Annotated in this window: 61 protein-coding genes, 7 tRNA genes, 1 pseudogene and 1 riboswitch (2 of these 70 running past the window's edge); of the genes and pseudogenes, 14 read left to right on the top strand and 55 right to left on the bottom strand. The window is 37.9% G+C overall.

Going from position 1 to position 56,944, the window contains the following annotated elements; genetic code table 11:
* Both KUV80_RS02660 and KUV80_RS02655 read right to left on the bottom strand, forming a co-directional pair.
* Positions 1-534: pseudogene (locus tag KUV80_RS02660) on the bottom strand (ribonucleotide reductase N-terminal alpha domain-containing protein); its annotated part reaches 255 nt to the left of the window's first position; the annotation flags it as partial.
* Positions 535-886: 352 nt separating this feature from the next.
* Entirely contained in the window at positions 887-1,723 is an 837-nt protein-coding gene (locus tag KUV80_RS02655; RefSeq protein WP_222461126.1) for a lipoate--protein ligase family protein, read from the bottom strand.
* A gap of 149 nt (positions 1,724-1,872) precedes the next feature.
* Between KUV80_RS02655 and KUV80_RS02650 the strand changes: the two genes are divergently transcribed.
* Positions 1,873-2,250, top strand: a complete 378-nt coding sequence (locus KUV80_RS02650) for a rhodanese-like domain-containing protein (protein ID WP_222461125.1) — start codon at positions 1,873-1,875, stop codon at positions 2,248-2,250.
* A 52-nt stretch (positions 2,251-2,302) separates the two neighbouring features.
* Here KUV80_RS02650 and gcvPB read toward each other — a convergent pair whose 3' ends face one another.
* Genes gcvPB through gcvT form a run of 3 tightly spaced genes read right to left on the bottom strand, consistent with a single transcriptional unit; the run spans position 2,303 to position 6,232 of the window.
* Positions 2,303-3,766 carry an aminomethyl-transferring glycine dehydrogenase subunit GcvPB gene (gene gcvPB / locus KUV80_RS02645; protein ID WP_222461124.1) on the bottom strand — a complete coding sequence of 488 codons (1,464 nt, stop codon included), beginning with the start codon at positions 3,764-3,766 and terminating at the stop codon, positions 2,303-2,305.
* Positions 3,742-5,106, bottom strand: a complete 1,365-nt coding sequence (gene gcvPA, locus KUV80_RS02640) for an aminomethyl-transferring glycine dehydrogenase subunit GcvPA (protein WP_222461123.1) — start codon at positions 5,104-5,106, stop codon at positions 3,742-3,744. Before gcvPA ends, gcvPB begins: the two co-directional genes overlap by 25 nt.
* 25 nt (positions 5,107-5,131) lie before the next feature.
* A complete protein-coding gene (gene gcvT, locus KUV80_RS02635; protein WP_222461122.1) occupies positions 5,132-6,232 on the bottom strand; it encodes a glycine cleavage system aminomethyltransferase GcvT in 1,101 nt (366 codons plus the stop codon).
* A 177-nt stretch (positions 6,233-6,409) separates the two neighbouring features.
* Positions 6,410-6,495, bottom strand: a riboswitch (glycine riboswitch).
* Positions 6,496-6,613: 118 nt separating this feature from the next.
* Between gcvT and KUV80_RS02630 the strand changes: the two genes are divergently transcribed.
* Positions 6,614-8,311 carry a DEAD/DEAH box helicase gene (locus tag KUV80_RS02630; RefSeq protein ID WP_222461121.1) on the top strand — a complete coding sequence of 566 codons (1,698 nt, stop codon included), beginning with the start codon at positions 6,614-6,616 and terminating at the stop codon, positions 8,309-8,311.
* Positions 8,280-9,056, top strand: a complete 777-nt coding sequence (locus tag KUV80_RS02625; RefSeq protein ID WP_222461120.1) for a YqhG family protein — start codon at positions 8,280-8,282, stop codon at positions 9,054-9,056. The genes KUV80_RS02630 and KUV80_RS02625 overlap by 32 nt, the downstream gene beginning before the upstream one ends.
* Positions 9,057-9,296: 240 nt before the next feature.
* Here the strand turns inward: KUV80_RS02625 and KUV80_RS02620 are convergent, their stop codons facing one another.
* Genes KUV80_RS02620 through comGA form a run of 9 tightly spaced genes read right to left on the bottom strand, consistent with a single transcriptional unit; the run spans position 9,297 to position 14,015 of the window.
* On the bottom strand, positions 9,297-9,488 hold the full coding sequence (locus tag KUV80_RS02620) for a YqzE family protein (protein WP_222461119.1): 192 nt from the start codon (positions 9,486-9,488) through the stop codon (positions 9,297-9,299).
* Between the two features lie 48 nt (positions 9,489-9,536).
* Complete coding sequence (locus KUV80_RS02615; protein WP_222461118.1) at positions 9,537-10,055, bottom strand: shikimate kinase; 519 nt, start codon at positions 10,053-10,055, stop codon at positions 9,537-9,539.
* 2 nt (positions 10,056-10,057) lie between these two features.
* A complete protein-coding gene (gene comGG, locus KUV80_RS02610) occupies positions 10,058-10,435 on the bottom strand; it encodes a competence type IV pilus minor pilin ComGG (protein WP_222461117.1) in 378 nt (125 codons plus the stop codon).
* Entirely contained in the window at positions 10,428-10,850 is a 423-nt protein-coding gene (gene comGF / locus KUV80_RS02605; RefSeq protein WP_222461116.1) for a competence type IV pilus minor pilin ComGF, read from the bottom strand. Before comGF ends, comGG begins: the two co-directional genes overlap by 8 nt.
* Positions 10,851-10,854: 4 nt before the next feature.
* Positions 10,855-11,184, bottom strand: a complete 330-nt coding sequence (locus tag KUV80_RS02600) for a hypothetical protein (RefSeq protein ID WP_222461115.1) — start codon at positions 11,182-11,184, stop codon at positions 10,855-10,857.
* Positions 11,168-11,611, bottom strand: a complete 444-nt coding sequence (gene comGD, locus KUV80_RS02595; RefSeq protein ID WP_222461114.1) for a competence type IV pilus minor pilin ComGD — start codon at positions 11,609-11,611, stop codon at positions 11,168-11,170. The genes KUV80_RS02600 and comGD overlap by 17 nt, the downstream gene beginning before the upstream one ends.
* On the bottom strand, positions 11,611-11,913 hold the full coding sequence (comGC, locus tag KUV80_RS02590) for a competence type IV pilus major pilin ComGC (RefSeq protein WP_222461113.1): 303 nt from the start codon (positions 11,911-11,913) through the stop codon (positions 11,611-11,613). Before comGC ends, comGD begins: the two co-directional genes overlap by 1 nt.
* Positions 11,914-11,923: 10 nt before the next feature.
* Entirely contained in the window at positions 11,924-12,958 is a 1,035-nt protein-coding gene (comGB, locus tag KUV80_RS02585) for a competence type IV pilus assembly protein ComGB (RefSeq protein ID WP_222461112.1), read from the bottom strand.
* Entirely contained in the window at positions 12,906-14,015 is a 1,110-nt protein-coding gene (comGA, locus tag KUV80_RS02580; RefSeq protein ID WP_222461111.1) for a competence type IV pilus ATPase ComGA, read from the bottom strand. Before comGA ends, comGB begins: the two co-directional genes overlap by 53 nt.
* A gap of 122 nt (positions 14,016-14,137) precedes the next feature.
* Between comGA and KUV80_RS02575 the strand changes: the two genes are divergently transcribed.
* Positions 14,138-14,212: transfer RNA gene (locus KUV80_RS02575), tRNA-Gln, on the top strand.
* A 41-nt stretch (positions 14,213-14,253) separates the two neighbouring features.
* Here KUV80_RS02575 and KUV80_RS02570 read toward each other — a convergent pair.
* Positions 14,254-14,649 carry a Spx/MgsR family RNA polymerase-binding regulatory protein gene (locus KUV80_RS02570; RefSeq protein ID WP_222461110.1) on the bottom strand — a complete coding sequence of 132 codons (396 nt, stop codon included), beginning with the start codon at positions 14,647-14,649 and terminating at the stop codon, positions 14,254-14,256.
* Between the two features lie 183 nt (positions 14,650-14,832).
* On the opposite strand from KUV80_RS02570, the gene KUV80_RS02565 reads away from it, so the two are divergent.
* Positions 14,833-15,081: a DUF2626 domain-containing protein gene (locus KUV80_RS02565; RefSeq protein ID WP_066242314.1), complete on the top strand. Its 249-nt coding sequence runs from the start codon at positions 14,833-14,835 to the stop codon at positions 15,079-15,081.
* Positions 15,082-15,121: 40 nt separating this feature from the next.
* On the opposite strand, the gene KUV80_RS02560 is transcribed toward KUV80_RS02565, so the two are convergent.
* Complete coding sequence (locus KUV80_RS02560) at positions 15,122-16,213, bottom strand: SAM-dependent methyltransferase (protein ID WP_222461109.1); 1,092 nt, start codon at positions 16,211-16,213, stop codon at positions 15,122-15,124.
* Between the two features lie 2 nt (positions 16,214-16,215).
* Complete coding sequence (locus KUV80_RS02555; RefSeq protein ID WP_222461108.1) at positions 16,216-16,848, bottom strand: MBL fold metallo-hydrolase; 633 nt, start codon at positions 16,846-16,848, stop codon at positions 16,216-16,218.
* A gap of 73 nt (positions 16,849-16,921) precedes the next feature.
* Here KUV80_RS02555 and KUV80_RS02550 point away from each other — a divergent pair, with 73 nt between their 5' ends.
* Together KUV80_RS02550 and KUV80_RS02545 are read left to right on the top strand one after the other, a co-directional pair.
* Positions 16,922-17,344 (top strand): hypothetical protein, encoded by a 423-nt coding sequence (locus KUV80_RS02550; RefSeq protein WP_222461107.1) that lies wholly within the window; start codon positions 16,922-16,924, stop codon positions 17,342-17,344.
* Between the two features lie 112 nt (positions 17,345-17,456).
* Positions 17,457-17,642 (top strand): DUF2759 domain-containing protein, encoded by a 186-nt coding sequence (locus KUV80_RS02545; RefSeq protein ID WP_222461106.1) that lies wholly within the window; start codon positions 17,457-17,459, stop codon positions 17,640-17,642.
* Positions 17,643-17,694: 52 nt separating this feature from the next.
* Here the strand turns inward: KUV80_RS02545 and KUV80_RS02540 are convergent, their stop codons facing one another.
* The 6 genes from KUV80_RS02540 to KUV80_RS02515 form a co-directional block, all read right to left on the bottom strand.
* Positions 17,695-18,888, bottom strand: coding sequence for a M14 family metallopeptidase (locus KUV80_RS02540; protein ID WP_222461105.1), 1,194 nt, complete (start codon positions 18,886-18,888; stop codon positions 17,695-17,697).
* A gap of 101 nt (positions 18,889-18,989) precedes the next feature.
* Entirely contained in the window at positions 18,990-20,876 is a 1,887-nt protein-coding gene (locus KUV80_RS02535) for an LTA synthase family protein (RefSeq protein ID WP_246625007.1), read from the bottom strand.
* A gap of 340 nt (positions 20,877-21,216) precedes the next feature.
* The gene (locus KUV80_RS02530) at positions 21,217-22,176 is read right to left on the bottom strand and encodes an ROK family glucokinase (RefSeq protein WP_222461104.1); all 960 of its coding nucleotides are present in this window, start codon (positions 22,174-22,176) and stop codon (positions 21,217-21,219) included.
* Positions 22,177-22,190: 14 nt separating this feature from the next.
* Positions 22,191-22,382, bottom strand: a complete 192-nt coding sequence (locus KUV80_RS02525; protein WP_222461103.1) for a YqgQ family protein — start codon at positions 22,380-22,382, stop codon at positions 22,191-22,193.
* A 110-nt stretch (positions 22,383-22,492) separates the two neighbouring features.
* Entirely contained in the window at positions 22,493-23,956 is a 1,464-nt protein-coding gene (locus tag KUV80_RS02520; protein WP_425308056.1) for a spore germination protein, read from the bottom strand.
* A gap of 100 nt (positions 23,957-24,056) precedes the next feature.
* Positions 24,057-25,100, bottom strand: coding sequence for a M42 family metallopeptidase (locus KUV80_RS02515; protein WP_222461101.1), 1,044 nt, complete (start codon positions 25,098-25,100; stop codon positions 24,057-24,059).
* Positions 25,101-25,199: 99 nt separating this feature from the next.
* Here KUV80_RS02515 and KUV80_RS02510 point away from each other — a divergent pair, with 99 nt between their 5' ends.
* Positions 25,200-26,063, top strand: a complete 864-nt coding sequence (locus KUV80_RS02510; protein ID WP_222461100.1) for a hypothetical protein — start codon at positions 25,200-25,202, stop codon at positions 26,061-26,063.
* Here the strand turns inward: KUV80_RS02510 and KUV80_RS02505 are convergent.
* The 10 genes from KUV80_RS02505 to KUV80_RS02460 form a co-directional block, all read right to left on the bottom strand.
* Positions 26,044-26,769, bottom strand: coding sequence for an HAD family hydrolase (locus KUV80_RS02505; protein WP_222461099.1), 726 nt, complete (start codon positions 26,767-26,769; stop codon positions 26,044-26,046). The two genes, KUV80_RS02510 and KUV80_RS02505, sit on opposite strands and share 20 nt — an antisense overlap.
* Position 26,770: 1 nt before the next feature.
* Complete coding sequence (locus KUV80_RS02500) at positions 26,771-26,947, bottom strand: hypothetical protein (protein ID WP_222462297.1); 177 nt, start codon at positions 26,945-26,947, stop codon at positions 26,771-26,773.
* Positions 26,948-27,057: 110 nt separating this feature from the next.
* Positions 27,058-27,648, bottom strand: a complete 591-nt coding sequence (gene mobA, locus KUV80_RS02495; protein WP_222461098.1) for a molybdenum cofactor guanylyltransferase — start codon at positions 27,646-27,648, stop codon at positions 27,058-27,060.
* Positions 27,633-28,424: a DUF92 domain-containing protein gene (locus tag KUV80_RS02490; protein WP_222461097.1), complete on the bottom strand. Its 792-nt coding sequence runs from the start codon at positions 28,422-28,424 to the stop codon at positions 27,633-27,635. Before KUV80_RS02490 ends, mobA begins: the two co-directional genes overlap by 16 nt.
* Positions 28,425-28,982 (bottom strand): 5-formyltetrahydrofolate cyclo-ligase, encoded by a 558-nt coding sequence (locus KUV80_RS02485; RefSeq protein WP_222461096.1) that lies wholly within the window; start codon positions 28,980-28,982, stop codon positions 28,425-28,427.
* Between the two features lie 125 nt (positions 28,983-29,107).
* Complete coding sequence (gene rpmG, locus KUV80_RS02480; protein WP_222461095.1) at positions 29,108-29,257, bottom strand: 50S ribosomal protein L33; 150 nt, start codon at positions 29,255-29,257, stop codon at positions 29,108-29,110.
* A gap of 100 nt (positions 29,258-29,357) precedes the next feature.
* The gene (locus KUV80_RS02475; protein ID WP_222461094.1) at positions 29,358-31,340 is read right to left on the bottom strand and encodes a glycoside hydrolase family 15 protein; all 1,983 of its coding nucleotides are present in this window, start codon (positions 31,338-31,340) and stop codon (positions 29,358-29,360) included.
* A 3-nt stretch (positions 31,341-31,343) separates the two neighbouring features.
* A complete protein-coding gene (locus KUV80_RS02470) occupies positions 31,344-33,755 on the bottom strand; it encodes a sugar phosphate nucleotidyltransferase (RefSeq protein ID WP_222461093.1) in 2,412 nt (803 codons plus the stop codon).
* Positions 33,752-36,550 carry a 1,4-alpha-glucan branching protein domain-containing protein gene (locus KUV80_RS02465; protein ID WP_222461092.1) on the bottom strand — a complete coding sequence of 933 codons (2,799 nt, stop codon included), beginning with the start codon at positions 36,548-36,550 and terminating at the stop codon, positions 33,752-33,754. The genes KUV80_RS02470 and KUV80_RS02465 overlap by 4 nt, the downstream gene beginning before the upstream one ends.
* A gap of 11 nt (positions 36,551-36,561) precedes the next feature.
* Positions 36,562-37,212: a DUF4912 domain-containing protein gene (locus tag KUV80_RS02460; RefSeq protein ID WP_222461091.1), complete on the bottom strand. Its 651-nt coding sequence runs from the start codon at positions 37,210-37,212 to the stop codon at positions 36,562-36,564.
* A gap of 373 nt (positions 37,213-37,585) precedes the next feature.
* Here KUV80_RS02460 and KUV80_RS02455 point away from each other — a divergent pair, with 373 nt between their 5' ends.
* Both KUV80_RS02455 and KUV80_RS02450 read left to right on the top strand, forming a co-directional pair.
* Entirely contained in the window at positions 37,586-37,777 is a 192-nt protein-coding gene (locus KUV80_RS02455; RefSeq protein WP_222461090.1) for a hypothetical protein, read from the top strand.
* Positions 37,778-37,797: 20 nt separating this feature from the next.
* A complete protein-coding gene (locus tag KUV80_RS02450) occupies positions 37,798-38,262 on the top strand; it encodes a hypothetical protein (RefSeq protein WP_222461089.1) in 465 nt (154 codons plus the stop codon).
* Positions 38,263-38,306: 44 nt separating this feature from the next.
* Here the strand turns inward: KUV80_RS02450 and phoU are convergent, their stop codons facing one another.
* From phoU to KUV80_RS02415, 7 genes are all read right to left on the bottom strand, one after another.
* The gene (phoU, locus tag KUV80_RS02445) at positions 38,307-38,966 is read right to left on the bottom strand and encodes a phosphate signaling complex protein PhoU (protein ID WP_222461088.1); all 660 of its coding nucleotides are present in this window, start codon (positions 38,964-38,966) and stop codon (positions 38,307-38,309) included.
* Between the two features lie 19 nt (positions 38,967-38,985).
* The gene (gene pstB, locus KUV80_RS02440; RefSeq protein WP_222461087.1) at positions 38,986-39,795 is read right to left on the bottom strand and encodes a phosphate ABC transporter ATP-binding protein PstB; all 810 of its coding nucleotides are present in this window, start codon (positions 39,793-39,795) and stop codon (positions 38,986-38,988) included.
* 24 nt (positions 39,796-39,819) lie between these two features.
* Positions 39,820-40,698, bottom strand: a complete 879-nt coding sequence (gene pstA / locus KUV80_RS02435) for a phosphate ABC transporter permease PstA (protein ID WP_222461086.1) — start codon at positions 40,696-40,698, stop codon at positions 39,820-39,822.
* Positions 40,698-41,654 carry a phosphate ABC transporter permease subunit PstC gene (pstC, locus tag KUV80_RS02430; RefSeq protein ID WP_425308048.1) on the bottom strand — a complete coding sequence of 319 codons (957 nt, stop codon included), beginning with the start codon at positions 41,652-41,654 and terminating at the stop codon, positions 40,698-40,700. Before pstC ends, pstA begins: the two co-directional genes overlap by 1 nt.
* A gap of 90 nt (positions 41,655-41,744) precedes the next feature.
* Positions 41,745-42,704 (bottom strand): PstS family phosphate ABC transporter substrate-binding protein, encoded by a 960-nt coding sequence (locus tag KUV80_RS02425; RefSeq protein WP_222461085.1) that lies wholly within the window; start codon positions 42,702-42,704, stop codon positions 41,745-41,747.
* 642 nt (positions 42,705-43,346) lie between these two features.
* Entirely contained in the window at positions 43,347-45,401 is a 2,055-nt protein-coding gene (locus tag KUV80_RS02420; RefSeq protein ID WP_222461084.1) for a penicillin-binding transpeptidase domain-containing protein, read from the bottom strand.
* A 120-nt stretch (positions 45,402-45,521) separates the two neighbouring features.
* Positions 45,522-46,799 (bottom strand): MFS transporter, encoded by a 1,278-nt coding sequence (locus KUV80_RS02415; protein ID WP_222461083.1) that lies wholly within the window; start codon positions 46,797-46,799, stop codon positions 45,522-45,524.
* Between the two features lie 101 nt (positions 46,800-46,900).
* Between KUV80_RS02415 and KUV80_RS02410 the strand changes: the two genes are divergently transcribed.
* The gene (locus tag KUV80_RS02410) at positions 46,901-47,152 is read left to right on the top strand and encodes a hypothetical protein (RefSeq protein ID WP_222461082.1); all 252 of its coding nucleotides are present in this window, start codon (positions 46,901-46,903) and stop codon (positions 47,150-47,152) included.
* 22 nt (positions 47,153-47,174) lie between these two features.
* Here KUV80_RS02410 and KUV80_RS02405 read toward each other — a convergent pair whose 3' ends face one another.
* From KUV80_RS02405 to KUV80_RS02365, 9 genes are all read right to left on the bottom strand, one after another.
* Positions 47,175-47,786, bottom strand: a complete 612-nt coding sequence (locus KUV80_RS02405) for a superoxide dismutase (RefSeq protein ID WP_222461081.1) — start codon at positions 47,784-47,786, stop codon at positions 47,175-47,177.
* 215 nt (positions 47,787-48,001) lie between these two features.
* Positions 48,002-48,077, bottom strand: a tRNA-Phe gene (locus tag KUV80_RS02400).
* Positions 48,078-48,172: 95 nt separating this feature from the next.
* Positions 48,173-48,265, bottom strand: a tRNA-Ser gene (locus KUV80_RS02395).
* Positions 48,266-48,273: 8 nt separating this feature from the next.
* Positions 48,274-48,350, bottom strand: a tRNA-Ile gene (locus KUV80_RS02390).
* Positions 48,351-48,381: 31 nt separating this feature from the next.
* Positions 48,382-48,457, bottom strand: a tRNA-His gene (locus KUV80_RS02385).
* 23 nt (positions 48,458-48,480) lie between these two features.
* Positions 48,481-48,557, bottom strand: a tRNA-Met gene (locus KUV80_RS02380).
* A 4-nt stretch (positions 48,558-48,561) separates the two neighbouring features.
* Positions 48,562-48,636 (bottom strand) — tRNA-Asn (locus KUV80_RS02375).
* Positions 48,637-48,778: 142 nt separating this feature from the next.
* The gene (locus tag KUV80_RS02370; RefSeq protein WP_222461080.1) at positions 48,779-49,261 is read right to left on the bottom strand and encodes a DUF456 domain-containing protein; all 483 of its coding nucleotides are present in this window, start codon (positions 49,259-49,261) and stop codon (positions 48,779-48,781) included.
* 57 nt (positions 49,262-49,318) lie between these two features.
* A complete protein-coding gene (locus KUV80_RS02365; protein WP_222462233.1) occupies positions 49,319-50,923 on the bottom strand; it encodes a Na/Pi cotransporter family protein in 1,605 nt (534 codons plus the stop codon).
* Between the two features lie 191 nt (positions 50,924-51,114).
* Between KUV80_RS02365 and KUV80_RS02360 the strand changes: the two genes are divergently transcribed.
* Entirely contained in the window at positions 51,115-51,669 is a 555-nt protein-coding gene (locus KUV80_RS02360) for a DUF1189 family protein (RefSeq protein WP_222461079.1), read from the top strand.
* Between the two features lie 12 nt (positions 51,670-51,681).
* On the opposite strand, the gene KUV80_RS02355 is transcribed toward KUV80_RS02360, so the two are convergent.
* The gene (locus KUV80_RS02355) at positions 51,682-52,557 is read right to left on the bottom strand and encodes a DUF1002 domain-containing protein (protein ID WP_222461078.1); all 876 of its coding nucleotides are present in this window, start codon (positions 52,555-52,557) and stop codon (positions 51,682-51,684) included.
* A 169-nt stretch (positions 52,558-52,726) separates the two neighbouring features.
* On the opposite strand from KUV80_RS02355, the gene KUV80_RS02350 reads away from it, so the two are divergent.
* Together KUV80_RS02350 and ispG are read left to right on the top strand one after the other, a co-directional pair.
* Positions 52,727-53,047 (top strand): LysM peptidoglycan-binding domain-containing protein, encoded by a 321-nt coding sequence (locus KUV80_RS02350; protein WP_222461077.1) that lies wholly within the window; start codon positions 52,727-52,729, stop codon positions 53,045-53,047.
* Between the two features lie 93 nt (positions 53,048-53,140).
* Positions 53,141-54,247 (top strand): flavodoxin-dependent (E)-4-hydroxy-3-methylbut-2-enyl-diphosphate synthase, encoded by a 1,107-nt coding sequence (gene ispG, locus KUV80_RS02345; protein ID WP_222461076.1) that lies wholly within the window; start codon positions 53,141-53,143, stop codon positions 54,245-54,247.
* Between the two features lie 320 nt (positions 54,248-54,567).
* Here the strand turns inward: ispG and KUV80_RS02340 are convergent, their stop codons facing one another.
* The 5 genes from KUV80_RS02340 to KUV80_RS02320 all read right to left on the bottom strand — a co-directional run.
* Positions 54,568-54,936, bottom strand: coding sequence for a DUF4190 domain-containing protein (locus KUV80_RS02340; RefSeq protein ID WP_222461075.1), 369 nt, complete (start codon positions 54,934-54,936; stop codon positions 54,568-54,570).
* Positions 54,937-55,064: 128 nt separating this feature from the next.
* Positions 55,065-55,277 carry a DUF1540 domain-containing protein gene (locus KUV80_RS02335; RefSeq protein WP_222461074.1) on the bottom strand — a complete coding sequence of 71 codons (213 nt, stop codon included), beginning with the start codon at positions 55,275-55,277 and terminating at the stop codon, positions 55,065-55,067.
* A gap of 69 nt (positions 55,278-55,346) precedes the next feature.
* Positions 55,347-55,772 (bottom strand): Fur family transcriptional regulator, encoded by a 426-nt coding sequence (locus KUV80_RS02330; RefSeq protein WP_222461073.1) that lies wholly within the window; start codon positions 55,770-55,772, stop codon positions 55,347-55,349.
* Positions 55,769-56,617, bottom strand: a complete 849-nt coding sequence (locus KUV80_RS02325; protein ID WP_222461072.1) for a metal ABC transporter permease — start codon at positions 56,615-56,617, stop codon at positions 55,769-55,771. The genes KUV80_RS02330 and KUV80_RS02325 overlap by 4 nt, the downstream gene beginning before the upstream one ends.
* Positions 56,618-56,629: 12 nt before the next feature.
* Positions 56,630-56,944, bottom strand: partial view of a metal ABC transporter ATP-binding protein gene (locus KUV80_RS02320; protein ID WP_222461071.1) — the 3' end only. Its footprint extends 462 nt past the window's final position; 315 of the gene's 777 nt are visible here — the last part of the coding sequence; the start codon falls outside the window, past its right edge — the gene reads right to left on this strand; it ends in the stop codon at positions 56,630-56,632.

The following is a 56,944-nucleotide window of genomic DNA, read 5'->3' as shown; positions in this document are numbered from 1 at the left end:
TGCCCCATATAAAACGCGTCCGGCTGGAACAAAATTCATTTCAGAGAGTTCTTTGTAAAACTTCTCGAATGATTCTTCGCGCTTTTCTTCCGTCGTTTCTACTGATGCTAGCCCTGTGGCGTTTCGAAGAGCAATTTGCTCGTAGAATACCTCTAACGGCTTGTCCATTACATCAAGAGAACGAGTAATCACGCCTGTTTCCATTTCTTCTGGTTTTTCTAGCACCGATTTAAATTCATCCTCTACCAAAACTTCCGCATATTTATCGTCCCAGTTTATTGATTGGATAAACCCTAATCCTCTCGCTGGAAACTTCGGATCCTCTTTTACGGTTAAAACGACAAAATCACCCGGTTTAAGTGTTTTCTTTTCGGTGTCTTTAAAACTGTATCGATCAAGCATCACCAGTCTTGAAACACCTTTATGTGTTGTTTTCATAGTGGACGAAACAGGATGCACTTGGGGAAATTGAGCTATATCTCTATTAAGTTCTTCATAATCAATACCTTTTTTAACTGTTGCAACAGTGTCCATTATTCTCCTCCTTTTTCATTATTCACACATGATGAATATCTATATCTTGTATGTACTTCTTCTACCCTTATACTATATATACGTAAACGTCATGTCAAAGAAAAAAAAATGTCAAACACGAGATCTAGCGGAATTTCAAGATAAATTGCGAGAATGGATTATTTTTCATGATTTCATTGCCTATTTGACCAAAAACTAGATTTGTATTATCTGGAAGTTCAGAGAGCCCTCTAAAAGCAATGCATTTTTAGAATTCCTTCTAGTTTTATAAAAAAATTAATATCTTGACTTCCTATTTTCTTACCTATACAAAAAAATCGAGACCTCAAGGAGAGGTTTCAATTCTTTTTTGTTAACGCCTAAACGTCCATTCATCGTTTCGATATCTCGTTTCTGCTATACGCTCGATTTCAATCCATTGGTCTTCCGTTAAGGTATATGGAATCAGATTAATATTTAATCCCATCTCAAACCCTTTTTTGAATGCCGTTTTAGCCTCATCAACCGTTACAGGTTTATTTCGTATTTCATTAATTGCTACGGCTTTCTTTTTAAATGCCGTCTGCATTCGTTCACGCACTCGATCACTTGAATACTTAAACAAATCGAAAAGCTTATCTTCATCAAGATCCAAAAGGATGGAACCGTGCTGCAAGATAACCCCTTTCTGTCTTGTCTGAGCACTGCCTGCTACTTTTCTTCCTTCAACAACTAACTCATACCAAGAAGGTGCGTCAAAACATACAGCAGATCTGGGGTTCTTTAACCCTTCGCGCTCTTCCTCTGTTTTTGGAACTGCAAAATAAGCATCCAGACCAAGAGCTTGAAACCCTTCCTTTATTCCTTCTGAGATGACTCTATATGCTTCTGTTACGGATTGTGGCATTGCTTCATGATTTTCTGAAACGATTACACTGTATGTCAGTTCTTTGTCATGAAGTACACCACGTCCACCTGTAGGTCGTCTTACAAAACCTAAATCATATTTTTTTACCGCATCGAGATGAATCTCTTTTTCTACGTTTTGAAAATATCCGATCGAAAGTGTCGCTGGATTCCAACCATAAAAACGGATAATAGGAGGCAGTTTGCCTTCACTATGCCACGTTAAGAGAGCTTCATCCATCGCCATATTGATTGCTGGGTCACAATTACCAGAATCTATGAAGTGCCAATTTTCTTTTTCCATATATTTTCGTCTCCCTGCCATTCGTTCGTAACTAGTGTACCAAATTCCAAGATGGTGTCAAAAACAATGGATTCTATCTATTTTTCTTTTGCCTATCGTCCCGCTCATCGCTATAATTGGGGTAGATTGTTTAAAGGAGTGCAGGAAATATGGGATGGATAATTTTAATTGTAATTGTAGCAGCCTTAATTGGTTATGTGTTAGGAATGGGATTGTATCAAAAAAAGTTCCTTAAAACGCTGACAGAAGATGAGTTTAAAGCAGGTTATCGAAAAGCACAGCTAATTGATGTTCGTGAACCTGAAGAATTTAAAAAAGGACATATTTTAGGTGCAAGAAATATCCCTTTATCTCAAATGAGACAAAGAATGAAGGAAGTTAGAAACGATCAGCCTGTTTATTTATATTGTGAAAGCGGATTTAGAAGTGCACGTGCAGCGAATTTTTTAAAAAAGAAAAAGTATGGCAACCTACATCACCTAAAAGGCGGTTTCCGAAAATGGACAGGCCGTGTCAAATCAAATTAAGCCAATTACAAAAAGCAGCCCAAATTAGCGAAGGCTGCTTTTTTTTGTACGTTTAAACTTGTTTTGCAAATTTTAATATCGGTTTTCTTGCCGCAGTTGCTTCATCCAGTCTTTTTACAACGGTCGTGTGTGGTGCTTCTTGAACCAATTCTGGTGTTACTTCTGCTTCTTTTGAGATCTGAATCATCTTTTCAATAAATTCATCTAACGTTTCTTTTGATTCTGTTTCTGTAGGCTCGATCATGATCGCTTCTTCCACACTAAGCGGGAAGTAGATAGTTGGCGGGTGATAGCCAAAGTCTAAGAGTCGTTTTGCTATATCAAGCGTTCTGACACCAAGCTTCTTTTGACGACGTCCTGATAGTACGAACTCATGCTTGCAGTGTTGAGTAAAAGGAAGATCAAAGTGCGGCTCTAATCGTCTCATCATATAATTTGCATTTAATACAGCATTTTCTGAAACTTGCTTCAATCCGTCTGGACCCATTGTCATGATATACGTAAAAGCACGTACGTTAATGCCAAAATTCCCATAAAAAGGCTTCACGCGGCCGATAGACTGAGGTCTATTGTATTCAAACTTATAAACGTCGTCTTCTTTTACAAGCACTGGTTTCGGAAGGAAAGGAATTAAATCCGCTTTAACCCCGACTGGACCAGATCCAGGACCTCCACCGCCGTGTGGACCAGTGAATGTTTTGTGCAAGTTAAGGTGAACAACATCAAATCCCATATCACCTGGTCTAGCGAAGCCTAGAATCGCGTTTGCATTCGCTCCATCATAATAGAGTTTTCCGCCTGCTTCGTGAACGATCTTCGCCATCTCCAAGATGTGTTCTTCAAATAACCCCAATGTGTTAGGATTCGTTAACATTAATGCGGCTACATCTTGATCGACAACTCGTTTTAAATCTTCGAGGTCTACAAGTCCACGTTCATCAGATTTAACCGTAATCGATTCAAATCCAGCTACAGTTGCAGATGCCGGGTTCGTACCATGAGCTGAGTCAGGCACGATAACCTTTGTCCGGTTAAAATCCCCATTTGCTTCATGATAAGCGCGGATCATCATAAGACCTGTCCACTCGCCGTGAGCTCCAGCCGCTGGCTGCAGAGTGACTTCATCCATACCCGTAATTTCTGCCAGTGAAGTTTGTAAGCGGTACATCATTTCAAGTGCACCTTGGACAGTTTCTTCATCCTGAAGGGGATGAATATGTGAAAAACCAGGGAAACGTGCTACATCTTCATTAATTTTCGGATTGTATTTCATCGTACAAGAACCTAGAGGATAGAAGCCTGAATCTACCCCATGATTCCGGTTGGACAGTGCTGTATAGTGACGGACAATCTGCAGCTCTGATACTTCAGGAAGCTCAGCATCTTCTGTACGCAAATAGTCGGAAGGAATAATAGACTCCACATTTACTTCAGGAACGTCAAGATCCGGAATGCTATAGCCTACTCGGCCCGGCTTTGACAATTCAAAGATTAATGACTGATGTTCTGTACGCATGTTAACCCCTCCAATACATTTGCTAGCTGATCAATTTCCATCTTTGTTCTCATTTCAGTTACAGCAAGAAGCATATGATTTTTAAGTTCAGGATACGAAAGCCCAAGGTCATAGCCGCCGATAATTCCGCACTCAAGCAATTTCTGATTCACTTCTTTAGCCGGACACTTCAGTTCTATTACAAATTCATTAAAGAATGGTCCTGTAAACGCAACAGAGAGCCCTTTTTCTTCAACAACTTTTTTTGCATAATGTGCTTTTTGAATATTTTGGTGAGCTACCTCTTTTACACCTTTTTTTCCAAGCGCTGTCATCGCAATAGACGCAGCAAGCGCATTCAAAGCTTGGTTGGAACAGATATTGCTCGTAGCTTTATCTCGTCTGATATGTTGTTCTCTTGCTTGAAGTGTTAAAACAAAACCACGCTTACCATCTTCGTCAACGGTCTGTCCAACTAAACGACCCGGTACTTTACGCATCAATTTATTTGTTACCGCAAAGTAACCACAATGAGGTCCCCCGAAGCCTTGAGCGATACCAAATGGCTGTGCATCGCCTACTACAATATCTGCTCCAAATTTCCCAGGAGGAGTTAATGCACCTAATGCAAGCGGATTCGAAGATACAACAAACATCCCTTTGTTCTCGTGAATGATTTCTTCAATCTCTTTTAAAGGCTCGATCTGTCCAAAAAAGTTTGGATATTGAACGATGACACAAGCCGTTTCTTCATTAACAACTGAACGCAACCCATTTAAGGAGGTTGTCCCATTCTCTACCTCTACTTCAATTACTTCAAGATGCTGACCTTTTGCATACGTTTTCAAGACCTCACGAGATTCTGGGTGAACAGATTTGGATACAACGATTTTCTTTCTTCGCGTTTGTGCTGCAGACAATAATCCTGCCTCAGCTAGTGAAGTTCCCCCATCATACATAGACGAGTTTGCTACATCCATTCCAGTCAGTTCGCAGATCATCGTTTGATATTCAAAGATTGCCTGCAGTTCACCTTGAGAAATTTCAGGCTGATATGGCGTATACGCTGTGTAGAATTCAGAACGAAGAAGCATATGGTTGACGATGGATGATGTGTAATGATCGTAAACACCAGCACCTAAGAACGATGCATACTCTTTGGTGTTTTTATTCATCGCAGCAAGGCGACTCATTTCTTTGATTAAAGCTGGTTCTGATAGGGCTTCTTCAATCTGAAGACGTCCTTTAAAACGAACATTTTCTGGAATATCTTGAAAGAGCTCTTCTGTTGTCTCAATTCCAATGGTCTCAAGCATTTCCTTCTTATCTTGGTCAGTCATGGGCAAATAACGGAATGTCATTGGTTACTCCTCCTTAATAAAGGGTTTATTTTCCTCGTTTATAAAATGGTGAAGCTACTACTTGTGCTTTCAATCGCTTTTGACGAATTTGCACTTCTACTTCAGTACCTATTTCAGTAAATTCTTTTTCAAGAAGCGCAAGTCCCAAGTTCTTTTTTAAAGTAGGTGACTGAGTGCCCGTTGTTACCTCTCCGATCTTTATATCCCCTTTGAACACTTCATAATGAGAACGAGGAATACCTTTATCGATCATTTCAAGTCCAACAAGCTTTCTTGGCGCACCATTTTTCTTTTGTTCAGCTAGAACTTCTTTCCCGATAAAATCTGCTTCTTTATCCGTCTTCACTGCAAAGCCGATACCCGCTTCGATTGGAGTGATATCTTTTGTTAACTCTTGACCGTATAGTGCCAATTTCGCTTCGAATCGGAGCGTATCACGAGCACCTAATCCAGCCGGAAGCAATCCCTCTTCATTTCCTGCTTCTAAAATTGATTTCCAAAGCTTTTCTGCATGTTCCGTTTTTAAATAAATTTCAAATCCATCTTCACCTGTATATCCAGTGCGAGAGACTAATGCTTGAATTCCTGCTAACGATACATCTTCTTTAAAACGGAAGAAGCCGATTTCAGAAAGATTGGTGTCTGTAAGTTTTTGTAAGATCACTTCCGCCTTAGGTCCTTGAATAGCGAGCTGTGCATATTCAGGTGAGACGTTAACAAGCTCAACACCTTCACTTTTATGACTTTGAAGCCATTCAAAGTCTTTTTCAATGTTCGAGGCATTCACAACTAGCAAGTAATCGTTCTCATCTCTTTTATAGACCAAAAGATCATCTACAGTACCACCGTTTTCATAGCACATCGCCGTATATTGTGCTTGACCGTTTTGAAGCTTGGAAACATCGTTCGTCATTGTATATTGCAAGAACGACAAAGCGTTCGGTCCCCTTACATCAAACTCACCCATGTGAGAAACATCAAACAAGCCTGCTTTTGTACGGACAGCCTCGTGTTCCTCTTTAATACTTGAGAACTGAACAGGCAATTCCCAACCACCAAAATCAATCACTTTTCCACCGTGCTCTTTATACGTTTCAAATAACGGTGTACGTAACAATGTTGCCATGTGAATTCCTCCTTTTTCATACTTTCAAATATTCAATCATTTCTGGACAAAAAAAGGACAGAAAGACCCCTATAATTAGGGATCCTCTGTCCTGCAACCGGTAAGTTTCTCAAAAACAAGTTTTGAGTTTCTTCGTTGGTGGCTTTCATCTATTAAAAAAAGCACTCTCCAGAGATGCGTCTAGCAAGAGTCTTTTTGCCTGAGAGTTTCACAATTGTTTGCTCCTTCGGCGCCGCCTAAGCAGTCTCTCCTCTTACTTTCATTCGCGAGTATGTTATTGTCCAAGGTCGCACATACTATTACTATGTTTACTACATTATTATCCTATCATTTTTACAAATGGAATGGCAATGAACTTTTTTTACAGAAAGGATATCTGGTATGAAAATCGACGTTCAGTTTCAACGAGATTGGCATGATGACTTTTTAAAGCGTGTGGAAGAAGATGGACCTTGGGCAAACTGGGAGTTGTATAATTTGGCACTAGAGGCCGAACATCACCTTGCGATTCCAGAGTTTTTAGGTTTGCAAGCGCCAGATCATCTCCCACAGATGACTTTTTTACCTCATCAGCTGGACGTAGCAACAACCGTGATTGAACAAATGAACGGAAAAGCAATCTTAGCTGATGAAGTTGGTTTAGGAAAAACGATTGAAGCTGGCCTAATTTTAAAAGAATACATGATAAGGAGACTGGCCAAAAAAATCTTAATACTTGTTCCCGCTTCTTTAGTCATTCAGTGGACAAATGAACTAAACTCCAAGTTCTTTATCCCTGCTATTGCTCAGAAAAAGTCATATGTATGGGAACAGTGTGATGTGGTTGTTTCATCCATTGATACAGCCAAACGTGCTCCTCACCGTGATATCGTCCTTAATCAAGACTATGATCTCATCATAATAGATGAAGCCCATAAGCTAAAAAACAAAAAAACAAAAAACTATGAATTTGTACAGCTATTAAAAAAGAAATTTTGCTTATTGTTAACGGCAACTCCCGTTCAAAACCGGGTCGAGGAAATTTTCAACCTTGTTTCTCTTCTTAAACCTGGTCATTTAGGAAACAGAGAAAATTTTGATAAAGATTTTAAAGAGGATAAATATTCTTTAAAAAATGAAGAGAAACTTAAGCAATTGGTGAATAAAGTAATGGTTCGAAACAGGCGTGAAGAAACGGGGTTAAAATGGCCAAAACGGCTTGTTCAAACCATTCCTATCACGTTATCAAAAACGGAACGAGAGCTTTATGATGAAATAACAAATTTAAAAACAGATTCCTATTTTGATCGAAGCAAATTTTCAATCGTGACATTGCAGCGTGAAGCTTGCAGTTCTCGAGAGGCTGTTTTCCTAACGTTAAAGAACATGCTGCAAAAGAATGTCCCATCCATTGCAATGGAGAACAGGATTGTTGAAATGATGAAAAAAATTGAGCTTGTGGATCAAAACTCAAAAGCTTTAAAAGCATTGGAACTCATTCAATCTATTGATTCCAAAGTGATTATTTTTACTGAATACCGAGCAACGCAACTGTACTTACAATGGTTTTTGCAGCAACACGGCATTTCATCCGTGCCGTTTCGCGGCGGGTTCAAACGAAGCAAAAAAGATTGGATGACTCATTTGTTTAGGACACGTGCTCAAGTGTTGATTGCAACCGAAGCAGGAGGAGAAGGGATAAATCTTCAATTTTGCCAGCATATCATCAACTACGATCTTCCGTGGAACCCGATGAGAATCGAACAGAGGATCGGTCGTATTCATAGAATTGGTCAACAAGGAGATGTGCACATCTATAATTTTGCCACGCAAAATACGATTGAAGAGCACATATTAAATCTGCTTTATAATAAAATCAATTTATTTGAGAGTGTCATTGGTGAACTCGACGAGATTTTAACCAAATTCGAGATAAAAAATATAGAACGTCATATAGCAGACATCTTGAGTACTTCTGATAGTGAAGGTGAGATAAGAGTGAAGATGGATAACCTTGCTTCTCTCATTAATCTAGATGGCGGAATCAAACAGAAAGGATGGGAAGAGCATGCAACAGCACGAGATACATCGATTTCTTGAACGTTATTTTGACGCGAATGAATGTAAAGTTCTTGAGAAGAATTTCAGTTATATGAAAGTTCAACTAACTACAGCGTTAGATAAAGTTCTCATGAACCGCCCATTCTATTGGCACTATCTCGAAAAAACTGGTGGTACACCTAATCCCATGACGCTCACATTAGTAACAGGACAGCAGCAAGCACCTGATGGCAAAGGAGAGTTCATTCACTTCGGGTCACCTAGGCTTCATCAAATTTTTGCATCTACAAAAAAACTTGCTTCATTTATACGATTGTACGAATCCGTTCCACAGCAAGGTGCCCAAGTACCTCTTCAACCGTGGCTCTGTTTAAATGTAAAAGTCACCTATCAATGTGATCAAAAAAAAGATCAGGTGTTATCTTATGGTATCCAGCTTATCAATGGAACAATCGAACAAGGGTTTCACAGCCGTCTTCAAAAGCTGCTGTTAACAAAAAGAATCCCTGATTTTTGTTATACACTTTCTCCATTTATAAAACCTGAGAGTGCCATCAAAAGAATTGAAACAAAAATACAGGAAACCATCGATCAAGACGATCATACATGGGCAGATGATGCAAGAAAACGCTGGAATGAAGATCAAGAACTGTTGGAGAGCTTTTATGAAGATCTATTGACGAAACCTGAAGCGTATCATGTGGAAAAAGAAGCATTGCGAACACAATACGAACCTAAGATTATCGTAGAAATCATTAACGGAGGGCTTTTTTATCTTTCATAAAGGCTGTTTTCGCAAAACTCGTTGTTAATGGTCAGTTTTTTATTCTTTTTTGACAAGTTGATTGGAGTGCAAAATGATAGACTCCTACTGGCTTACCGCACGCCCCGCGAAAAGCGAGTATACTGGAACGAAAAACAACTACTTTCAAAACCATTAATAATTACGAAAACAGCTTTCTAAAAAGAAGCCTTTTTGCATACAAAAAGCCGGGTTATGCACCCGGCTTCAACCTTTTCCAGCCTATCTTTTCTTCTTCTTCTTCTTAAACGCTAAACCAAGCCCCATGGGGACGATACCAAACAGGTACGTTAGCAATGGTTCTTTTTCTTTTTTTCTGCTGCGTTTCCTTTCTTTACGTACTGCTTTTGGCTCATCTAAATATTTTACGATTTTTTGAGTAAGATATTTGACGACATCGTTACCTGCAGCCATGAACAAAACTCCTTTAAATATAAACATTCAAAGTTAGTTTTGTCATAATTACTGCGATTTAATCAATTTAAGTTGTACTATTATTTGGTGGCAGACTTCTTCTGTCGAAAGATCATCGGTTACGATTGTAAGATCGCTTTTTTCATAATGCCTGCTACGCTCATTAAAAAGCTGAAAAACTTCCTCTTTTGTCCTTGTTAATAAAATGGGTCTTTTGTTTCTTTCTTCTTCTTTCATCAATCTTTTCCAGAGCACAGGAAAACTAGTTTTTAAATAGATGACGGTTCCCTTACTCTTCATGTAAGAAAGGTTTTCCTCACGGACGACAGCTCCTCCACCCGTCATAACAACAGCATGTGCTAAAGGAAGTCGACGAATGGCAAGAGATTCGTAGTTTCGAAACGCTTCTTCGCCCTCTTTATGGAATATTTCTTTTATGGATTGTCCTCTAAGTTTTTCGACAGTTAAATCTACATCATATGGCGGCACTTCCAATTGTTTGGAAAGGTGCTTGCCTACTGAAGTTTTGCCGCAACCCATGAATCCAACTAAATATATGGTGTTCAATTTTAACCCTCCACCCATTTTGTAACGCTATTCTGGGTTACATTATAATATACTTTAACTTTTTTTGTTCGTTGCTTTCCTGTTATTGCTTCTATCGTGATTAACCTCTCTTCAACCTGTGAGGTTTGATCGATTGTCAGTTCAACATTACCGTCTGCCCATATAAAGAAATGCTTTTCAGGGAACATCGTACTCTCCTGTGCCATTATAGAGGCTTTATCCATTGCTTGCTGTATGAGTCGGATTTGCCTCAACTGTTCTTCCTGCATAAATACAAAATGACGTTCAGAAAACACTCTCTCTGTAAAATACCCCAAAAAGGCAACCATCAGAAAACATAACGCAATCATAAGAGGATAAACAACACCTTTTTCATTCATTATTCCTGCTCCTCCGAAATAATCGCTTATACTCATGTCCATCCTTATCAATGATTTGGATTGCAAGTAATAAATCTGATTGTTTTTCCAATTTTATGCTGTTAATATTTTGAAGCCACACTTCATGTCCTAACCCGTTTACTTGCTTCCGAATGAGAGTATGATACTTTGAAAAACTTTTAACATCTCCATTCGAATCTGTTATGAAAAGGATGTTATTGTTAACCTCCAGTAGTTTTCCTTCTCTTATTTCCTTTCCTAGCATGGAAAAAAATAATGAGGTCTCTTCAAGTTGTGATAGTGGAGGCTGTTTTTGGATGGGAATCAGAAACGATGGAAGGAGCGAGGCGATCATGAGCAAGACACCAAGTGCTATAACAACTTCAATTAATGTATACCCCTTTTTGGACTTCAAACATTTATAAATACCCTGCACACATTTTATATGATTTCTCGTTAGAGCCTTCAAAACTGATACATAGTTCATTTTCATCTGCTGCACCCTTTTTCGTCAATAAGGTATAATTTGTTCCATGTTCTTCCCATTCCTTATTATCGATAGACATACCTATGCTATATTGTGCAACCACATGATCCACCTCTTCAATAGCATATAAAATCTGTCTAGTTGTTTTTTTCTCTTGATACAGTAGATGGATGTAAGGCAGACAGGTCCCTATAACAGCGGAGAATAATACTAAACCAAACATGCTTTCAACGAGCAGGTATCCCTTATTGTTTCGTAACATAGAACTTTCCCTTCCCTATTTGAAACACCATCTTATACGAATGATTTCCTGAATGAATAAACAAAGTTCCTGCACGGCTGATGTTTCCATATTGATTAAACTGCACAGACAACAACATGGAATGTCCTTCAAATGTAATAAACTCAGGAAAGAATCGTTTTACAGGCTTATTCGAACCATAACCCCTCACTTCATAAAAATGATTTTTATTATCAATTGTTAAACTATAAATACGGCCTTCTGTTATGGCTCTTTGCTGCATATGAGTGACTTCCCTTTGAAAAGAATCAATAAAATATTCCGTCTTTCGGTTCTTGATAAAAGAATCGTATCTAGGGTAAGCCACTGCACTAATGATTCCTATGATGAGAAGGACAATCATCATCTCTATGAGCAAATACCCAAAACGGTTAACGATAGGTTCCATCAAGGTGTCCCTGATTTACTTACATTCCCCTCAGTATCTATAACCAGTGGAATATTACCTGGACATACGATTGTATCTACGTAATTTTTCTCTACCAATTCTTCAAGTGTCGGCAATCTATTGTGTTCAGCTTCATATGCACCCACTTGTCCTTGAACGAGATCGATTGTGGCTTCACATCCAAGTGATTTTACGATTTTATTATTTTTAGTCATGCTTGGCAATGCGATCAGCATCAGCACAGAAATAATAAGCAGTACAATCATCATCTCAATTAAAGTAAAACCTTTTTCATTCTTCATGTAACCCTCCTCATAAAGCTTCCATGAGTTTAAACATCGGTAAAAGGATGGAGGCAAACAATAGTAAGACAAATCCCCCAATAACAGCGAACAAAATGGGCTGTAATTTTTGCATGCTGGACGCTATCATTTCTTCAAGCTCTAGAAATAACCAATCACCGTATTGGATTAATTCTGACCCTAATTCTCCATGTGCCTGCCCAAATCGAATGATCTCTGACAGATCTTTTGAAAAATAAGGCTTATCTGTTAATAACTCTGGAAGTGTTTTTCCGTCCAACAATCCTTTTTGCAGACGTCTGCTTTCCTCTTGAAAAAAACCTTTATTCATATGGCTCTCCAATACGATTAATGCATCCGTTACCGGCAGCCCACTCTTTATCATCGAGCCGAAATTCACACTAAAGAAATGGGAGTTCATTCGTTTTAAAAATGTATTAAATACTGGGATATACATCAATAACCTCATTTGAGCAGAAGGAGCAACTCTTTTCTTTATCATGAAGACAACGAATATACTTAACAAAACCGAAATAAATAAGAGAAATAGGAGATTTGGTATTAAAGCAAGTACAGAGAGCATCATTGAAGTGAAATAAGGGGTCTTAATCTCAAGTGAGGAGAACAATAGAGAGAACTGTGGAAACAAAAAACGATAAAAAAGAATTCCCATCCAAACGGCTAGAAACATTAAGAACATTGGATATCTTATCGTTTTGTTTAGCCTTTGGGCCCATTCTGCTTTCTTTTTCAATATAGACCCGTTTTCAATCAAGCTTTGGATTAAGTTTCCGTTAGCACTATTGATAGATATCGAACTGATGATTTCATTCGGTAAGTGAAGTGAAGTGAAAATATCGCGCAAAGGTTTGCCAGCATGGAGTGAATCGAGGGCATCATCTATTAAGCGCTGTTCCTCTTCCTTAAGGTGTGATTTTAAAAGAACCATGCTTTTATGAATAGAATATCCACGGCGTAACAATAAACCCAATTTATAAAGAAAAGCTCCCTGTTCCGCTCTTTTCCAACGTCTGATCTTGAACACCACTATGTCCTCCCATCCATTTCTCATAACTTTCTTTTGTAATAAATCCCGCAGCATAAGCGTGATTAAAATAATAAGAAAGACTCTTATAAAATGAGGGTAGAGCAATGGAGGTTTTTTCAATAGCGGCTTCCAAGTCTTGGTTGCTTAACATTTCATATATTCCCGCTCTTCTAAATGTTCTTGACTTAAAGCAAAAATCATGGCAATCGTCACCACAAAATCGGCACGGTATTGATATGAGTCTTTGAGAAACTATACCCATTAATGTTTGCCGCAGCTCTGCTTCCCGAATTCCAAATTCTCTCAGACGCTCAATACATCCTAAACAATCAGATGCATGCATCGTTGAAAGTACTAAATGACCCGTCAAAGATGCCCGAATGACTAATCTCGCAGTTGCTTCATCACGTATCTCACCAATCATAATTACATCCGGATCGTGTCGTAATAATGATTTAAATCCTTCACCGTAAGTAACGCCTGCTTTTTCGTTAATTTCCATTTGTAAAAAGGAATCTACTTTTCGTTCAACAGGATCTTCAAGGGTGATCACTTGGCGTTTATAGTTCTTCTGGAGGTGTTGAAGGAGAGAATAAAGAATCGTGGTTTTTCCAGAGCCTGTTGGTCCGGTAAATAATAGCAATCCGCTTGACCGTTTAATCAGGGAAATAAGTTTTTTGAGTTCATGAGGAAAAAGGGATAATTCACTTATAGATAAGGTTTCTTGCTGAGGAAGGATTCGAATCACAAGGGATTCGTTAAACGCAGATGGGATAGAAGATAGACGCAAATGAATACTCTCATTGTTGATCATCGTATCCATCGCGCCACTTTGCGGCTTGCGCTGTTCGCCAATATCCATTCGGGCGGAGTATTTAAAATGAGAAATGACACGTATATACTCTTCTTGAGATAAGGTTTTATAGTGCAATAGCCTTTCATCAATTCGAAATTGAACAACTCCTCCTTTTCTAATGGGGATGAAATGAATGTCTGAAGCATCTTGTGTTACAGCTTCATGCAAGATTGAACTGCCTAATGTCTTTATGGGCAAGCATATCGACCTCCTTTTTATTTCGTGTTATATAATTACTTCTTACAAAAAAGAATTCCTTCTACTTTTTTAAATATTATTGTATATAAATTTCGACACGGCTCATACTACTATTGTTCCATTGGGCTATAGCCAAGCGGTAAGGCAACGGACTTTGACTCCGTCATGCGCTGGTTCGAATCCAGCTAGCCCAGCCAACCATAATAAAAACACTCTTAACAATCAAGAGTGTTGCTTTTTAGGACACATGACTGGATATGTGTTCTTTTTCTTTTTCTTTTTTGATACATAACTTTTTCATCTCACCAGGACTGTACCCTGCAATCAATTGCTCACCATCTGTTACTAACGGACGCTTTAGCAATTTAGGGTTATCCGTTAATAATTTTAAAAGTTCATTCATGGATAGATCATAAATGTCTACATTTAAAGATTTAAACGATTGACTTCTTTTTGCTAAAATTTCCTCTGTTCCAGCTTTCGTGAGTTTAAGCATTTCCCGAAGCTCTTCTACAGTTGGTGTATCTTTGAATAAATGTCTTTCTTCAAATGAGACTTTATTTTGTTTAAGCCACATTTTCGCTTTGCGACATGACGTGCAGCTTGGGTATGTGTAAAAAGTAATTGAGCTCATCATCCTTCACTCCTTTTGGTTTACATTACCTTTAAACGAGGCATAATAAACCAAAATCAACGTACTTGTTGTAATTATTTTGAAATGACTTTTTTACAGATCACAATAGTCATTTACAAGAGTGTGGAAACTCATATATAATACTAAAGGATACTAGTATTGGCGAAAAAAGGAGGGATACTTATGTCAAGAATGTATAAAGTACTAGGCTTCTGGACAGGTATCATTGGTGTCATGGCTTATCTTGGCGATATGCAGGACATGGCGTTGCTGTTCTTAGGACAAACGATTATGTTCGTTTCATTAGGTTATCTGAACTTATCTGAACGTATGTATATTTATATTTTTGGTGCTTATTTAACAGTTTTCTTTGTCGGTTTTACATACTGGTCAACATTTATGATGACTCCTGGAGCTGGCGGAGGACATTAAACATTTCATTAAAAACAGCTATTTTAAAAACGGACCGCTATTAAACGGACCGTTTTTTTTGTTGAATGACTTGAAAACCGTTTGCAAGGGTACTGTCCAGCAGAAATGAGCGGACTGCTCTGTTTCTTTTATGCTCTTTAGAAAATGGATCACTCTTCTCGGTATTACTTAAGTATGAAAGAAGTCCGTTCTGCAACAAGAATTCACCTTGAGTTTCAAAGCGAATCGTGTCAACTTCACTTTTCTTCGCCTCACTTTCAATTTGATCCCAATCAACATGATACGTGATGTCCATTTCTCCTGAGTAGATTAAAGGATTGTACTTCATTTGATGACGGTAATACCCGCGTATACTTCCCTCTCGTAAACTTTCCATTTTCCACTGGTCACCTTTGTAGCCATAGTCGACAAAGAAATATACACTTCCCTCTTTTGTCCAATGATAGAGTGCCTTCAACCAATCCTTCAATTGAAACGAAATCTCAAGATCAAAATGTTCTTTACGATCTGAAAAATGATTTTCAAGCATTTGAGCTGTATTCTCTTCCTGTATAGGGATATAACCGAAAGAAAGGTTTTGTTTTTCGCCATCTCTTCCTTCCATCACTACTTTCTCAAACCATGACTTCGCTCTTTTTTGAAAGAGGCGAACAGGAAACGCATCTAACACCTCGTTAGCAAAAATAATTCCTTTAAACGAAGGAAAGGTTTTTTTCAATTCTTCCATTGAAGGAAGAATCATAACTGCTGTGCCGTTTAATTCATCTTGTAATAGCTTTCGGTGATATGGACTTTTTTCAACAACGACATACGTTAACGGCAGTTTCTCTTTTTTTTCTTCCCACGCTGAAATCACATGTTTTGCGAACTGCCCGTTTCCTCCACCAAATTCAACAATGATGGGATCTAAGCGATGCTCTAGGATGGTTTGAACAAATACGTCTGCCCAAACGCCGCCAAAAATATCGGAAACTGAACTTGAAGTATAAAAGTCTCCTTTTTTTCCGATTTTATTAAGAGGGTTCATGTAATATCCATATTCAGGATGATAAAGAGCCAACTCCATATATTGTTCCATCGTTAGCCATTTATTCTGACTCAGCTCATTTTTTAAAATGGATGTAAGAGCCACTATTAAAATCCACCTAAGAACGGATTAGAATCCATCTCCATGCCAATAGTTGTTTCAGGACCATGTCCGGAAAGTACTACTGTTTCTTCTGGCAATTGCAGTAATTTTTGGTGGATACTCTGCAATAAAACGTCTTGATCCCCTCCATATAAATCTGTTCTTCCGATACTGCCTGCAAACAAAGCATCTCCAGAAAATACGGCTCCTGCACTTTTAACGTAATAAGAAATACTCCCAGGTGAATGACCTGGAGTTAAGAGGATATCAAAAGAAAATGGTCCGATTTCTAGGCTTGTTTCTTTGTCTGAAATGATATGACTTGCAGGTCTTGCGGTAATACTATGGCCAAAATGAGCGGAACCGTTCTTTTTAGTATTTTTCAGCCAATCTTGTTCTTTCTTATGTATGTATAAAGGAAGTTTATATCGCTCTCTTATGGGGTCTACTGCACCGATATGATCAAAATGGGCATGCGTTAACAACACAGCCAAAGGTTTTAACTGTAGAGATTCTATATGTTGAATAATTTTTAACGCTTCACTTCCTGGATCAATGATTACTGCTTCTTTATTTGAATCAAATAGGATATATGTATTCTCCTGAACTGGACCTACAATCATTTTTTTCCATTTCATAATTTTTGTCCTCCAATTGCATGTTGTTTCTTTCTATCTTACACTAAAATAGTCGAACATATGGAGGATTTGGATGAACGTTTATTATGGTATCGAAAATTTAACAGCAAGCGAAATGGAAGGAATCGAGATCGAGGATAGTGAGAAAGATTTATCAATAATAAAGAATATAGAAGAGGTTCCGAAAGATATGTTACAGGAAGTCATTCCACTATTGCAGATTTCACCGTTAAGAACTACCCAGATTTTTGATGATTATGGATTCTTTTCTGAAAACAGGAAATGTTATTTATATCTTGATATGATTATCGCTTTCTCCATTAAAAACGGACTGGATCAACAAGAAAAAATGTTTCACTTTCAAGTTGAAGAAGAATTACTCGCTGTTAGTGAAGATGAGAATAAGAATCTTATTTTTTTCTTAAGTGAGCATAATAAACCACTCCTAATCAAATGGGCTGCTTCCTATGAGATTGACATCGAATTTATTTTGTAGAAATGTTCACTCGACAAACATGGATAAAACAAGTAAAATAGTACTCGGGTTTACCTGTGTGAAAGCGTTATACATAGGATTGGATTACTCCAAAGCAAGGGGGCACAAAATAATGGGTTTAGCCATTATATTCGGCTTAGTAGCTATATTAGCTGCATTGGGACTTTTACGTTCGTTAAAAATTAAAAACCTAATGGCTGCAGGCTTTGCATTCTTAACGTTTGCTGTTTTTGGCTGGTTTACAGTTATGACTGTACTGGACGTTTTCTTAGGCAGCGGCGGATCAACAGGCCATTAAAAACTCAAAAAACCATCAGAATCTTTCGTTCTGATGGTTTTTTTCGATTGCTTTACTTATATAAGCTAGCGAATAATATCCCGCGTGTATCTTTATAAATTTCATCAAACTGGCCTAACGGTAGTGGATTAACACCTATACCTAATTCAATTGTAAAGCCAGGTCTCTGATATTCCTGTATAAACCAATCTTTATATCCTGCATAACTGTCCACGTAGCGAATTGCTTTATACCCGCTCACTCTTTCAAATTCCTCCGCGATATGCTGTGATATGGGCATAGGTTCCTCTCCCTCGAACCCCCAATACAGTTCCTTCCCTTGTGTATGAAGTGCTACTACCCGATCGAAGTTATATTTGTTAGCTGCCTCTGCCATGGCCACAGCTTCAGGTTCCGATAGAGGCTTTAGTCCAGGATAATCCCTAGGAGCTGGTTCTTTTGGTTTTCGTTTCTGTTCAATTTCCCATCGAGCAGGAAATTGATTATTGAGGTCTACTCCGCGAATATTTGCTTTCCATGCTGAAAAATCTTTACTGCCTTTATTTAGTTCCATAACTAACTCTTTATATTCTGTATGATCGGGAGGACCATTTAAAACGAGATCTACTCCATCCGGATCAACCATCGGAACGGCGAGCAACGTAGTATCCTTGTAAAGATTGAGCGGAGATTCTCCGTTCAATGGGGTATCACGTGTTAAAGCGTGGGCATATTCGTTTAGGAATTTCATAAGAATCCCGGTTGTGATCCACTCATTACCGTGAAAAGAAGCGTTAATATGCACTTTCTTTTTACCGTTACCTATTATGAGCATATCGATTGGGTTGCCTAGTACAGATTGACCAATATTTTGTTTCTTTATGAAAGGATAAGTATCAAGTAGTTTTTTAATATCTTTAACCAGCACAGTTGTGTCATATCTACACTTTGTTTTTAAAAGAGGGTAACTGACGTTTACAGGAATTAAAATTTCATCATTCAGAAATATTTCTTTAGGATTTACACCAGGATTAAAGAGATACAATGCATCTATTGGCACATCATTTTTTTCTGCAATTACAAAAAAGGAGTCCCCATTCTTAACTTTGTAACGGTTAGCCGTTATACCTGGAATTTTTATTTTTTGCCCAGCTTCCATATTCCCAGGCATTACTTCCGGATTAGCATCTCTAATCAATATAAAAGGGATAGACAAAAGTCTGGAATAGTACCAAAGTGAATCACCATTTCGAACGATAATTTCCAATCAGAGCCCTCCCTAAAAACGTTCTCTTAAAGGTGTATGTTCTGACTGATCATATATGCAAAAAAAAAGCACTTAGCCGAAGCTAAAGTGCTTAATTGTTATTAATTATTTTTCTTTGCTTTGTCTTTATCATAAAATCTTAGCAAGTCGCCATAAATGATACGGTCTGACATATCCAGTTCAGTTTTTGCACGTTCACTGTATGGCTCACAAGGGCTTTGATCGCCTTGAACTGGTTCTCCAGTTTCCTTGTCATAGCAGCTCCCAGCAGTGAACACATGATCTTTCGTGATGTACGAATTATCTCTTAGAACCGCAAAATCTTCACGTTGTTCAGAGAATAAGTCTGAACCTAACTGAATATCACCTTTAGTATCAATTCCAAGCAAGTGAAGGATGGTTGGTTTTAAATCGACCTGTCCCCCAACTGTTTCCATGACCTTGCCTTTTTCTCCAGGCATATGGATGATCAATGGCACTTTTTGTAATTGAGTGGATTCAAAAGGAGTGATTTCTTTTCCTAAGAACTCTCCCATGGCATCGTTGTGATTTTCTGATATTCCATAATGGTCACCATACATAACAAAGATTGAGTCTTCATATAAACCTGCCGCTTTTACATCGTCGAAGAACTCTTTAAGTGCTTCATCTGTGTAACGAACAGTTGTAAAATATCGGTTTACTGTACCATCAGCAGATGTCCATTCTGGAATATACTCGTCTTCCTCTTCAAGTGTAAAAGGAAAATGATTAGTTAAAGTAATATATTTTGTGTAGAACGGTTTATTCATTGCTTCCATTTCTTTTAAATGCGGAATGGACTGTTTAAAGAAGTCTTTATCTTTTAATCCCCATCCAATCGAGTTTTCAGGTGTAACTTCAAAATCCTTCAATGAGTAATATCGGTCATAACCGAAATTATCGTACATGATATCACGGTTCCAGAAACTTTTGTTGTTCGCATGCATTACGGATGAATAGTAATCCTTCTCTTTTAAAATTTCTGGTGTAGCATTGTATTGATTTTGAGAGTGAGTAAAGAAAACAGCTCCACTTGGAAGCGGGTAGAGCGAATTATCTAAAAGAAACTCAGAATCAGATGTTTTCCCTTGTCCTGTCTGGTGATAAAAATTCGGGAAATAATAACTGTCTTTAATTAAATCGTTCATAAATGGCGTAATTTCTTTACCGTTCACTGATTCATTTATGACAAAGTTTTGTGTAGATTCAACAGATATGACAAAAACATTTTTCCCTTTTGCTTTTCCAAACATTTTTGGATTGGGTTCTTTGTAATTTGCTCGAGTATAGTTTTCAACATCTGTAATTTCACTGCCATCAGCAAAAGCACGCTGAGCTTTCGCTTTAGACTGAATAATCGAATCGTAGATATGATAATTGTAAGAACCGATGTTTTTGATCAGCATCTCACGGTCAAAAGTACGTGTTAGAAGCTGCGGACGTTCTGTTTCGGCAATCCCAACATTCACGATAAAAAATACAATCGCAGCAGCAAATGTAAGTGTAACTTGCTTACGCGAAGCACGTTGTGGACGATAATTAAAACGTCTCATAAAATAAGCTAATACAATAATGTCCATAAACACCAATAGATCTGTAGGTTGAATCAATTCAAAGACACTATTACCTAAATCACCCATGTTGCTTGTTTGGAACAAGACAGGGATAGTAATAAAATCGTTAAAGAATCGATAAAATACCATGTTTGCATACATGACAAAACTCATGATAGCACTTACTGCAATAATCATCCGGCTGTGGGCCTTACCTTTAAAATAAAGAGTAACACCTAAAAACAAGATGACAGAGCTAATTGGGTTAATGAACAGGATCAGCTCCTGAATTTTATTGTCCATAGGTAAATCGAACGCGGTTTTATATACGATATACGTTTTAATCCACAATAAAGCAATTGCGATAAAGAAAAACTTATAATCAGCAAAAGCTTGTTTCATTTTTTCTTTCATATGTTCTCTGACCTCCTCAATCAAAAAGAACTCTTGTCTATACATTTCAAAACTCATTCATAAACTCTTCTAATCATCCGAAACGCATCCCCAGGAAATGTAAATCACCATTTACAAAACCTTAATCAAAGGATTACATAAAGAGTATAATAAATGGTTTTGCACAAGAATTCAATACCCTAACGTACTATTTCAAGATTCTGACAAATAGGACAACAAAACTATATTAGTTTTACCCGTTTTTTGTGTCCATAAACCTTTAGACGAACTTATTCTAAAAAAGTTTCAAAAAAAAAAGAAAGAGCCATACAAAGTGGCTCGATGTTTTTAGATAAAAATGTTACATATTTTGTTTTGCCAGCCACGCTCCACCGATAACACCAGCATCGTTACCGAGAGTAGCGATTGTTAGTTTAGCACCTTCAGAAACTCTTGGGAGTGCAAAACGGTTAAATTCCTTTTGCAGTCTGGACGTCAATGTTTGTCCAGCCTTTGAAACCCCTCCACCAATAACAATCTTTCCAGGATTGATGCTATTGGAAAGATTTGCAAGCACTAAGCCCAAGTGAAACGCGACTTCATCAAGTGTCCTTATTGCCGCCTGATCTCCATTTTCGGCAGCAGATGCGACATCTTTAGACTGAATTTCGCCTTTCTCCGTTACTATTTTATAGAGTGAAGATGATGTATCTTTCAATGCGTTCTCTTTAGCCAATCTTGCTATACCTGTGGCAGAAGCGATGGTTTCAATACATCCTGTTTTTCCACAATTACATGGAAAACCACCTTCTGGGATAGATGTGATGTGACCGATCTCACCTGCCATGCCATTTGTACCATGCATGATATGTCCATTTACAATGATGCCTCCACCTACTCCTGTACCGAGTGTAACCATAAGCAGATTACCTTCACCATCACCTGCACCGCGCCACATTTCTCCTATTGCGGCAATGTTTGCATCATTATCTACAACAACTGGAAGCCCAGTTTCTTTCTCTAGTTCTTGTTTTAAAGGATAATCTCTCCAACCTATGTTAACCGCATGAAAGATAAAACCTGATTTCATATCAATGAATCCAGGAGCACCCATTCCAATTGATGCAAGTTTTTCACTGGATTCTGATAGCTGTTCTAACTTAGCCCTTATAGATTCAGCAATATCTTTTACAATAAATTTACCATCATGTGAAATATTTGTTGGTACTTCCCACTTCTCGACAATATGCCCGTCAAAGGTAACAAAGGCAATTTTTATCGTTGTACCACCTAGATCTACACCAACCAGCCACTTTTCCATATCATCTACATCCTCTATTGTCTTTTATTCAGTGTTGCTCGAACGATTAATAACGCCATTTTGTAATCGTTTACATCGATGAGCTTCTGTTTATAAAGCTCATTTACCTCTTCTTGTATTAATTCTAAATCAGCCGTTCGATTTCCTGTATAAATGATTGTCCCAAACCTTTTTAAAAGCTGTTGGACATCAAACATTGTTTTCATTTTCCTCACCAGTGTCATTATAACAAAAAGAAAGGGTAGGAATGCAAGCCTTTGCACAGATTTTTTCTCTCATAAAAAAGAACAGCTAGAATGAACTAGCTGTCAAAATGTTATCTATCAGGATCCTTTGGATGAAGAACAACAGGTCTTCTATTTTTTAACGGTATCGGAATTCTAAAGATAACATCCCTTATGGCTTTATAATTAAAAGGGATAAACGGCCATAAGTAAGGGATATGAAATGATTTGAAGGAAACGAAGAACAAGATGGCTAAAGTAAAGCCGATCATATACCCTGGAACACCGAGAAGTGCCGTGAGTGTTAATAACGCAAGCCTCAATAGCCGGTTTGCAAGACTCAGCTCATACGTTGGCGTTGCAAACGTCCCTACTGCTGCAACAGCTATATAAAGGACCACCTCATTAACAAACAGACCCACTTCAATGGCTACTTGACCAATTACGATTGCTGATACTAACCCCAGTCCTGTAGACACGGAGGTAGGTGTATGGATGGTCGCCATCCGGAGCATGTCCATTCCGACTTCGATGATGATAAATTGCAAGAACAGTGGAACTACTCCTATTTCCTCCGGTCCAATGAAGGATAAGTTTATCGGTAATAACTCTTTTTGCGTCGATAATAAATACCAAAGAGGCAATAGAAATATAGAAATCCAAACAGCAATAAACCGCACAAATCGTAAATAGGCTCCTACGACAGGTTTTTGACGGTATTCTTCCGCATGCTGCAGATGGTGCCAAAAGGTAGTGGGTGTTATTAAAACAGAAGGGGAACCATCTACATATACTAGTACATGCCCCTCAAAGAGGTGGACAGCAGCTGTGTCAGGTCTTTCAGTATATCTGACTAATGGATACGGATTTAAATGTCTTCCACAGATAAACTCTTCCACAGTTTTTTCTCCCATAGGAAGACCGTCAGTATCGATTTTTTTTAGCGATTCCTTAATTTTTCCAACGATTTGGGGATCGGCAATATCTTCAATGTAAGAAATACAAATGTCCGTTTTTGATCGGCGGCCGATACTCATATATTCCATTCGTAACGACCGGTCTCTCACCCTTCTTCTTGTTAGAGCAGTGTTAAATATTATCGTTTCTACAAATCCATCCCTTGCTCCTCTTACTACACGTTCAACATCAGGTTCTTCTGGACCACGAACAGGGTACGTTCTTGCGTCAATTTGAATAATTTCTGATACACCTTCAACAAGGAGGACGGTAGGACCGCTCAAAACCCAGTCAATGCCCTGATTTAGGTCATCGGATTTAGATATTTCAACATAAGGCAGATATGTTTTCATCAATTTCATAAGTGGATCAGAACCTAATTGATCAGGTTCAAGATCTGCTAAAAGTTTCATTAAATAGTGAAGGATATCATCTTTTACAAAACCGTCGACTAAAAACAACGCCATCCTTCTTCCAGCGTACTCTACATCAAGATGGATGCAGTCGAAACTAATCTCAACTCCCAGTTGTTTTCTCATGTACTGCACATTTTCGTCAAAATCGGAAGAAAGAGGCTGTTTTTTTTGCAGATAAGACATTTTTTTCATCACTCCTCTGCCTATCATCCTTCACCTTCGCAGATTTTTTCATACCTATATAAAAAGAAAATCCCAGCTAAAAGCCAGGATAAATTTACAATTATGCAAGAGGAGATTGTAAATATTCTTTTAGAAGATTTGCTGTATGTTCCAGTGATTTTACATGTGTACGCTCAAATGCATGCGATGCATCAATTCCAGGACCGATCAACCCGTGTACAATATCAGCTCCCGCACGAATGGCTGCTGTTGCGTCTGAACCATAGAAAGGATAAATGTCCACCTTATGTCCGATGTTATGTTTTTCCGCTAATGCTACTAGATGTTTTCTTAACCCATAATGATAAGGTCCGCCAGAATCTTTTGCACAAATGCTTACCGTAAATTCATCAGTCGATTGACCATCACCGATCGCTCCCATATCGACAGCCAAATACTCAACGGTTTTTTCCGGTATATTGGAATTCCCTCCATACCCAATCTCTTCATTATTACTAATTAAAAAATGAGTCGTATAAGGTAATGGAACGGAAGAATGCACAATGGTAGTAATGAGGTGCATCAAGATCGCAACACTTGCTTTATCATCGAGGTGTCGGGACTTTACAAAACCGCTTTCCGTTTCTTCAAAACGTGGTGCAAAAGAGACAAAATCCCCGACTGAAATGCCCGCTTCTTCTGCGTCTTTTTTGGAATGAAACTCTTGGTCGACTCTAACTTCCATGTTTGTTTCATCCCGTTTCAGCTCATTCATTCCTTTATAAACGTGAGCTGAGGTTTGATGCATCAAAATGGTACCTGTATAGGTTTTCCCTTTCGTTGTATGTATCGTACAATATTCACCTTCAATCGTGTTCCAGTAATACCCGCCGATCGTCGTTAATTTCAAACGTCCATCACTTTTAATTTCTTTAACCATCGCACCAAGCGTATCTACATGTGCTGTCAACAAACGGTGCCTTGAATCGTCCTCCCCTTTAATTGTGGCCAATATTGCACCTTTTTTTGTAACCTCAAATGGAACCTCATTCTCTTGAAAGAAATTTTTCATATATGCGATTGCTGCATCTGTATCACCTGAGGGACTAGGGATATGTACCAGTTCTTTAATGAATTTTACAATCTCTTTTATTTGGACCTCCATTTTCTCTCTCCTCTCCATTCTTTTCATTTTCATCTTCTAATATTGATGATAACGCATACAATCTTAGGAACAAGTTTGTCCTAGAGGAGGCTACCCAATATGAAGTGGAAAATTTCAATCTTTATGTTGATCATTATACTTGTAATAGGTATCGTCTACCAGCCGTTTGTAAAAAAAGAAGCTCGAGAAAGTATTACGTTTTTTCCAATAGACAATAGTTATTCTTTTGTCAAATCAACAACATCTATCCTTTTTTCGAAAGGCACTCCAACGGACTATGAACTTATTTGGGAAGCAGGCTCAGAAACATCAGAAAAAGTGTATTTACGGCAAGACATTGGCATGATCTATAAGGATGGGGTCCTAAATAATAAAATGACAGAGTGGAAAACTTCTGCAAAAAAAATCGAATTAGAGAAAAACATAACTGGCAATACGTCTGGGTTGTGGGAAGCGATCTCTTACCATCAAGGTGAGATTCATATTAATGATGAAAAGTACCGCTCTGTTCAAACGATGAGTAGTGATTATCTCTATACAGCTAAATCAAACGGAGCATTTATAGGATTTAAAAACCCTAAATCTAACGTTGAACGCCGATTAAAAAATTCGTTGGATCAGAAAACGAACCAATATTTGCAGAAAACGTTAGCTCAGCTAACAAATTATTTCCAAATTGATCGGAGTAAGTATAATGTGATCTCCTTACAGTCCTTAACAACTTATCATGAGAAACCTTTATCCGGATTTTCAAAAGTAAAAAGTCAAGAAATCATCGGCAAGTTATGGGAAGGACTTTATAAAAATTATTTTTTATTTATAACAACAAAATCCGGGCAAAAAGTAAGCCCGATCGGGAGCAGCATGCCTTTTATTTTGTTGAGTAATGATAAAACGCATTTATTTGTATTATTCCAAACAGCAGCCGGAGAAAATATCCAGCTTATTCAATATATTTCTTAAAAATATCGAGTAAGTCATTTACACAATGGCAGCTATATATGTTCTTATCTTGTATTCTTAACTTTTGCTCTGGGTTCCACCATATCCCTTTCCAGCCAGCTTGAACGGCAGGCATCATATCAAATTCAAAAGAGTCTCCTACGTAAAAAAACTGTTGTGCACGAGATCTCTGTTTAACATACTGAAAAATTTTCGGACTTGGTTTTGCAACGTTGATTTCTGAAGATATATAAATATGCTTTTCTGGGAAGCTTAGTTCTAATCTGCTAAGCTTCTTTCTTTGCAGATTTGAGCCCCCATTCGTAATGATTCCAATTTTGTACCCTAAATCATTTAGGTGTTCAATAATATGTTTCATCCAGGAATATGCGACCACAAAAGACGGTATTTTTTCTTCAACAAGTTTTTGAAAGTGAATTATGTGACTATCGGTAAACGTTTTTATGTTGAGAGAAAGCAAGGAAGCAACGAGACGATTCCTCTGGTATTGTTGACGAGTGATTAATCCATCTTCGTATTGAGGCCAATATAGATCACAGTATGTTTTATAGCAATCAAACCACCCAGCAGCATTGGAATGACAAGTGAATTCATTATAAAAAATGGAATGAAAAGCAAATAAAGAAGCCTGCTTAAAGGAGGCTTCATAATCAAATAACGTATTGTCTAAATCAAAAAAGAAAGCACTGTTTTTCAGAACTTTCATACTAGATCAGTTCGTCCATCATTTTTGAACGCATTCCTGGAAAAGACATCGCACTTCCAACGATTAACCGCCTTATGAATGATTGTCCAAGCGCCATGTTAATCAAACGATAGCGCATTCTATAGCCAAGCATGATAGCAAGAAACAAAAGAAATCCTTTTATTAGAAACCCTTTCATATAAAAACCTCCTTGTGTATACTTTCTGTGATTCAGAAGCTTTTTATTCGTTATGGAGGTTTTAAAAAAGTAAGTCCCAGCCTTCTTGTATAAATTTTGATTTAAATTATTTATGAATGTAAGTCCTCTACTGTATTCACATTTTTAAAGTAGGCTTCATCATCTTTATCTGCTTTTATAAAATATGTTCTTTTCCGGTTTAGAAGGTCTAATACTTTATAAATATCTTTCTGTAAACAAAAAGTGATATCTAGTAAACACGAGTATGTATATATTCCATTTAAAGGATAGATTTTTCCGTTCAGAACAGGAACGACACACTCATACTCCTCGTCTATGGCGGCATCAAGCCACTTTTGATACATCTCGCTGCTCATTAATGGCATATCGCAGGGCGAAACGAGATAATAGTCAGCTTTAACTTTTGTCATACCACTATACATTCCGGCTAATGGTCCTTTTCCTGTAAAATGAGGATCATCACAAATAATCTGAACTTGTTTTGACGAATACTGATTGAGCTCACTCATTAATTCGTGGTGTGCTACAACCAGAATCGTATCACAAAAGGGAGTCAACGTATCAATTGCTCTTTCTATAAACGTTTTGCCTTCCCACCGAGCGATTGCTTTTGGACTTCCAAAACGCCTAGAAGCTCCTCCTGCTAATATAATACCTGCACGGCTTACTTGATTATCCATATATATGTCCCCCCTGCGATTAAAGCCCCAACTATGGTAGCACTAAAGTTCACAAAGTTGTTTGTAGCCCAGGAGTAACCGAAGATTTTCACTGTTTTTGAGTGGCAGTGCACAATCTCTTCCGTTTCCCTTTTGCAGATAGAGCAATAAAATTTTTGCTCGAGCCAAGCCCCAATTAAGGTGTCTGCAAAATTTCCCAGAAAACCCGCAGTTATTATTGTAATGATTATTGTTAGAGCAACAGGCTCATAAAGCAGTTGATAACTTAATCCAATAACTGAAGCTCCGAGAATGGCTGCAAAAGTACCAAGAGTTGAAACAGCTCCTGAGAGACCTCGTTCTACTTTGCGCCATTCTTTTAGATGAAACGGTCTTCGCTTTGAGAGGACCCCTATCTCAGAAGCCCATGTATCTGCTGTAGCGGTTGCAAATGCTGCAGCATACATTATGAACCAAACCGGATCAGGATGTATCAGTTGACCCGCTGCTGCAAGCGACGCTGTTCCTCCATTAGCAAATACTTGTCTGGCATTTCTCCCTTTTACATACTCAGAATTTACGGCATCTGGATCGCGTTTTACATTCTTTTTCCATTTCGTTAAAAGAGAAGAAGTTAAGAAAAATAACCCCAATATAACGAGACCCTGCCATTGAAATGATAAGAAGATGAATAATCCCGTAAAGAAAGCAGCTATTCCTCCATCAGGAGTAAGCATTTTATTTTGGATGGAAACAATACAGAGCGACAATATTCCAATAAAAAATATTGCATCCATTTATTTAAAGTGACCGAGTTCAGTTATAATGTGTTCCACTGGAATATCAAATTCTTCGCGAGGTAACTGTTTCTCGGTTTGAAACGAATAAGCAAGAGATACAGTAGATCCATTATAGTGCTGTAAATAACGGTCATAATAGCCTCCGCCATATCCTATTCTGAACCCAGCAGAATCAAACACTAATCCAGGGACGATGAGTAAATCGATTTTATTTGAAGCACAGACCTCCGTTTTATTTAGGGAAGGTTCATAAAGGTCCATATAAACATTCTCGAGCTCATCGAAGGAACGAAGCTCTCTAAATTCCATGTTTTTCTCTCGTGAATAACATTTTGGAACACATACTGTTTTCCCTTCACTCCATGCTTTCTTAATGATTGGCAAGGTATCTAACTCAAATTTTCTCGAAACTGTGATCCCGATACATTTGCTTTTTATCCATTTCTCCGTTTTATATAAATAAGCAGCTATTTCCTTACTTTTCGTAATTCGATCGTTTTCGTTCATTGATTCTAATTTTTGCTTCATTTTTTTACGCCACTCTACTTTGATCATAAGAAAGCACCCCATCAGATAATATCATGTCTTTATCATACCATTTCGTTAAAAGAAGATAAGAAAAAGGGAACGAAAAAACGTCCGGTTCCATGTTAATGGGACTCGGACGTTCTTAAGTGAAATTACTTCGTTTCACGGTGAGTTGTGTATTTCTTTAAACGCGGGCTGTATTTTTTAAGCTCTAAACGGTCTGGATTTGTACGCTTGTTTTTTGTAGTGATGTAGTTACGATCACCAGTTTCAGTACAAGCTAAAGTAATGTTTACACGCATTGTTGTTTCCCTCCACATCTTTACCAAAGTACATATTCATGGTTACTGACAGTCATTAATCTCTAATAAACCATACTTTAACATAATAACAAATTCTTTTCTAACGAGCAAGAGAGTTTTGTGAAAGTTTCTGATAGACGGTGCTGTACTCGTTTAACACATCTACAAATGTAGCATGTGACCATGTTAAAGGGGCGACTGATAAAGCTTCACCTGTAAAGGGATGGAGTTGTTCTGGCAATACACCGGTCGAAAAGCTATGCTTTTGAACCCATCGTAAAAATTCATGTGGCTTTTCTAAATCACTTACAGTTTTGGCACGTTGAATGTACCATTTTGCAACCCAAAGCGTACAGATCAGCCATGGATTTCCTGGTACTCTAGCCACATCATGCGTTTGCTGAAAATAATAATCGTTTGTATATCTTGCAATGCCGCCTACATTGGATTTAACGCTCAAGTCTTCTTCCATCTGCCTCATCGTTCGAATCACTCGTTCATCATCAGCTGAAAAGACTCCGAATGAAAAAAGAGCATACATGCTTGATTCCATCGTTAAATCTTTTTTATAGGCATTATCGTCAAGCAAATAGATGCCCCTTATAAATCTCCCTGTGCCTTCATCATAGAGATGCTTTTCCATTCCCCGTTTTATCCGCTCTGCTCCATTTTTATAACGCTCTGCACGGTCATCTTCCCCAAAGAGAGTTGCAAAAGAATAAGCAGCCATCAGACCGCCGTATACAGCACTGGAGGAAAATGTGAATATCCCTCTTCTCTCTTCCCACAGATCATAAGATGGCATAGGGAGATCTAGCTCAGGGTGCATATATTGAAGTAGAAATCTAGCACTCGGTCTTACGAGTGACCGATACAAAGATTGAGCGAACTCAATATCGCCGGTTGCTTTATAATGTTCCCAGAACGCCCACAATACGAGTGCAGTTTCATCTTCTTGAATCGGTAATTGACTCGACCCGTCTTTATCTACCATAGGATGCCAAGAAGAACCAATCGAGCCGTCGGGGTTATACTTATGATGCAAATACCCTTCTTTTGTTAAAACTTCCGCACACCGCCGGTAAAAATTTTTGACCATTCCATGAAAGCCTGCTCTCGCGGTCGCAGCTGCTATTAATGCCCCGTCTCTTGGCCACATATAGCTGTAATGATCGCGATTATAATGTTGAATATCTGAGTCATTGGCAGCTATGATATATCCATTTTCATTTGTTTGCGTACGAATGATAAGTAAACTTCTGTTATACAGATCAAGAAGTTCATCCGATAGATTACAAGGATCGATCTTCGTTTTGTTTACCCATCTGCGCCAATAAACATCAATTTTATCTAGCGTTAATGAAGGTCCTATTTCCATTAAATAATCAAAAAGTGCAAAGACTTCTTCTCTGCTCTTGCCTACCGTTAACGAATAATATACATGCCTCGTATCATACGGCCCAACGATTCCTTCAACTGAAAATGTGCTGTCAACAGATCCTTGGGCGATCGGGTTCACTTGCAGATGTCCATCTTCAGCATCTTTCCATGTTCCTTCAGCACTTAAGAATCGTTTTACTCCTGTTGTATATTGGTTCATTACATTTTCTTCAAACGTTGCATGAAATAAAAAGTATCGGTTCTTTTTATAATGGATGATGACGGAATGATGAGGATCATAATAAGCTGTATCCCCTACCTCTGTCTCATAGATACTCAGGTCTTGATGAAAAAACAGCTTGATCCTTTTCTCTTCGTCTGTTTCGTTGATGACACTTATTCGACGCATGAGCATATTCTCTCTTTGATGAACTCCATCTTCAATCTTAAGACATATTCCTTCTTTTTTGTTTCTAGCGAAGGATAACGTCACTAAAGAGTCGGTATGATAGCCGGGTTCGATTTCCCAATCTTTTGAAGATAGCCAAGAAAAGGAGCCATTAATACTGGCTCCCAAACGGTTTGCATGCCCTTGCACATGGTTCTGCTGACCAACATAGGGAAAATAGATGTCTCGGATCTGTAAGTATTGATCTATGTTGATCAGAAGATTACCGTTACCTAAAACTAAATGTCTAGGCATCTCTTACACCTGTTGATACAACTGGATTTTTTCGATATATTGCGATGCTGCCTGTTTGGCTTGTTCAGCATCCGTATTCTGCGAATATACCGTAAAGATGGGCTGTTCTACATCAGGCAGAATGAGAGTCCAGCCCCCTTCAGGGTGAAAGACTTTAATACCATCTAATAGTTCTACATTGTTATCCCGAATATCTTCCATTAACCTTCTCATCACTCGGCCTTTTTTATCTTTAGGACATGGTACGAATTCTCGTAACATATGAACATCCGGAAGCATCTTCACTAATTCAGAAAGCGTAATTTGCTGCATTGCCATCACTTCAAGGATATGAACAAAAGCATATTGGGCATCGTATTGATAATTGAGCACGCCTTCTCCAACTTCCATTATGGATCTTGGGTTTGCTTTAGTACGGATTAGTTTCCCTTTTAACCGTTCGGCGATTGAATCTAATGCAGACGATCCATAAACAGGTATCGCCATCTCCTTATGTTTACCTTGAGAAAAGGCTGTAAAAACATAAAGCGCTAGCATCGTTTCTTCATCGAGAACTTCACCTGTTTCGGTGATCAGTCTAAGCGTCTCGCCTGCTTCTCCTATGAGAACACCTATATGAGCGTTTGTAACTTCAACAAAAGAGGCCATCTCTTCTGGCTTCGTCTGATAAGGTGCCGTTAAGATTTCACAGTTCAGACGGTTATATAAATTTGGAATAAAATTGAGGTAAGGCTGATGGTTATAGTTTACGACTACTCTAAATTTTGCTTCTTGAATCCTTTTTTCCTGGATTTCCTCAAGCAGAGCCGAGATGTAATCTTCGTGTTTGTTTGGCTGGATTGCACCTTTTCCGATGCGATCAAAAGAGGCACGTCTATAATCTTCCTGCCAATAAGCATTTTCAATTTTCCTCTCAAGATCTGAGTGGATCGGCAACCCTTTATTATCATAAAACTCAATCATTAATTGTTTCTCACCTGTAGGGTTAGAGAATCTGACATAAACTCCGCCTTCTAAGCGTTCTTCCTCAATTGAGAACCTTACGACAGGTGCAACTGTAGGACTAATATCCAGTGTATGAACACCTGAGGAATGAAGACCTTGTATGAAAGATTGTTTAATCATGACAGAGAAGTCATGTGAATCACTTGCAATTAAAATCTGTGAACCATATGGTAGGACAGCTCCGAATGCAGATGCTAGCCTTGCGATGTAATCAGGTGTGATCTCAACGTTAGCAATACCTGACACTCCTCTGCTGCCGAACAAAGATTTCGTAGCTTTTTTCCCCCACACAATTGAAGTATGAACAAGCGCCTCATCAAAGATCTGTTTTTCAGGCCAAATTTTAACATCAGGTTTTAAGGTCGCATGTTTTCCAATCGTACAATGATCTCCCACTACAGCATGCTCAAAAACGGAAGCATCCCTTTCAACCTGTGTCCCATTGGCAATGGTTGCTCCTCTAAGCTCACAATTATCACCCACAAAAACATCATTCCAAAGGACGGTTTTTTTCAACGAGCTTCCAGACGAGACAACACTGTTTTTTCCAACAACTGAGAGGTTTCCAATGTGAGCTCCTTTTCGAATCACAGCTCCATCTGCAATACTTACGGGCCCTTCAATCAATGCACCTTCCTCAATAAAGACGTTTTCTCCTACCCAAATCCCAGGTTCTTTTTCCACACCTGCAATGGGCAGATCGACAAGTCCGTTTAACATATCGTAATGAGATTGCCTGTATTGCTGAAGACTGCCGATATCTGACCAATACCCATCAGCGGCATATCCAAAAAGATTCTTGTTTTCTTTCATTAATAACGGAAACAAATCTTTACTAAAATCAACAGGTACATCCTTATCAATGTATTGAAAAACTTCCGGTTCCAATACATAAATACCTGTGTTTACAGTATCACTAAACACTTCATTCCAGCTTGGCTTTTCAAGAAAACGAACAATCCTTCCTTCTTGATTAGTCATAATCACTCCGTATTCTAGAGGAGATTCCACTTGCTTCATAAAGATAGTCGCGATGGACTCTTTTTCTTCGTGAAAACTGATGCCTTTCTCCAGATTGAAATCTGTTAATGCATCTCCACTGATAACCATAAAACGTTCATCTAGGAATTCTTCAGCATTTTTTATCGATCCTGCTGTACCTAGAGGAGATTCCTCTACAAAATAATGCAAATTCACCCCAAATGCACGCCCGTCACCAAAGTAATTCTTGATTGCATCTGGAAGATAATGAACGGTAACTGCGATGTCAGTAATTCCAAACTTCTTTAAAAGTTCGATCCCATATTCCATTACTGGCTTATGGAGCATAGGTACCATTGGTTTTGGCATATTGCAAGTAAGCGGTCTTAATCGTGTCCCTTTTCCTCCAGCCATAATTACACCTTTCATGACATCACTCCTCCTGCAGTTTCTTTTTTGTTGTGAATTTGACCATATAGATTTGCCGTTCTTTCAGCGATTGAATCCCAGCTGAACGTTGTTTTTGCTATTTCTTCTCCTTTTTGAGCCATCTCAATACAATGCTCTGGATGAGCAATCATATATTCAACTGCCCATACAATACTGTTAGGATCGTTCGGATATACTTTTAAGCCCGTTTTTTCGTGCTCAACGATTTCTTTTAAGCCTCCCGTATCTGAAACGATAGTAAGCGTTCCTGTTATCATTCCTTCTAACGCTACAATTCCAAACGGTTCATAATGACTCGGAAATAAAGCTGCGTCAGCTCGAGCAAACCAAGCGTTCCGTTCTTCATCACTAACAAAACCAGCTAATGAAACAAAATTTTCTAGGTGTTTGTCATGTATCATAGTCTGCAGCTCATCATATAGAGGACCTTTGCCAGCAATGACAAACTTAACAGCTCGTCCGTTATTCCGTAATATCTCTGCAGCTTGGATAATGGTTTGAAAGCCTTTTTCTTTTACAAGTCTTCCAACAGAGAAAAGCAAAAGTTCAGAGGAATCTTTCTCAGATTCTTGCTCGACCTCTTTACCGTTTGACAGTTGTACAGGATCGATTCCATTCGGCAATACTGTGATCTTTGATTCGGGAATCATAAACACATCCTGCAGTTCATTTTTCATATAATCGCTGCAGACAACGATACTGTCAGAACCATTCATAAGTTCCCATTCTTTTTGGTTGATCTCATATTGAAGCGGAGAAGTAATTCCGTTATTTCTTCCATGCTCGGTTGCGTGAATCGTAGCTAATAAAGGTAGATCTAATTCTTTTTTAATAGCAAGTGCGGCTTCAGAAACAAGCCAATCATGTGCATGAATACAATCGAATTCAAACTTCTTTGAAAGAGCGAACGCCTGCTCTGCCATCGCTATATTTAAGCTTCCTGTCCAATGAAAGAAATTTTCAAACGATGGCTGTTTTCCAGCGATACGATATACGTGAACTCCATTATTTATTTCGTAATCAGGATATCCATCCACCGAAGAAGTAAGTACATATACTTCATGACCTTGTGATACAAGTTTTCGAGATAAGTCAAAAACGTGTCTGGAAAGTCCTCCGACTACCATTGGGGGATACTCCCATGAAAGCATCAATATTTTCTTTCCAAGATTCTTTTCATCACGATAGTTTTCTTCTACGTACTGATCGTGTGTACTCGTAAAGAACGACCATAAATCCATTGTAATAAATGGATATTCGTTTTCGTAATCTGAAATCTCTTTGACACTGAATGTATCGTTCTGAATTGACTTATACAGGGAATGAAATCTCTCTATATGTTCTTGAAACCGTTCTTTTGCGTATTGGGTGGCACTATTGCCGTCTACGATAAATGCCCAATCTGAACTTGAAGCAAGCATCCATTCTTTTACCATCTGATTTGCATACCGTTCAATAACAATGTTAACTTTCCCTTTAGAGAGCTTAGCGGCAAGCTCAACTAATGTCTTCTCACAATAATGCAGATGCCGATACATCCATGCGTTGCTTTCATTTAACCAAACTTCACCTGTACCATTTCTGCCCCATGTCGAGAAAGATGGTCTTACTGTTTCAAGGTCTTGGTAGTGTCTGTGTAAATATTCTTGAGGTGTGATCCAGCTAAGGTTTTTCTCTACTGCGTTTTTCATTGCATGCAATAGAAATTCTGGTCCTTCAAACCACCAATGTCCGAAAAGTTCTGCGTCAAAAGGTGCCGTGACTAACTGTGGCGGAAAGCATTGTTCGTTTTTATGTAAATAGTCGTTGATCTTGTGAGTAAAATCCCATGAATGATTAACGATTTTTTCTTCGGCATGAGTCCTGTTATAATAATCTTTCTCTTCCGTTTTTCCTGTGATTCGCCAATATTTTAATCCAGTATCAATACGGATTCCTTCTGGATGAATGAATCCTTTAATGTACTCATGTTCTCGTTCATAAGCTACATCTCTGTAAAATTCACGATAATCATAGTCACCTGGATAACCGAGAGAGGAATTCCAAATCGTTTCAGATATACTCTGATTTCTTGAAAACAGGGCTACTCCATGAGGTGAATAAACAGGTGCTCCAATCCCTTTGCTTGGAACAGGTCTACTCATGAGTAACGTGTGTTCATCAACAAAGGTATAACGAATACCTTCTTCAGCTAATGCTTTATCCACACCAGGTGAGTAAGCACATTCAGGAAGCCAAAATCCTGTAGGTTTCTCGCCAAAATATTTCGTGAACGTTTCAATTCCCGCAACTACCTGTGCTCTTAACCCTTGTTCGGTTTGTAAATAAGGAAGGAACGCATGAGTGGCTGCAGATGTAATACACGTGATCTTCCCTTCGTTCATAAAAGATTTAAATGCTGAGATGATCTGGCAATCATAGTTTTGATACGTCTGCATTATTTTTTTGTACCGTTTATCATAAAAACTAATGATTTTTTCTTCATGTTCGTTTTTTGGATTATTTTTTTCTTTTTGAATGAGTTTTAACGTTTGATCTAGGTGTTCTAGATACCGTTTTTGAATGACTGAATCATTTAAGAGTTCAAGTAATGGAGGGGAAAATGAAATGGTCCAAGATAAGGAATCGGGCTGTTCTTCGAGAACCCATAATAACGGGATATACGTCTCTGTAAGTGCCTCAAAAACCCATCTTTCCTCTAATCGATTTGCTTCTGTATGCCTCACATAAGGAAGGTGAGCGTGCAAGATCATTGAAAAATACCCGTTAGACATCATGTACTCTCCTATCTAATTTTTTGATAGTATGAATAAGTTGAAAAATTTTCGAGCCATTCAGGCTGACTCACATTTTCATGTTTCCAACGTTCAATTTTACTATCATAAGATGTACCCATTTCTGAACGACCAGTCTCAGCTGGATTTGAACGAAGCAAAGTAAAGAAGCTTCCGTCAAATGTGCGTGTTCCAATATCTACAATATACGTTCGATCAGGTTCTAACGAATGAATAAACCAGTTGTTTGTCATCGGAGGCAGATCTACTTCAAATGTCCTGTGCGCATTATGTCCATAAAAGAGAATGTCCGTTACATCGTATATTTTTAAAACGTTCGGCAACTGTTCCCAATTGGTTCGGAAATGATGTTCTGCAAGTGTTTTAATTGCGTCCGAGAAACTCCAGTAAGCATATAAACTGTTAGCTGTTTGAGGCATTAGGCAGACATTTGCTTCTTCGTACTCAAAAGGCATTATCCACTTTTCCCTCACTTTAGTTTTGTCTGTATCGTTTGAGCCGGTAAGAACATCAGCGGGCGGATGCTGTTGACGGTACTTATTCCATCTGTACTGAACCTTGCCTAAAGATAAATTCATCTTCTCTGCAATTTCCTGAAGCGTAAGTCCTTTTTCTTTTAGCTTTACAATATCTTCGATCAAGTTCATCACCTCATCTTATTCAGTTATTCTAGAAAACAAATATTTATTACACATTTGAAATAATCGTATCATCAGATATTTTTTTAGACAATGTGTCAAAATAGTCGAAATATGACGATACCAGTCCCTGTATATGATTGGAGTTTATGTAAAGTTTTTGTAAACGGTTGCCTCATCTGATTATTCTGAACATTAGACAAAATTATACAAAAAAATCTATTCTTTTTCCTCTTCTTTAAAAACAAAAAAAATCAATACTAGAATATAGTCGAATTGTCGTATTTTGTGTAAACTTTTGCGAAAAAGCCTATACCCCATATAAATACTATGTTATAAAAGTATAGGGAATAGCTTTACATACAGGGAGGATATTATGGAGTTTGCAATTTTTGGATTATTGCTAGTAGGAATTATTCTTTTGATTCTTTCCTTTCGAAAAAATCGAGAAAATTCAATTGAAACACAGCTAGAAAATTTTACGATTCAATTAATGAAAGAAATCTATCAGATCAAAAAGAAGTTAAAAGTCCTTGAAGACGAAATGATGATAAATGATAAGAACTAAGTTTGTAAGGAGAAAAGGGTATGACAAGTAAAAACCTTCGGGGATTCTCTGCAGGTATAATAATATCTACTGGTATATTAGCTGGTGTCTATTATACAATCGGCATAGAAAGCCAAGCTGCTTTAACAGATGAGTCAGTCGAGCAATACCTTTCCCAAAAAGGAGAGGTGGTTATTTCAGAAGAGGAATACACTTCTTTAATAAAATCTAAAGATGTGGCTTCAGTTCCTGAAAAAGAACCCGCAGAAACCGAGCCTGAAATAGAAGAAGAAAAAGTATTTGAAATGACCTTAACGATTACTCAAGGTATGAGTACAGGAGAGGTTTGCGACCTTCTAGAACAAGGTAAAATTATTAAAGATAGCGGAGAGTTTTTAAAATTCTTACGTTCAAATAACCTAGAGGGTGCCGTACGAGCTGAATCTCATCAAGTAAACAGCAACATGAATTTTGATGCGATCGCAAAAGAAATAACGAGTTCATAATAACTAAAATAGTAAAAAGCAGACGCAATTGCGTCTGCTTTTTTTTAATCATTTAACCCGTATCTTTTTCCTTTAACTAAGAAAATAATACTTTCGGCTATGTTTGTAGCGTGATCAGCCGTCCGTTCGATATATCTGCAAACGAACAACAGCTGAGTAATCTGTGTAAGGTGATCAGGATTTTTTGTCATGAGTTCAAGAAGCTCTTGGATGATTCTTCCGTATGTCTCGTCTACATAATCATCTAAATCAGCTAGTTCTTTTGCTAGTGCAACATCTTCATCGATATAGGCTTTTGTTGCCGTTGTTAGCATGTGAATAGCGTGTTTGGCCATTTTAGGAAGTTCTTCAAGTGGCTTAATTAATTCTGCAGTTCCAATTCGGATAGTAGACTTTGCAATGTTTACTGCAAAATCTGCCATTCTCTCGATATCTGAAGAAATCTTAATTGCTGCAATAATACGTCGTAAATCTGATGCAACAGGAGCTTGTTTTGCAATTAACAAAATAGCCAGATCGTTGATTTCATCTTCTAAAACATTGATTCGATTATCATTTTCAATTATTTGAAGAGCTTTATCCAAATCTTGAGTTCTCAATGCTTCAACCGATTGCAGCAACGCTTCTTCAGCCAGCTTTGAGATTTGTACAATTGCTTGTTTCATTTCTTCTAATTGAAGCTGAAAATTTTCACGAACAACCATTCCTATCACTCCTCTATTTTTATCCGAAACGTCCTGTAATATAGTCTTCTGTTCGTTTATCAGAAGGATTTGAGAATAATGTGCTTGTGTCAGTGTATTCGACAACTTCTCCATTCAAGAAAAAGGCTGTTCGATCAGAGATACGTGCTGCTTGCTGCATATTGTGGGTAACGATAACAATGCTGTATTCCTTTTTCAACTCTTGAACAAGTTCTTCAACCTTAAGTGTCGATATTGGATCAAGTGCTGAGGTAGGTTCATCCATTAGGATAACATCTGGTTCGATGGCTAGACATCTTGCAATACATAAACGCTGTTGTTGTCCACCAGATAATCCGAATGCATTTTCGTTCAAGCGATCTTTTACTTCATCCCATATAGCAGCACCTCTAAGGCTCTTTTCAACAACTTCATCTAAAACTTTTTTGTTCTTAATTCCATGGATACGAGGACCGTAAGCTACGTTATCATATATAGATTTTGGGAACGGATTCGGTTTTTGAAAAACCATTCCTACTTGTGTACGTAACTCCTCAACTCCATATTTAGGGTCAAAGATATTTTTATCTCTGTAAATGATTTCTCCAGACATTCGTACGATTGGAACCATTTCAACCATTCTATTTAATGTTTTTATAAATGTAGATTTCCCGCAGCCTGATGGTCCAATGATTGCTGTAACCTGCTTCTCAGGAATATCAAATTTAATATCTTTTAACGCATGGTCTTGTCCATACCAAAGATTTAGATTGTTTATATTAAAAACAGGGGTAACTTCCTGTTCTTCTTTTCCTTTTTGTACCGATTTTTTATTAATTGTAATATCCATTAATAAAGTCCTCCCTCTCTCTACTTAGAAGCGTTTATGAAATTTATTTCGAATGTATACGGCTATGGAGTTCATGATGAGCAAAATAATCATCAAGATAATAATTCCACTTGCAGCTAGCATATGGAAATCTTCTTGCGGTCTGCTCGTCCAGTTATACAGCTGTATTGGTAGAACCGTAAACGATGATAATAAGTTCTCTGGAACAAACGCAACGTATGCTAAGGCACCTACAACCAACAATGGTGCTGTTTCACCAACTGCACGAGATAGAGCCAAAATCGTACCTGTCAGAATTCCAGGTAATGCCGCAGGAAATACTATTCGTCTAATCGTTTGCCATTTTGTTGCACCCATACCGAATGAAGCTTCTCTGATTTCTTTAGGCACTGTTCGTATCGCTTCTTGAGATGCAACCACGATAACCGGAAGAATAAGTAGACTCATTGTTAATCCCCCAGCAAGTACACTTGAACCGAGACCTGCCAGTCGGACAAAAATTGTTAATCCTAATAGTCCAAAAACAATGGAGGGTACACCTGCTAAGTTAGCAATATTGATTTGAACAAATTTGGTAAATGCGTTCTTTTTTGCATACTCTTCAAGATATATCGCAGTCCCCACTCCAAGAATGAAAGAAACAGGAGCTGTAACGGTCATAATCCAGATCGTACCAACGAGGGCTGCCCATATTCCAGCACGTTCAGGTAATCGGGATGCAAAGCTCGTAATGAAATCTAAACTTAAATAAGGCAATCCTTCATCAAGGATACGAAATAGTAAAACTCCTAATACAAGTAAAGAAAAACTAGTCGCTAAGATAAAAAGAAATTTCGCAAAATTATTAGCAGCAATTCTACTGCCCATTTTTTTCTTTACAGACTCTTTATTAATTAAAGCCATTAATATTCCTCCCTAAACTTGCGGGAAATAAACTGAGCAAGCAAATTCATGATCAACGTAAATACAAACAACGTCATTCCTACAGCATAAATACTGTAATAGATAGTCGTACCATAACCCGTGTCACCTTGACTAACCTGTACAATATAAGCTGTCATCGTTTGAATGGATTCCGTAATATTAATATCCGCTGTTGGTCTGGACCCACCTGCAATCGTTACAATCATCGTTTCTCCGATCGCACGTGAGATACCAAGTACGAATGATGCAATGACACCAGATAGAGCAGCTGGAAGAACAACCTTCATTGCTACTTCAAATCGCGTTGCTCCAAGAGCCATTGCTCCTTCTCTCATTGAATTCGGAACAGCATTCATCGCATCTTCAGATAAAGATGCAATCATGGGAATAATCATAATACCTACAACAATACCTGGACTTAACGCATTAAAGATGGAAATGCCTCCCGGTATGATACTATCCAACACAGGTGTCACAAAAGTTAAGGCGAAAAAACCATAAACGATAGTCGGGATACCTGCAAGTACTTCTAATATAGGTTTAATAAATTTTCGGGTCTTTGCAGATGCATATTCGCTTAAATAAATGGCTGCAGCAAGTCCTACAGGAATTGCAACGACCATTGCTATCGCTGTTACGGTCAAAGTCCCCATTACAAGTGCTAAAATACCATAATCGGCATTATCATCTGCTGTGAAGGGAAACCAATGCGTGTTTGTAAAAAATTCAACGATTGAAACCCGACTAAAAAATGTAAACGTTTCTGTTAAAAGTGTAAAAACAATACCAAGTGTTGTGAATATTGAAATTACTGCACAAATCATAAAAAACTTAGGTACTACTTTTTCCATTACCGCGGATTGACTTCTTCTAGATTTATTTTCCTTAATCATTGCGCGGATTGAATTCTGGTTCTTTTTATCAGTTGTCACCAACAAGACCTCCTATAAATCGACAAAAACTAAACAGGATAAAGGTGAGGAGATTTCACTCCTCACCCTCTATTTAGTATACAATAAATATTCTTATTTTCCTGCTAGTTCATCTAACTTTTTAAGTTGCTCTTCATACTTTTCTTTTGGTAGAGAAACATATCCGATCGTGTCAGATGATGCAAGCTCTCCAGCATTCTCAAGAGTAAACTTTAAATATTCATAAACCGCTTCGTTTTCTTTAACTGATTTATTGTTAACATATGTGTACAATGGGCGAGAAAGTGGAGCATATTCTCCTGATTCAATTGTCTCTGCATTTGGTTCAACTGGTCCGTTACCGCCATCGATAGGAACAGCCTTAACTTTGTCTTTATTTGCTTGGTAGTACGCATATCCGAAAAATCCGATTGCATTTTCTGACCCAGTAACACCTTGTACTAGAACGTTGTCATCTTCAGAAAGTTGTGCATCACGACGCATAGGTTTTTCATCTAGAATTGCTTCATTCCAATAATCATAAGTACCAGAATCTGTTCCAGGGCTGAAGAATTCTATCTTTTTTGCAGGCCACTCAGGACGAATATCTTTCCAAGTCTTAACTTTTCCTTCTTCTAACCACATTTTTTGTAACTCTTCAACTGTTAAGTGGTCAATAAAATCGTTTTCTTTACTTACTACTACAGATAAACCATCTTTAGCAAGTTCGAACTCTGTGAACTCAATCCCTTTTTCTGTAGCAGCTGTTTTTTCTTCATCTTTAATTGGACGAGAAGCGTTTGCAAGGTCTAATTCTCCACGAATAAACTTTTCAAATCCACCACCGGATCCTGATACACCAACAGGTGCTTGTACGTCAGGATTAGCAGCTTGGAATTCTTCAGAAACAGCTTCCATGATTGGAAATACTGTGGATGATCCATCAATTTTAATTTTTCCGCTTAAGTCGCCGCCGCCAGCAGCTCCTTCTTCACTCTTGTTTCCGCAAGCTGCTGCGAAAACCAAAATTAGTGACATTACAGCTAATAGGTATACAGACTTCATTTTCTTCATCTTGATTTGGTCCCCCTAAAAGTAATTTCGTCTTTTTTCATGTCGAGAAAGTTTTTCTCAGGTCATGAACCCATATAACTTATTCGTTTTTTCTTACATTACCTACAATAAGCTTTTATTATTAATTCCGTTTTAATGAATTGTAAAGAGTTTGTAAAGACTGATTTCAAGTTGTATACATACTTATCATTTACTGTTTACCCGTAACTATTCAAAAGAAACCACATATCTAACGCGAGGCCACTGAAAAGCCATTTTAATTAAAATAACAAGGCCCTTAATAACAAATATTTGAACATCTGGATTGGAGCAATGGCTTTCTGCCGTTGTCATGATCATAATTGGTCCTTTAGTTATCATAGATAAGCGAATAATCTACAAGCTTAATCATTGGCGAAGCATATTTTCTAGAAGTAAAATCAAATCAAAAGGGACTGAAGGGCATCGACCAATATTTGATTTCTTTATTTTATAGAAAAAAAGATCAACCCAACTCGATAATAGCTGGTTTGATCTTTTTTAAATTTATTTGTAGGGATTGTAGCGGAAGGGTACTGACTCCTTCGAGACCAGTGGGACAGTCCGTAAAGCGTAAGCGGCTCGTTCAGCCCCGACACGCAAACACTTTTTCAGTACCCTCATCTAACGCGGTTCTTTCTCTTTTTGTTTTTGCTCTGTCTCTTGTTTTGTTGATATACCCTCTTTTTTCATGGAAAAATAAGCGTCGAGAATTCCTTCACCAATTTCATTGTTTGTATAGCCTTCCCGAATGTCAGGAACAATCACTGCAAATGCCACTTCTGGATTATCATATGGGGCATAGCCAATCAATGTCTTGTTGTATAAACCTGTTTTTTTATCGACTTCAGCTGTACCCGTTTTACCTGCAGGGTTATATTCTTTATCTTTAAATATCCATGCAGCTGTTCCATTTTTTCCGTTCATCACTTCATGAAAACCCTTTTGTACCACTTTAATATCATTTTGATTCATTTCTATTTTATTCAAAACATTAGGTTCAAAACGATAAAGAAGCTTGCCTAATTTATTTGGATCAATAGAAGGCTCTCTTACTTCTTTCAATAAATGAGGCTGCATTCTTAATCCGCCATTTGCAATGGTTGCTACATATTGAGCCATTTGCATGGGTGTGTACGTATCAAATTGTCCTATAGAGAAGAACATAGCCTGAGACAGTTCATTGCTTACCCCGGTATTGTATCCTGTCGCTTCAGAAGGGAGATCAATGCCCGTAGGTACTCCAAGACCAAATTGACTATATGAATTTCGTAGGATCTCAAAGGCTTCATTTACTTTATGATCATTGAATCGTTTGTTTGCATAGTCGTATCCTGAAAGGCGCATCGCGATGTGCCACATGTATATATTTGAAGATCGTTCCAGTGCTTCAACTGCATCTACAGCTCCCATGTTTTCATGGGATTTTAGTTTTCTTCCATCCCCGAATGTTAATGGTGCATCATTAATGATAGTTTGAGATGAAACTACTCCTTCTTGCAAGCCTGTTAATACAGTCGCTCCTTTTACGGTTGAACCCATTGCATAGGAATGATAGATGTTACCAAACGGGATGTCTTTAAATTTACCGGAACTGCGATCATATTCTTTGGCAGCCATAGACAAAATTTCTCCTGTATACGGATCCATCATCACGACATAGGCACTGTCTAATTGTTTGTTGTCGTACGCATACTTTCCACGTATCGCTTCTTTTAATTTTTCCTCGATGACACTCTCCACTTTTTGCTGAAGATTCATATCAACGGTTAAAACTAAATCGCTCCCTCTTGCCCCTTCTTCTTCTACTGGATCGCCGACAGGATTTCCTTTTTTATCGGTAACATACTTAATTTTTGTTTTTGTACCACGAAGAACAGATTCGTATTGTTCCTCTAAAAAACTTGTCCCTACCATATCATTGCGGTCATTGCCTCTTATTGTGTAATAATCCATTCTCGCTTTTGGAATTTGTTTAACTTGTCCGAAAACATCCCGAAAAGACTCTTTGAATGGATAAGAGCGTTCAGCATCAGGTTTTATATCAATGCCTTCCAACTCTGGTAAGTGTTCACTGATCATAGCGATTTCTTTTTGTGTAGCTCCAATTTTAATTCTCTGAGGAGAAAGCGTATACCCACGATCCATTTCACTTTTTATCGCGAGAACTTCAAGTTGCGATTCGGTTAATGACTCAATATCTTCTTGCGTAACTTTTTTTAGCATTAAATCATAAAGCTCATTAGGGGGTGTTTTTTTTTCTTCTGATGCTGTTATTCTTTCTTTCATCACTTTTTCATTCAAGAAAATAAAGTAGTCTTTTTTGTCTCGATCGGTTAGATCTTCTGTTTCTTTTGTTATCAATTCACTTAATTTTTTTGCAATATCATGCCTTTTTTCTGTATCTGCTTCTCTTGTCCTTGTATATGTAATGGAAAAGACAGGTTCGTTGTCTACAACTACTCGATATTGAGCATCGAACATTTTGCCGCGTGGTGCATCCAGTTTTGTTGTCACATTTTCAGTCAAGTAAGCATTTCTTTTATATTCTTCACCTTTGACGATTTGTACATAGCCTAAGCGAAGAACAAGAATGGAAAAGAGCAAAAATACCGACAAAAATAAAGCATTAATTCTAATCGGTACGTGGTTTTTCTTTTTATTGGATTTTGGTTTCATAATATTGTAAATCTCCCCTTAAAACAGCACAGACACCTAGAATCAGGTGTCTTAAACGAACCGGTTATTATATTTACATAACAATAGTATCCTTACCATGCTTAAAATGTCAAAAGATAATTATTGTTTATTAGAATTATTACCATCTTGTTGGGTTTCAGAAAACTCGATCGATTCAACCGGAGAATTTGCAGGAACAGATACATCCTTTAAACAAAAATATATGGCAAAATGTCCCGCTCCAAGTATCGGCAATAGAAAGGGTATGCCACGCTCTTCAGACAAAAAGTGAACAACGAAAATAAAGGTGAGAATGGAAATAATCCTTCCCATATTTAAAAATAATTCACGTACCACAATGTACTCTATTCTCTTTTCATAAATTCCCCGGCATTTTCCTATAATGTCATACGTTAACGACACATATGGCACTAATAGAAGCGGATAAGCGATAGAGACAGAAACACCATAGATAATTAATAATTTAAAGGAAATGGGAACTAGCAACAAAAAAGGAGAGATAAATAACAATAGTCCTCCTGCAAAAATAGCCCTTTTCCGATAGTATGGTTTTAAATAATGAGAAACCATATAATACCCAATAAAAGAAACGACGGATTGAACAAACCCAAATGTTCCTAAGGCAAATTCGCTATTTGATGCAGTGTATACCCAAATAACGATTAAAAATATGAACGTTCCTTCACGCAAACCTTGAAAGAAATGAGCTTTGAGTAGTTGAAGCCAATCTTTATTTACTTTCGTTTCACGGAATACTTCCTTCAATCCATAAGTTCCCTCTGCTCTTCTTCGCTTTAAAAAGAAACTTAATATCACTGCCATCAAAAATAAAATCATCGAAACCGTAAAGATGGTTTCATATCCTAAATGTTTGTCCATTCTTGTAATAATAAAACCAGCACTTAAAGGACCAATCATTCCTGACAAGGAATTTAATACTCCAAGGTAGCCATTAAAAAAGTCTCTCGTCTCAGGTTCAGTAACCTCTAGTGTTAAAACATTAAAAGCAAGCCAGTAAAACCCTAGACCGCAACCTAACATGGCTCCGAGGGCTATTAAGTAATGACTTGCCATGGATCCTAAAAGCAGTACACCAATATAAAATAGTGCCAAAATCACTACGCCTATCCTTAATACGATCACGCGATCAATTTTTTTTGCACACCATCCAGCCCAAGTAAAGGCAATCGGCTGCATGACAACAATAGCAAGATTGTAAAACGCTATATCGGTTATATCTTTGGATTGCTTCCATAAAAATATATTAACAAATGTATTGGATAAGGCTGTACTTAACGTAAACAAACCTCCGACAAATAGCAGCAAAAAAAGATCCCTAGGGTATTGGTCGCTGTCCATGAATTTTTTCCGTATCATGTTTCTCGCCCCTTTACATATCGTCGTTAGTGTCTTTCAACTGATGAGGGGCTATTCACAATTTACTTAATTGGTTTTTATTGTATAAAGGAGAGTTTTTTATGTTCGAATATTGGATTTTTGAAAGTGAAACATCGAATATAAGCGCTGTAATAAAAAAGGAAGAAGACAAAGAGGAAGGCTTAATACAGGAAAGTGGGGATTATGTTTGGTATTTCCAGGCAAATAATATTTTTGTCATTCAATCGCACATCCCTTTCGGCGACGGGAATTTATTACTTGATGATGTCTTAATAACATTAGCGAAACGATTCCAAGTCCAGGATAAGGGAATAATAAAAAGCTGCTGGTAAAACCAGCAGCTTTATTAAGAGCTTACTTCGCTTCATTATAGCGTTTTTCAACTTCATCCCAGTTTACAACGTTCCAAAATGCAGAGATGTAATCAGGGCGTTTGTTTTGGTATTTTAAATAATAAGCATGCTCCCAAACATCTAATCCAAGAATAGGAGTTTTCCCCTCCATAACTGGAGTATCTTGGTTTGGAGTACTTGTAACTTCAAGTTCACCATTATTTACGACTAACCAAGCCCATCCGGACCCAAATCTTGTTTTCCCGGCATTAGCAAATTCTTCTTTAAACGCATCTAGGCTGCCAAATTTATTGTTGATTTTATCAGCGAGTTCTCCAGTTGGAGAATTTGCTCCACCTGGTGCGATTACTTCCCAGAACAAGCTATGATTTGCGTGTCCACCGCCATTATTTCTTACTGCGTTTTGAATATTTTGCGGAAGAGAATCAAGGTTTGAAAGAAGATCCCCAATACTTTTATTTTCAAATTCTGTTTGACCTTCAAGAGCAGCATTCAGGTTGTCCACATATGCTTTATGGTGACGTCCATGATGAATCTCCATCGTCTCTTTGTCAATATGTGGTTCAAGAGCATTTGTTTCATAAGGTAATGCAGGCAGTTCAAATTTAGCCATGTTCATTTCCTCCTTGTAATATGTAGAGTTTTTATTTTCATTCTCAAGATAACCTTGAAAAGTGAAACCAATTATTCAACTTACTTGTATAAAAAGTGATTTAACACTAATTTTACCTTATCAAATTGAAGCGAAACTTTCAATTCTTAAGCACTGTTCCTTTTAGAAATAAAAAAACCTTGCTAAAGAAATCGCAAGGTTTGTATGTATGAGTATGGTGGCTCGAGACGGAATCGAACCGCCGACACGAGGATTTTCAGTCCTCTGCTCTACCGACTGAGCTATCGAGCCATAAATGTTAAAAAACAAAATGATAAACTCTTAGGAGCATATCCATCGAGACCACTCATAGTCTTTGCTCATCGTCACTGAGCTTAAATATGTAATGGAGGAGGTAGAGGGATTCGAACCCCCGCGGGTCGTTAAACCCCTGTCGGTTTTCAAGACCGATCCCTTCAGCCGGACTTGGGTATACCTCCTCGACTTATGGTGGACCCTGTAGGACTCGAACCTACGACCAATCGGTTATGAGCCGACCGCTCTGACCAACTGAGCTAAGGGTCCATGGTAAATATATGGTTATGTAAGAAAGATATGGGGCGGACGAGGGGAATCGAACCCCCGAATGCCGGAACCACAATCCGGTGCGTTAACCACTTCGCCACGACCGCCATCGTGGAAAATAAAAACATTTTGGTAGCGGCGGAGGGAGTCGAACCCACGACCTCACGGGTATGAACCGTACGCTCTAGCCAGCTGAGCTACACCGCCAAAATGGCTCCACAGGTAGGACTCGAACCTACGACCGATCGGTTAACAGCCGATAGCTCTACCACTGAGCTACTGTGGAATAATGAAAAAAACATTTTTTAAGGACAAGAACTACTATAGCATGATGTCTTTATTCCTGTCAATAAGATTTTTCAACGAACACATGTGCTTTTTTAGAACAAAAATAATATAGCATTTCACAGAGCAATAAGCAAGGTCGTTTATAGAATTTGATAAAAAAAGTACCCTATCATCAGAACTTGAGTAAAAACTTTTACAATCGTTGTTCCCACAAATGCGAGTACTGTCCCTATACCGATCGAAACAGACGCCTTAAACCCTTTTCTGTGGAAAATGAGTTCAGTTAAAACAGCACCCAAAAATGGGCCGATTAATATACCTGCAACAGGAATAACAAATGGACCTGCGATAAGTCCGATCGTACTTCCCCATAATGCAGCCTTAGACCCGCCCTTTCTTTTAATCGCTAAAGCATTTCCAACGTAATCCACAACAAACAAACTGATAAACAGTAATATTTGTATTGCTATGAATATCAGGGTGAAAGGCTTGAATGTGAATGCCAATCCATAAATAATAAATCCAGCAGCCAGGAATAGTACACCTGGTAAAATCGGATAGACTAAAGCGATAAAACTAATAACAAAAGCTGCTCCGATTAATATCCAATATAACGTTTCCATGTTCATCACCCTCCATGAAATAAAAAAAACCAGGAGAGAAATCCTCCTGGTAATAGTTTACTTCTCTAATACTGCTTCTGCAATGTTAACTGCATGGTCCCCTATTCTTTCAAGGTTACTCACAATGTCTACAAAGACGATTCCCGCATTCCCATCACAAGAACCTTCATTCATACGAATGATGTGCTGTTTTCTAAGCGTGCGTTCCATCTTATCAATTTTATCTTCTAGTCCAAGAACTTCTTTTGCAAGTTCCACATTATTTTCCTCAAGTGCTTTTACAGCTTTGTCAACCGTTGAAACTGTAAGATTGAACATCGTATCAAGGTCTTGTTTAGCGATATCTGTTAAACGAACATTGTTTCTCAGCTGATAGTCCACAAGCTCAATAATATTTTCCATATGGTCCCCAATACGCTCTATATCACGAGACGTATCTAAAAGCATAGAATGTTCATTAGATTCTTGAGGGGTTAATGGATGAGTCGACAATTTCACCAAATAAGATGTGATTTGACGATCAAGATTATTTATCGCTTCTTCGTATTGAAGAGCTAAATCAGAATTCTTTTTGTCTTTTTCATTTAAATAAGCGATTGCTTCTTTTAATCCAGCTTGTGAATAGTTTGCCATTCTAATAATTTCTTGCTTAGCTTGGCTAATCGCCATTGCAGGAGAAGATTCAAGTACAATTTCATCTAAATGCTTTGCCTTGTACTCAATTAATACATCTTCGCCTTTTATTATTTTTGTAACTATAAGAGCAAGCAGTCCTATAAACCAGAATTGAACAAGTACATTGGTGATGTTAAACGTTCCATGAGCAAACGCGATCTGCATGGCTGGTTCTAAACTTAATTTTGTTGATAAAAATTCGATGTAATGTCTGAATGGTACAAGAAGGATTAAAAAGATTACCGTACCAAGCAAATTAAAGATAACATGCGTTAGAGCAGCTCTTCTTGCTGCAACAGTTGTTCCAATCGCTGCAAGGATTGCTGTGATGGTCGTACCAATATTATCACCAAACAACACCGGCAAGGCAGCTTTTAGGTCAATCATATTTTGAGAATAAAGCTCTTGTAGAATCCCAATTGTTGCACTCGATGATTGAACAACTACGGTAAATAGAGTTCCTATTACGACTCCAAGAATAGGATTGTCACTCATAGAAATTGTTAAATCTTGAAATGCCTGCAAACTTCTTAGAGGTTTCATCCCGTCACCCATAAGTTCAAGCCCTAAGAAGAGCGCTCCGAAACCGAACGTAATTTGACCGAAATAGTTATACTTAGGATTTTTAAAGAAAAAGATTAACATTGAACCAATTGCTATAATCGGCAAAGCATACTCACCTACGTCAATTCCAATAATGAATGAAGTTACTGTAGTCCCGATATTGGCACCCATTATAACTCCAATCGCTTGACGAAGAGTTAAGAATCCGGCGTTTACTAATCCCACCGTTAAGACAGTTGTCCCGGAACTACTCTGTATTAGAACCGTTACAAAAATTCCTGCTAATACTCCCATGAATGGGTTTGTCGTTAATTTATCAAGTATATCTCGTAATCGATCCCCTGCAGAATTTTGAAGGCCATCTCCCATGTATTTAATCCCAAACAAGAAGATACCTAATCCTCCGATAAATTGAAATAACATTTCTTGATAATTCAATGAATACAGCTCCTTATTGTCAATCTGTTATAGACCTTTGCCATTATCTCCATTTGTGAACTTTATGTAAAGAAAAAATAGGGTTTTGTAATAATTCCTTTACAATTGATTTAACATTGTCGATTTTTAATGCTTCATGTACACTAAAAATGTTCAAACAACAAAGGAGTTTTTTCATGAATTTACATATCCGTTTACTAAAAAGTCTATACTCTACAGCAGCTATTTCGCATTTTCGTTTTCTTGGTGTTGGCAGTACGATTCTTTATATCTTAGCGTTAGCATTTTTATCCATGATTCCAGTGGTAACACTATTTGTATTGAATCTTAATCAAAGAAATACAAGCATGGATAATTTCCAAAATTACGGTTTAGATCCTGAACAAATGAAAGAATTTGCTTTATCCATGGAAGGCATTCTTCCGATCGTTCTGATGGTAGTCTATCTGGCGATGTATATCCTTCTAGCAGGAAGTTTATTTTCGGGAATCTCAGTATTGGCGGGGCTGGGTCTTCCCTTCTCAAAAATACTAAAGAAGAAATTAACCTATAAACATTTATGGGTAATGTCCTGTTATTCCATTACACTGCCTGTTTTCTTGTTAACCATTCTTTTTGTACTGAATGTGCATTTACCCTTTTCTTTTCTTTTATTTTGGATTGTTTCGAGTCTAATTCTTCTTCTAGCTATAAAGCATATTCCTGTAAAAAAAATAGAAAGCGGCTCATGAGCCGCTTTCTTTTTATTTAAATATTGATTTTATCGCTTCTATCAAAGCAACTAAGAGAGCAATTACTTGTTGAATAAAGGATTGTGTTTCTTCTTTGTTTAGAAAGTCCCCTAAGTTCTCACTGATGTTCTTAAGATCACTTTGTACTTGATTCCAATCTATATTAAGATCCTTCATCTTATTGAATAGAGAGATTAAGCCGTTAAGCTCTTCTTGAGTTAGATCAATCCCCATATCCTTCGCAACCTTTTCGATTAAAGCACGTAGGTCTTCTTCTGATTGTACCGGATTTTTAGCGATTTCTTCTTTAACACGTGTCATTAGTTCAGTTGCTTCTTTTACACCGATTCGTTCACCAAGTTTTGCAGTCTTGACCATTTCTTCATTGGCTACTTGTTTTTGTGCTTCAGGAATTTCAATTTGAGCAGTTGTTTCATACGCCTTTAAAATTCCTGTTAATGCGGCTGTCCCTGACACTTCAAAGGGGGCTGTCACATATATTTCAGCATCTGTTACACCTGCTGTTGTCAATGCATTCATATACATCTCTTCGGTAACCCAATTGATGTTGTTCGTTTCCACAGATAACCCTTGATCTTTTTCTCCTATTGTAATCTTTGAAGATGAGATCGCTTTTGAACCAATTTGGGCCTTCGAAATATAATTACCTAAGTATTTATGTTCTTCTTCATTTGTAACTGTTACGGTTTGGACATCTTCTTTTACATCCATTTCCTTTACTAACGAATTCTTTTGTTCCTCAGTTAGATTTTGTCCTAAAGTGACAATAACATCACCTGGCGCTGCGTCCGCTAACATCTTCAATGGTGCGATAAATAATGCAGCAGCCATAATTGAAAGCAGTGCCATTACTTTTGCTTTTTTCATACTGTTCACCTCTCCCATCGGTACAACTACAGTGATACGCTACACACATTTCTTTTTTGTCCATCATTTCTTTCCATTTTACACCACAGGTCCTGAGAAAGTCACTTTTAACCTGTCATAAAAAAAGTGGACAAGCATATAGTCTTATATGAGAAAGGAGAGGGATAAAATGAAACGTTTTTTAACAGGTTGTACAATTTTGCTTATCTTATATGTAGTTGCTTATGATCTGAAAATCGGCACACTCCCTCAAGCTCAACCCGCAAAAGCGCAAATTAAGACGAAAGATCAAATTCATAAATACCATTCTTATGAAGTTAACCCTGGAGATACTTTAATTTCAGTGGTTGAAAAATTAAATTCGAACGGAGATTATTCCATCATATCTATGATAAAAGACTTCAAAACATTGAACCCTGGCGTAAATCCTGAAAGTATACAAATAGGACAAACTTATAAATTTCCCTCTTATAAAAAAGCGGAAAGGTAACAATACTTGTCAAAACAAAATAATCCCTGCTAAAATGAACTATCGATAGGACAGACTAATACTGTCAATTAAATAAAAGGAGCGATTCACCAAATGAGTGAAATCACCCACCGTTCAAAAACAAGACCTGTAAAAGTTGGACCTTTGACCATCGGAGGTACTGACCAGGTAATCGTACAAAGTATGACGACGACAAAGACTCATGATGTGGAAGCAACAGTAGCAGAAATCAAGCGTTTAGAAGAAGCTGGCTGCCAAGTTGTCCGTGTAGCATGCCCTGATATGCGAGCGGCAGAAGCCATCGCTGAAATCAAGAAAAGAATTACGATTCCGCTAGTTGTTGATATCCACTTTGATTATAAACTTGCACTAAAAGCGATCGAGGGCGGAGCTGATAAGATTAGAATTAACCCAGGAAATATCGGACGCCGCGAAAAGGTTGAAGCTGTCGTTCAAGCAGCCAAAGCAAAAGGTATCCCTATCCGAATTGGTGTTAATGCAGGATCTTTAGAAAAAAAATATTTAGAAAAATACGGATATCCGACTGCAGATGGAATGGTAGAAAGTGCCTTAGATCACATCCGAATATTAGAAGAGCTTGATTTTCACGACATCATTGTATCGATGAAAGCATCAGATGTAAATTTAGCCATTGAAGCATACGAAAAGGCATCAAGAGCATTCAATTACCCTCTTCACTTAGGAATTACTGAATCAGGAACATTGTTTGCCGGAACTGTAAAAAGTGCAGCTGGCCTTGGTGCGATTCTTCATAAAGGGATCGGTAACACCGTTCGAATCTCATTAAGTGCTGACCCGGTAGAAGAAGTTAAAGTTGCCCGGGAATTATTAAAATCATTTGGTCTTCTTTCAGATGCCGCAACTCTAATATCTTGTCCGACTTGTGGACGTATCGAGATCGATTTGATTTCCATTGCAAATGAAGTTGAAGAATATATTTCAAAAGTGCGTGCGCCCATAAAAGTAGCTGTTTTAGGTTGTGCAGTAAACGGTCCTGGTGAAGCAAGAGAAGCTGATATCGGTATTGCAGGAGCCCGAGGAGAAGGGTTATTGTTCAGACATGGGGAGATCATCAGAAAAATTCCAGAAGATCAATTGCTTGATGAATTAAAAAAAGAAGTAGATCTTTTGGCTAAAGCACATGAAGAAAAATTAAAAGCAGAAGCACAGCAAGTTTGATAAAAGGAAAGCTCCCGATGCCGGGAGCTTTTTTTGCGGGTCTCTAGTAGTAGCTTTAAATAACTTAGAGACACAAAAAAAATGTCTTTTTGATATGCACGAATTGACGTTTTGTACACCTGATTCGCACAGGTTTATTCTTATGAAGATTTATCCCATGTTATTTCAATGAATTCCACGTTATTTCTAATAATTCAAACGTTATTTTAATTAATTCCACGTTAAATAAAATTTATCCGATTTTCGACAAAAGAGAACAAACTGAATATTGTTCCATAAAAAAGAAGAAGCGATACGCTTCTTCTTTGCTCCCTCTTACGTTAAAAGAACGGTGCAAAAAACAAGGAAATAATAACGGAAACGATTCCGATTCCGATTGCCCAGTTTCCGAGCATTTTTGCACCTTGTCTTCTGGCAACAAATCCAACGATAATACCTGCAGCTCCTAATAAAACAGGAAGAATAAACAAAGAAAGAACTGAGAGGATAAGCGCGATAACTCCTGTTGCTCTTCCGCCTTCTCTTTCTTTTCTTTCCTGATGAACATGTCCACGATCTCTGCCATCATCTAAATGAGGTCGTTCATTTTCAGGAAAAGTCATGTCACTTCTAACGGGCACAGCTTCAGCTGCCATCTCTTCTCGAAAGTCAGCTTCGTTTATATCTCGCTCATTTTTTTCGTATGCCATTTTAAATTCCCCCTCTTTTAGTCTTAAGGAGCGTTATTATTATGGCATTCAAAGGGGGTTTTCATAGATGTTAACTTATGGGCATTCATTCTTCTTACAAGAAAGAGGCCTAAAATCGGCCTCTTTGATTAATGTTTTGCCCTAAAGGTATGGCAGCAAGTTTCTGCTGTCTCGTGGGCATGATCTTTATGTGCTGCATCTCCTTCGAGGTTACCGCCAGCACTCATGTCATAAGAATTATTCGCATGTTTGTCGATCTCAACAAGAATAGCATCTGCTATACAGTTATTGCCTTCCCCCCAATAGGTGCAATTTGAAACATTACATTTAACTTCAGGCATAAAAAAACCTCCTTTCTCTATAGCTTGGCTTAATGAAAGGAGGAGCATACTCAAATTTAATGAAATATTTTATTGTTTGCATCCGGTGCAATAGCCGTAGATCTCAAACTTATGACCGGTCACATCAAAACCGTTTATGTCGGTATTTAAAACCTCCATCGGACATGAATGAATCGACTTCGTACTGCCGCATGTTAAACAAATTAAGTGATGATGATGTTCATTATGCGAACAAGTAAACCGAAACTTTCTTTCGCCCTCCCATTCCGTTTCTTCAAGTAAATCTAATTCTGCAAATGTGGTCAAGTTCCGATAGATCGTATCGAAACTAAGGCCGGGGTATTTATCTTTCAAAGCTTCTTGAACATCTTTGGCTGATAGGTATCTCTTTTCCCGTGCAAAAAGAGTAAGCAGATCTCTTCTTTTTTCAGTGTATTTATACCCTTTTTCTTTTAACAGATCCATCGCTCCATCAATTGTTAACGTATATTTCATACATGACCCACCTTTCGTGAACCTGTAAACTTTTTATATAAAATACACAGTGTTAATATGAGAACAAGACATAAGACGATTGTACCGCCTGACGCGATATCCAAATAATAAGATAAAAACATCCCTAGAATTACAGCGATCTCTCCAAATAAAACAGAAAGCCAGATGGTTTGTTTAAATCCTTTTGCAATTCGAATACTAGCAGCCACCGGCAACGTCATAAGAGAGGATACTAAAAGGATGCCTACAACTTTCATGGAAGCTGCAATAACTAATGCGGTAATTGCCATAAACGCAATCAAAATCCAATTGCTTCTTATACCTGAAAGCTTGCCTTGTTCTTCATCAAATGAAAGTACGAATAATTCCTTATACATGAAAAAAACAAACAAAAGTACCACAATTAAAATGGCAAATACCGTCCAAACATCAGATTGTTTAACCGCAATAATACTGCCGAAAAGGTAACTGAACAAATCTGCATTAAATCCATCTGCCATCGAAATAAAAATCACACTAAGTCCGATACCAGCCGACATAATAATCGGAATGGCTAACTCTTCATAATGTTTGTAGACCTTCCGAAGCTGCTCAATGAAGATTGCTCCGCCTACTGAAAAGGCCATTCCCAGATAGATCGGATTCGCTCCTGCAAAAAGTGCAAACCATTTTCCAAGCAATAAATTTGCAGCAATTCCAGCAAGCGTTATATGGGAAAGGGCATCTGCGATAAGGGCCTGACGTCTAACTACAATGAATACCCCTAAAACCGGAGCTAACAAACCAACCATAATTCCGGTTAAAAAAGCATTTTGTAAAAATTCATATTTAAAAATTGGAAACATTTGTTCATCCCCTTATCTGTGTTCATGGTCATGGCTAAGCACATGAACATGATGCCCATAAAAAGCAGACATGTTTTCTGAAGAACTTTCCTCAAATTCTTTTGTATTTCCATGAAAGTGAATCTGCTTGTTTAAACATGCTACATCTGTAACATAATCTGTCATAACGCCAACATCATGAGTAACTAAAACGAGCGTCATCTTTTTTTCCCGATGAAGACTATCCAGCATTTTATAAAAGGATGCAGAAGATTCGACATCTACTCCAACCGTTGGCTCATCCAATATTAATAACTCTGGATCACTCACTAAAGCTCTCGCGATAAA

Source organism: Fictibacillus nanhaiensis (genome assembly GCF_019801215.1).
Taxonomy (GTDB): domain Bacteria; phylum Bacillota; class Bacilli; order Bacillales; family Fictibacillaceae; genus Fictibacillus; species Fictibacillus nanhaiensis_C.
Note: the sequence above shows the minus strand (reverse complement) of the source record. Positions and strands in the feature narration are given on the sequence as shown.

Excerpts from the sequence above, each read along its gene's own strand:
- KUV80_RS02370 (WP_222461080.1), bottom strand. The coding sequence starts at position 49,261 with ATGGAAACGTTATATTGGATATTAATCGGAGCAGCTTTTGTTATTAGT.
- KUV80_RS02490 (WP_222461097.1), bottom strand. The coding sequence starts at position 28,424 with ATGGATGCAATATTTTTTATTGGAATATTGTCGCTCTGTATTGTTTCC.
- KUV80_RS02500 (WP_222462297.1), bottom strand. The coding sequence starts at position 26,947 with ATGAAAGGGTTTCTAATAAAAGGATTTCTTTTGTTTCTTGCTATCATG.
- KUV80_RS02420 (WP_222461084.1), bottom strand. The coding sequence starts at position 45,401 with ATGAAACCAAAATCCAATAAAAAGAAAAACCACGTACCGATTAGAATT.
- KUV80_RS02475 (WP_222461094.1), bottom strand. The coding sequence starts at position 31,340 with ATGCCTAGACATTTAGTTTTAGGTAACGGTAATCTTCTGATCAACATA.
- KUV80_RS02330 (WP_222461073.1), bottom strand. The coding sequence starts at position 55,772 with ATGAAATATACGTTAACAATTGATGGAGCGATGGATCTGTTAAAAGAA.
- pstB (WP_222461087.1), bottom strand. The coding sequence starts at position 39,795 with ATGGATATTACAATTAATAAAAAATCGGTACAAAAAGGAAAAGAAGAA.
- gcvPA (WP_222461123.1), bottom strand. The coding sequence starts at position 5,106 with ATGACATTCCGTTATTTGCCCATGACTGACCAAGATAAGAAGGAAATG.
- KUV80_RS02550 (WP_222461107.1), top strand. The coding sequence starts at position 16,922 with ATGAACGTTTATTATGGTATCGAAAATTTAACAGCAAGCGAAATGGAA.
- KUV80_RS02365 (WP_222462233.1), bottom strand. The coding sequence starts at position 50,923 with ATGTTATTTCAATTTATCGGAGGATTAGGTATCTTCTTGTTTGGGATT.
- KUV80_RS02410 (WP_222461082.1), top strand. The coding sequence starts at position 46,901 with ATGTTCGAATATTGGATTTTTGAAAGTGAAACATCGAATATAAGCGCT.
- mobA (WP_222461098.1), bottom strand. The coding sequence starts at position 27,648 with ATGGATAATCAAGTAAGCCGTGCAGGTATTATATTAGCAGGAGGAGCT.
- KUV80_RS02600 (WP_222461115.1), bottom strand. The coding sequence starts at position 11,184 with ATGTTACGAAACAATAAGGGATACCTGCTCGTTGAAAGCATGTTTGGT.
- KUV80_RS02485 (WP_222461096.1), bottom strand. The coding sequence starts at position 28,982 with ATGATCAAAGTAGAGTGGCGTAAAAAAATGAAGCAAAAATTAGAATCA.
- KUV80_RS02555 (WP_222461108.1), bottom strand. The coding sequence starts at position 16,848 with ATGAAATGGAAAAAAATGATTGTAGGTCCAGTTCAGGAGAATACATAT.
- KUV80_RS02570 (WP_222461110.1), bottom strand. The coding sequence starts at position 14,649 with ATGAGCTCAATTACTTTTTACACATACCCAAGCTGCACGTCATGTCGC.
- gcvPB (WP_222461124.1), bottom strand. The coding sequence starts at position 3,766 with ATGCGTACAGAACATCAGTCATTAATCTTTGAATTGTCAAAGCCGGGC.
- KUV80_RS02650 (WP_222461125.1), top strand. The coding sequence starts at position 1,873 with ATGGGATGGATAATTTTAATTGTAATTGTAGCAGCCTTAATTGGTTAT.
- comGC (WP_222461113.1), bottom strand. The coding sequence starts at position 11,913 with ATGAAGAATGAAAAAGGTTTTACTTTAATTGAGATGATGATTGTACTG.
- KUV80_RS02450 (WP_222461089.1), top strand. The coding sequence starts at position 37,798 with ATGACAAGTAAAAACCTTCGGGGATTCTCTGCAGGTATAATAATATCT.
- KUV80_RS02340 (WP_222461075.1), bottom strand. The coding sequence starts at position 54,936 with ATGGCATACGAAAAAAATGAGCGAGATATAAACGAAGCTGACTTTCGA.
- KUV80_RS02530 (WP_222461104.1), bottom strand. The coding sequence starts at position 22,176 with ATGGAAAAGTGGCTGGTTGGTGTAGATCTAGGTGGTACAACGATAAAA.
- KUV80_RS02470 (WP_222461093.1), bottom strand. The coding sequence starts at position 33,755 with ATGAAAGGTGTAATTATGGCTGGAGGAAAAGGGACACGATTAAGACCG.
- KUV80_RS02360 (WP_222461079.1), top strand. The coding sequence starts at position 51,115 with ATGAATTTACATATCCGTTTACTAAAAAGTCTATACTCTACAGCAGCT.
- KUV80_RS02465 (WP_222461092.1), bottom strand. The coding sequence starts at position 36,550 with ATGTCTAACGGGTATTTTTCAATGATCTTGCACGCTCACCTTCCTTAT.
- KUV80_RS02325 (WP_222461072.1), bottom strand. The coding sequence starts at position 56,617 with ATGTTTCCAATTTTTAAATATGAATTTTTACAAAATGCTTTTTTAACC.
- comGG (WP_222461117.1), bottom strand. The coding sequence starts at position 10,435 with ATGAATGAAAAAGGTGTTGTTTATCCTCTTATGATTGCGTTATGTTTT.
- KUV80_RS02565 (WP_066242314.1), top strand. The coding sequence starts at position 14,833 with ATGTCAAGAATGTATAAAGTACTAGGCTTCTGGACAGGTATCATTGGT.
- KUV80_RS02545 (WP_222461106.1), top strand. The coding sequence starts at position 17,457 with ATGGGTTTAGCCATTATATTCGGCTTAGTAGCTATATTAGCTGCATTG.
- KUV80_RS02630 (WP_222461121.1), top strand. The coding sequence starts at position 6,614 with ATGAAAATCGACGTTCAGTTTCAACGAGATTGGCATGATGACTTTTTA.
- KUV80_RS02515 (WP_222461101.1), bottom strand. The coding sequence starts at position 25,100 with ATGGAGGTCCAAATAAAAGAGATTGTAAAATTCATTAAAGAACTGGTA.
- KUV80_RS02620 (WP_222461119.1), bottom strand. The coding sequence starts at position 9,488 with ATGGCTGCAGGTAACGATGTCGTCAAATATCTTACTCAAAAAATCGTA.
- KUV80_RS02510 (WP_222461100.1), top strand. The coding sequence starts at position 25,200 with ATGAAGTGGAAAATTTCAATCTTTATGTTGATCATTATACTTGTAATA.
- gcvT (WP_222461122.1), bottom strand. The coding sequence starts at position 6,232 with ATGGCAACATTGTTACGTACACCGTTATTTGAAACGTATAAAGAGCAC.
- KUV80_RS02355 (WP_222461078.1), bottom strand. The coding sequence starts at position 52,557 with ATGAAAAAAGCAAAAGTAATGGCACTGCTTTCAATTATGGCTGCTGCA.
- KUV80_RS02415 (WP_222461083.1), bottom strand. The coding sequence starts at position 46,799 with ATGATACGGAAAAAATTCATGGACAGCGACCAATACCCTAGGGATCTT.
- KUV80_RS02505 (WP_222461099.1), bottom strand. The coding sequence starts at position 26,769 with ATGAAAGTTCTGAAAAACAGTGCTTTCTTTTTTGATTTAGACAATACG.
- KUV80_RS02655 (WP_222461126.1), bottom strand. The coding sequence starts at position 1,723 with ATGGAAAAAGAAAATTGGCACTTCATAGATTCTGGTAATTGTGACCCA.
- KUV80_RS02455 (WP_222461090.1), top strand. The coding sequence starts at position 37,586 with ATGGAGTTTGCAATTTTTGGATTATTGCTAGTAGGAATTATTCTTTTG.
- KUV80_RS02625 (WP_222461120.1), top strand. The coding sequence starts at position 8,280 with ATGCAACAGCACGAGATACATCGATTTCTTGAACGTTATTTTGACGCG.
- KUV80_RS02425 (WP_222461085.1), bottom strand. The coding sequence starts at position 42,704 with ATGAAGAAAATGAAGTCTGTATACCTATTAGCTGTAATGTCACTAATT.
- ispG (WP_222461076.1), top strand. The coding sequence starts at position 53,141 with ATGAGTGAAATCACCCACCGTTCAAAAACAAGACCTGTAAAAGTTGGA.
- rpmG (WP_222461095.1), bottom strand. The coding sequence starts at position 29,257 with ATGCGTGTAAACATTACTTTAGCTTGTACTGAAACTGGTGATCGTAAC.
- KUV80_RS02525 (WP_222461103.1), bottom strand. The coding sequence starts at position 22,382 with ATGAAAACAATGTTTGATGTCCAACAGCTTTTAAAAAGGTTTGGGACA.
- phoU (WP_222461088.1), bottom strand. The coding sequence starts at position 38,966 with ATGGTTGTTCGTGAAAATTTTCAGCTTCAATTAGAAGAAATGAAACAA.
- KUV80_RS02350 (WP_222461077.1), top strand. The coding sequence starts at position 52,727 with ATGAAACGTTTTTTAACAGGTTGTACAATTTTGCTTATCTTATATGTA.
- KUV80_RS02405 (WP_222461081.1), bottom strand. The coding sequence starts at position 47,786 with ATGGCTAAATTTGAACTGCCTGCATTACCTTATGAAACAAATGCTCTT.
- pstA (WP_222461086.1), bottom strand. The coding sequence starts at position 40,698 with ATGGCTTTAATTAATAAAGAGTCTGTAAAGAAAAAAATGGGCAGTAGA.
- KUV80_RS02335 (WP_222461074.1), bottom strand. The coding sequence starts at position 55,277 with ATGCCTGAAGTTAAATGTAATGTTTCAAATTGCACCTATTGGGGGGAA.
- comGD (WP_222461114.1), bottom strand. The coding sequence starts at position 11,611 with ATGGAACCTATCGTTAACCGTTTTGGGTATTTGCTCATAGAGATGATG.
- KUV80_RS02520 (WP_425308056.1), bottom strand. The coding sequence starts at position 23,956 with ATGTCTTATCTGCAAAAAAAACAGCCTCTTTCTTCCGATTTTGACGAA.
- KUV80_RS02535 (WP_246625007.1), bottom strand. The coding sequence starts at position 20,876 with ATGAAAGAAAAAATGAAACAAGCTTTTGCTGATTATAAGTTTTTCTTT.